A 57671-nucleotide genomic window follows, 5' to 3' on the forward strand; every position below is an offset into this window, starting at 1 on the left:
AAAACCTGATTCCACGCTTTAGTCAATTTATGAAGCGCTTTAAAGCCAGCTGACATTCAGAATACGTTACACAGGGATGTGTAATTAAGATCACCAATTCCCCCCTAACCACTACCTACTTTTAAACTCTATCTGACCCTATGCTCGCTCTATGACGATCTTTTAGCAGCAATGAAGACTTACAAAGAAGAGAACGGGCTAGACCATCTGTTCTTCTCCATCACCGACACTAAGAACAAAGAAGCAAACTTACGGTGGGTAGATGAAAGCGACTATCAAGTTATCAGACCAGCTTTCAACGCTGAACCAACAAGCGACATGCTGTCACTTCGCGCAAGCGTCAGATTGGCTCTGCGGTACAAAAAGCAATTGAGAGTTTGTAGAGAGTAAGAGCCGTTACTTTATAAATAAGTAGCGAAGGGATTGGTAGAGATACCAATCCCTTTTTGTTTTTTTACTAACCACGATAATGATTGATAAAGAGAATAAGTTGGCGGATCAAGACGGTTATCGATGATTGTTCGGTTATTTGATACTAAACTGGTGACATAGTTAACAAATTAGTATTGACTGATATACCTACAATAAATGCGGAGTTATTATCCATCGATTACTCTATGTATTTCAGCAGGCTATTTCATGAAATTAAATCAGGTTCTAACCCATACAAATCAAGTTGAACGCTCAAAATTCGTTAACTGTATAGACAAGTTATGTCAAGACATCAAAGATGACCCTGATTTAGCAAAACAACTTGATAAAATTGATGGGCAGCTTAAAGCTGCGTCAGGCAATGAAATAACGCAACTGTTTAGCCTAATCCAAACCTTTTTCAAAAAGCACCTCAAAGAACAAATTGCGGTTGGTGGGCCTCAAGTCGCTTTGCTCATTAATATACTCGTAAGAGATGGTAATTGTATTGCAACCATTCCTTGGATTGAGAGTCTTTACGCAAGAGAATACAAAGAAATTAATGATTTAAGCTTAAGTCTTATCAAAGAAATTGAAGATAATGATTCAATCGATTTTGAGCGCTTGAATCGTTTAGATATCTATCGTGAATGCATGAAGACAGCGTTTGATAATGATCTAAAATCTAACCGCACTGCAAAAATATCTGAAGATGAAAGAAGCATCTTAAATGTATTAGCTGAAAGGTTAGCGCTTTCAAGAGAAGAAATTCATGCTATTGAACATTCAGTGGATCCAATTCCAGAACTAGGGATTGAAAACTCGCTTGAGTACCTACGTGAAAATGGAATCATCCTTATCAATAGACGCCGCGCTGAGGTTATGGTTGCCGATGAGGTGATCGAATCTTTACATGATGTTCTAGGAAAGGAATTACACGATAAGTATGTACTTCGTATTTTAAGGTCTTTCTCTGACGCTGATCTATCCAACATACTTAAGAACCATGGGTATAAAATTCGAGGGGTTGAGCGACAGGATAAAATAACAACTATTGTACATTCAGGTTTATCCATCAGAAGTATTTTGATGACAGATTTGCATAGTGAAGATGCAACCCAGAACCAACGTAAAGAGCGCATCAAGCAACTTATTGAAGATATGGATTTGGATATTTCAAGAATTGGTACAAGGCTTCAAGACCGTATCGATGTGATGATTGAATACTTAAGAGCATCAGAAGACGAAGAGTTTAATTTACTTAGTGTAAGTGGTTATAAAGAGTTGTTAGAGGCTTTGTCTCGGACTGATCTTAGTGTTGAAGATAGAATCCGTGCTGACTTTGAGATTGAGAATAAGGAAACCTTGGACCCTGAACGCTTAAAAGCTCTCAGTATTACACCATTAGATATTCTTTATCTTTACAGTAACGATGAAATAAAAACTATTCGAAATGATATGAACTTGCCGAGACGCGGCAATCCAAGAAGTCAGATCATTGAGAGCTTTGCTAGCGCAAATGATCGCTTAATTGAAAATTATCATCTCTTAGCTTGTCGTGACCTTCAAGGACTACAATCTGCAGGGATTGATATCAAAGAAGCAGATATCGGTGTTAAATTTGAAGAAGCAACTCGTTCAATCTTAGAGCAGCTAGGAATGAACGTAGATGAAGATTTGAGAAAAGATATCAATACAGCAAAAGACAAAGCTGACATCATTATCTCGTTGGAAAATGATGATGTTATTATTGGTGAAGCAAAGTCATTTAAGAACGGGCAATTCTCGAAATATTCTTCGACTTCTCGTCAAGTTAAGGCATACGTTAAGCGTTGTGAAGCCAACGGGCACAGAGTTGCTCAAGTATTGATTGTTGCTCCAAAGTTCTCCGAAGATTTTATCGATGCAGCTGACATGGATACAGATATCAATATTTCTTTGTTAGAAGCCGAGGGCTTGCAGAAAATATTGGCAGCATTTAAACAACGTAGAAACCCTAATTTCTCTCCTAAGCTATTAACAAAGGGAGGGTTACTTAAAGCAGATTTGATTTCTAAATCTATTTAGGTAATTTCTTTGAGGTAGTAATCAAAATCGAGCTAGGGTCTTCTTAGCTCGATAAGTCCTTAAACGTATAAGCGTTATTCGATTCCAACCACTCTTTTACGGCTCGGTTAAAAGTGACCAACTTCTGCGGTGTTACTCTTCTTTGAGCATAGATAAGGCTTAGCTTTTGGGCTTTTATCGACCATTCTGGGAACACGTGAATAAGCTCACCTTGTTTGAGCAGCTCTTCAACTTGATAGAACGGCAAGCTGGCGACGCCTATCCCTTGCATCGCCAACTCTAAAATTGAACTGTAAGTATTCGAGCTAACACTTCCGGTTACTTCAACATGGTAGGTTTGCTCGCCATTGATCAACTCCAGCTGATTCCAACGTTCATTTTGACTGTTAAGAATGAAGCTGCATTTATGGATGTCTTTGGTGGTGGCGAGTGGGTAAGTTGATGCGTAATCCGCACTGCAAACGAGAACATTGCGGATATGCCCAAGATCGTTGGCAATCACATCATTAGGCAGTTCATCGTAAGCTCGGAAAGCAATGTCAAAGTCGCCAGACTCTATCTTCTTTTTCATCGGCCCAAAGTCGAGAATCAAATCCACTTTTGGATACTCTTGCTTGAAAGTAGGGATGATATGACGACAAAGCGCACGCCCAAACTCTATCGGGGCGGTAATTTTCAAATCGCCTGCCACTTCCTGAGTCATGTCTAAGACACGCATTTCCGCTTCGGTTGCTAATAGTTGAATTTGCTTCGCTTTCGCATACAACTCTTCACCCACTTCCGTGAGGCTGATAGAACGAGTCGTTCTGTGAAACAGCTTAGAATTCAATGTTTCTTCGAGTCGTTGTACATGCCGAGACACCAAACCTTTTGACACATCCAATACTTCAGCGGCCTTGGTGAAGCTTTGCTCTTCGGCGACAGTCAAGAAGGTCTGCATATAAATCAAATTCATCATTAACACCATTTAGTAAACAGTGAAGTCATTTTGTACTGTTTTTCTCACTCCTTCAAGAAACTAAGATTCAAAACGTAAACAGAAAGGAGAAGAACAATGAACAAATTACTACTTATTACCGCTGCAATGGCTGCTTCTATGAATGTTTCAGCTGCCTCTGTTGTAGAAAGCAACCCAACATTGGTTGGAGACTCATTTGGCTTTGTTGAAGGCCCAACATGGGATGTGAAACATCAACGTTTCTTGTTTAGCGATATTCCAAATAACACAACCTATTCTTACGATCTTAACGGCAAGTTGAGCGTTTTTGATGACAATTCTGGCTATGCTAATGGCCTCGATATTGATGCCAAAGGCAACCTTTGGGCGGCCCGCCATGATAGAAAGCTGTCGTACCGTGAGGGCAACGGAGAGAAAGTAATTGTCGCTGCAACGTATAACGGCAAGCTGCTTAATAGCCCTAACGATTTAACCGTTAACAGCGATGGCAGCGTGTGGTTTACCGATCCTCCGTTTGGTATCCAAGGTTACGGCCCAGCAAAGGCAGAACCAGAGCAACCGGTTAATGGCGTTTATCGTTATTTAGATGGTGATCTAAAGTTGATCACTGGAGAGTTCAAGTTACCAAACGGCATCGCTTTTTCTTCTGATGAATCTTCGTTATACGTTGCCGACACATCTGATGGCTGGGTATACCGATTTGATGTTGATGGACAGTCACTCAGCAATAAGACTCAGTTTGCCCAGGTGAAGGCGGAGTCTGGCTCTGAACCTATGGTTGATGGCGTCGCTGTTGATGTCGATGACAACCTATTTGTTGCAGCGCACGGTGGCGTGGGTGTGTTCGATAAAGACGGTAAGCAAATAGACTTCATTGCTATCGATGCGGGCCATATCAGCAACCTAGAAATTGGCGGGAAACAGCAAGACTTACTGATGGTAACGGCATACAACAAAGTGTTGGTGTTCAAGCTTAAGTAACGCATTACACAAACGAAAACAAAAAGGGACGGGTAGAAATACCGGTCCCTTTTCTAATTTGAATATGTCGAAAGTGGATTAGCTCGATGCGCAGTAATGATGCTGCCGACGATTAAGGCTTAGGCTGATTGGCTTCTACATCAAGCGCCGTTTGATTTGACCTACTGAAATACTTCTTCCATTTTATTGGCATCAAATCAGCTTTCAAAACTGAACTAACAAGTGACGACTTACCAATTGGCTTGATAAACACGCATTAGGTTTTCACCTAAGAAGCCTTTGATATCTTCTTCAGACCAATCGTATTTGTCTTCTAATACTCGAGCAACACCCCAAATATCACCGCCACCTGCATTTTGAGTTGGAGCGCCAAAACCTTTCTCCGGCGGGTATTTGTCTACAACACCAATGAAGGCTTTTAAGAAGTCACCGTACATGTGCGAATAGTCAGAACCATAACAAGTATGTTCGCGTCCTACTAACTCACCCACATACTGAACATGTTCCGCAATGTCACTCATGGTGGCTGTACCTTCTGCATTTAAGAACAGTCCAACGCCATTAGTACAAGCCACACCATCACTGGCAGCAATGGCTCTAATCGCGTCATCCGAAAGGTTACGACCGGTGTCATATAAGCCTTTGGCATTTGAATGTGAGGCAATAACAGGTTTTGTTGAAATTTTTGCAGCGTCGATACATGCTTGATCCGATGAATGAGAGCAATCGATAACGACGCCTTGTTCGTTTGCATACTTAACAAACTTAGATCCTAAATCAGAAACACCAAGATTTTTATCACTTTGACCGCCACCAGCGAGTGCGTTGTCATTATTGTAAGTAAAGTTCATGACCATAATTCCATTATCACGTGACCATTCGACTTTACTCATGTCATCGATAATATAATCGGCGCCTTGTGTGTTATAGATAATGGACATTTTGCCATCCTGTTTGGCTTTGCGGATTGCCTCTACACTGTCAGCCTTAACCAAACCTAATTTTTTTGACTCTGCGTCTGTTTTATCTAGTGTCGTTTGGAAGGATTCATCATTAACACCTTCAAATGCCCACACGGTTGTAGACATAACATCGATTTGATTGTCTCTGTTTTTCGCTACTGCTTGTGCATATTTTTCCTCTTTAATGCCTTGAATACCTACGCCAGATGGCATCAAAGAATTAATCACAATCGCATCTTTATATTTTGCTTTTATCGCGACATCTTGCTTGCGTTCTTCATCAGTTCTTCCTGCGTCAAAAAATGCGGCAATATATGCAGCACGTTTGTCTATCTCAGCTTGAGATTTACCGCGAGGGCTCCACAGTTTCGACTTCACATCAACGTCAGAGACAAAACCTGCATCCGTATTCCATCCACCTTCAACATGCTCGTGAGAATGACCAATATCATGAGCTAACGCTGATGATGAAAGAAGTGCAGTAATTAAAATGACTAAGTTTTTATGCTTCATTTTGCCCCCTAGGGTGTGATTTCACAATTCGATGATGATTCTGTCATTGTGAAAGTTTATATGCTTACTTCGTTGTGAATAAGAATATGCTGTCTTACACTAAAAAATATACCATTTTGGGACAGCAAGATTAGATTGAAAACTATGAGCAACAATAAACAATATCTATCTTTAGTGGAGTATTCACAATTTAGTACCTTTCTCGAAGCGTTAGAAATGACACATTGGGATATTTACGCCATGTTAGATAAAGCACTGTTTCCAAAAAGCTTTAATTTACATGAAGGCGATGGAGTGATACTTACAGAGAGGGTCTACTCTGTCTTTAACTTACTAGAAGATCAGTTGACTGAGGCAAAACTGGTTCAGTTTCTCAGCGTTGTAGCGCAAAAAAATGCGGAAAAAATCCTGCAAGCCTTGCCACTTGACGATATTTCCAACGTTGAGGGGGTTGTAACCTGTTTCATCAATGAGACTTTCCGCAGTGCACCCGATAGCCAATTTTCATTGTTAGATACATTGGGAAACAAATGGTTAGTGCGTCATACGCTCCCTCACAATGAAAACTTATCAATCATTGAATGTTACCTCTTGAAGTTGTTTCAGGAACTTATAAGCGCAACGACGCAAGTAGTTTGGCAACCCAAACGAATATTTCTGCAATCTCCCCATAATCAAGAGAAGACACATAAACGTTGTAAGACACTTTTTAATAACAATGGATTGCAACTAATAAGTGAACGTGGCGTGACTGGCATTGAATTACCAGAGGATACTCTAAAAACCAATATCAACTTCTATCACCCTCGATACGCATTCACACAAACAGAAGCTGATCTAGGTAAGAATATGCGAACTATTTCGGCGGCATTACGTTACGTTTTACCTCATTACTTATCAGGAGGAAGGCCAAGTTTGGATTTTTCGGCTGAGATTTGTGGGTTGCATAGTCGGACATTAAAGAGACGTCTACGTAAAGAAGGGGTTACTTATACGGCGTTATTGGATGAGCTTATAATAAGCTTAGCCAAAGATGCATTATTACATTCAGACCAGAACATTACCGACATAAGCATTAGTCTTGGATACGACCACCCAAACCATTTCAGTCGTATGTTTAAACGCTTAACAGGGTTAAGCCCTAGGCACTATCGCAATTCGCATTGATACATATACTCGTCTTGAAACTTACAAACTCTATTTTTTATTTTGATAGAAATGGTCTGAAAGAAAATTTATAAAGGAGCGAATACTCTGAGGTTGATGGTCGACATCTTTATAAATCATATACATAGGTAATTTGGCATGTTGATATTGTTCCAATACTAATTTTAGCGTATTTAATTTCAGTTCTTCTTCTATCATCCATCTAGGCATTGCCGTTACACCCAGGCCAAGCTTTGCCATCTTCACCAACATCTCAGGGTTATCACTCTTAATGCATTCATGTACTTTGATTTTTAGCTCTTCTTTTCCATCATCGAATCGCCACACATTTGATGGTTTCACCAAAGAATAGGTGAGGCATTTGTGCTGGTTCAAATCACTTGCTTTAACAATCGATGGGTGGTTGGTCAAATAGTCAGGGGACGCAAAGTAGACAAGCTCATTGTCCATTAACCACTTGGCTTTTAACCCTGAATCTTTGAGGTAACTAGCTCGTATTGCTATATCAATATCGTCTTCAACTAAATTAATCAACTTGTCTGATACGGATACATCAACGGTTAAATTCGGGTTCAAGTTCATAAATTCATTGAGCGGTGACGAAAGTAATTTCACACTAAATGCACTGGGAACAGAAAGCTTTAATGTACCAGAGACTAGTGTTTGCTCTTTCCTGAGTTGAGATTCAAATGTACTTAGCTCTTCCGTCAACCTTGTTGCTAATTTCAAATATTGTCTGCCACTGTTTGTAAGACTGATCGCGCGAGCATGACGATGAAACAAAGTAATACCAATATCACCCTCTAACCAAGCGATCTTCTTGCTAACAGCACTTTGAGTAATATTGAGTTCATTTGCAGCCGCCGTAAATGTGCCGTGAAAAGCAACACGGGTGAAAATAGTTAGGCATTGAATTTTGTCCACAGTCATTCCTAATGGGAATCATAACAAGTCAAATTCCAGTCTACTACTTATCTATTTGGAATGCTTAAATGAGTTCTACTAAATTGATGCGGAGATAAAAATATGATGATTGTTCAAGGGTTGCTGATTGTATTCTTTCTATTTGCAAGTTCCATTAAAATACTGGGATGGGTAAAAGCCATATTCGAACCGCAGCTAGCATTCTTTCATAAGTATGGCCTCAATCGAGCTGCAATGTTTGCTGTTGGGTTAGTTGAAATGACCGGCGCCTTAGGAATGCTAGTGGGTATGATCACAGAGGATTTGTTAGTAAGTGCTCTTGGTGCGAGTTTAATTACACTCACTTCAATCGGCGCAATGTTCTTTCATTTCAAATTTGACACATGGAAAGACGCTATTCCTTCGATGGTAACATTGCTGCTTTCCCTATTGTTGCTTTCACCGTTACTCATATAATTGTTCACTGTTAGCATGAGGAAAAGTAAGCTAAATGACTCGTTGGTGAAACGGCAAGGAAATGAATGCCTTTCGTGACATGTGCAGTTGCCCATTCAGCGCCAAAGAAGGTCCTCCCCCTCGGTCGTCAATCTAGAGGGGGGTGATGGACTCAACTTGAGGGAGAGGGTGTTTCAAAATCGACGAGTACACGTCAGCCTATTAGCTATTGAAAGCATTGTGATTGAGTCTGATATTAATGGCACGCTCTGAAGCGCTCCAATTGAAAGATTTAGCGTTCTAAAAAATCACAGCGTATAAGTGTTGTTCTATTCCAACCACTCTTTCACCGCTCGGTTAAAAGTGACCAACTTCTGCGGTGTTACTCTTCTTTGAGCATAGATGCAGTTGATCCAAATACGCAGTAATGATGCTGCCGACGATTAAGGCTTAGGCTGATTGGCTTCTACATCAAGCGCCGTTTGATTTGACCTGCTGAAGTACTTTTTCCATTTTATTGGCATCATAGGAATGACGATCAGGCTGATGCCGACAAGGGTCAACATGTCTGGAATCTCATCAAACCACATCACGCCAAATAGGGGCACAAACACCAACCCCGAATATTCTGTGAGAGCAATTTGGTTTGCTGGCGCTTTTTTATAAGCGACCACCACAAGGGCATGGTACCCCAGAACGAATAGGTTGATTGCCATAATCCACCCAACATGACGCCATTCAATCGCCGCCCATGCAGGCAGAGCAAGAGCCAACGCCAGCGGTAGAGTCATCACACTGGTCCAAAATAGTGTCGAGATAATGTGTTGTTCTGCGTGAAGACGTTTAATCAAAATATTGCCGACACCCATCGCGAGCGCACTGCCTAAGCCCGCAATAGCGGCCCAGTGAAATTGCTCTGGACGCAACACGATTAACACACCCACGAAGCCAATCAGTGTCGCGACCACTTTTGATGATGTCGGCTTCTCTTTCAGTAAAACAATAGAAAGCGGGAGCATAAGAATGGGCCCAACATAGAACATCGCATTTGCAGTCGCCAAGGTGAGGTGTGTGATGGCAATCATTGCGCAGCCGCTTCCCATTAGGATGAACTGAGCCCGCAAAAAATTGATGCGACAACCACCTTGCATGCGCGTCTCTTTGGGTAGCTTTAGCCAAAAAGGGAGCAGCAACATCACGCTCAATAGCTGGCGGATAAACACATATTGGAACGTGGGCACTTCACCGTTCAGCACTTTTAGTGAGACGTCTGAAAAGGAGGCGAGCAGGTTGGCGAATACTAAGAGCAAAATCGCGTGGTTGGTGGCTTTGGTCATACAGAAACGGCGCTACATATTTGTCATACAATTATGGGCGCACATAATACATGAGAATCGAAAATATGTAAGAACAAAAAACCAAGTAAGAACAATGTCGTTCGATGCTTAGTGATATGGGGTGCGAGATCTGCTATTACGACCTGAGTTCAGTAGGAGAGTGCCCAGTCCAATTTTTGAATGCTCGACTGAATGCGCTCGAGTCTGAAAAGCCAAGTTCGTGAGCCACATAGGTAATGTTGCCGTCGTTTTGATTCAGTAACGTCATGCTCAGCTCAAGTCGGTATTTATCGAACAAACGACGAAAGCTCACACCTTGTTGTTTAAGCTTACGATTCAGGGTTCGAGGGCTGATGTGAAGATTATTCGCTACGCTATCTAGGTTGGTGTCTTTCACCGCGAGCACCTTGAACGTTTCATTCACTTTGTAGATTAGGTTGGTTTTTAACGTTTTTTCCACCTGTTGATCGGCGATTCGTACTAACTCTGCATGAAAGTCAGCTTGGAATTGGCGAGGTTTCGCCTGGACAAGATCGTTAGGAAATAGAAGGTAGCGGGCGGGGAAGCCCTCTTTCATTTCAACATTAAAGACACGCTCATAGATGCTCAAGAACTCATCACCGATGGTGTTCTTGTGGATGTGAATGGCGAGCTTTTGATTCGGCGCATTAAGGTATCTGCGAACGAGCTTGATCATAATACTGAAATAGAGCCCCAAGCTGATGTGTGTCATCAGTGTGGTTTCGTCAATGTACTCGGGTGTGACGCCCCAAAGCTCGACTTCACCATTTTCTGTTTCACGGCTGAATATTTTCAGTAGCGGATGTATATGAATGGAATATCGACTCAGTAGTTGGCAAAAGCTGGCGAGATCTGGCGCGGTGAGCATGGCCATTACCGGCGCGCCCATTTCAAGCTCATCGAAGTAGCGAGCGGACTCATCAAATAGGTCGATCAGTTCATGATCAAAGCGTTGGTAGATGTTGGTGATGGCGGTTTGAAGCTGATAAGCCGAGATCGATTCGGCGGAGCAAAGTTGTTTATAGACCTCTGCTCCCGACCAGATATCGCTGCTGTCTCCAATTCTAGCCTGAATAGCAGAATCTAAAGTTTTAAACCAAAATATGGGCAATTGAGTACTAAAACTTTCCACCATAACTCCCTGTTATTGCTGGCGATTGAAGAGTGTTCTTCTCGGTAATATGTCCAAATTAAAGGATTTGTTTACGGGTTACAAGTAATGAAAACCTCAGTTCAATCTTAGAATTTGTAATCAACACCGACTGAAACCACATATTGCGATGATTGGTAATACTCAATGTTTGAATTCGTTGTCTTCGCGCCGAGTAGTGACACCAAAGACCAGTTTTTTGCATCAAAGATATTGGCGTATTCATAAGCAACGAAGGCGCCAAAGTCTTTGTCTTCACGTGTCTTATTAAAGATTGGGTTCTCTTTATCATAGCTGCGTTTTGCTGCATTGAGTGTTAAAGCAAGACCATGATTTCCGTATCTTTTCGCTAGGTTGATTTCCGCGCCAAGGCTCAAGAACGATAGTGCATCACCCTCAGAATCTGAAGAGAAAACATTCATTGAAGGTGTGAGAATGCCTGACCCATCTTTCAAGAAGTACTGATAACCAGACTTGAGATAAAAGTACTTTCGTTCTCGAATCATCAATGCGCGTTCTTCTTCGGTTAATCCAAGCCCCTTTAGGCCGGTGTTTTCTTTTTTAACGTCTGACTCACCAGAAGCGACATCGAGATTAAAGTTCGAGCCCATTATTCTTGAAAGCTGCATTCGAACCACAGTGCCAGTGAGGTCGGTTTCTTTCCTATTTGAGTCAACAGCATAAGGGTCATCCCATACTTCGCCTGATATCAGAGTCGGCAAGATAGAAAAATCGACCACCATTCCGCTTTCCACTTGCTGCCTATATCCAACTTCAAATGCCAACGTACCTGTGATGATGTCGTCTCTTGAGGTACCTAAGAAAAACTGTTTGTGATTCAAAGCGCCAAAGGTGTATTGCACCGAACCCAAAACAGCGACCATTCCCTCGGCTTCCGTGTTACCCGACGACATTAAATCGGCTTGAGATTGATGGTTGCTTTGACCAACATCGAGGTTACTTGAGTTTGCGGTGAAGCCAGTTAGGAAGGTCATGTTGCCACTGAAGCCTTCGCTTGGTGCTAGAGCTGCGAATGAGTGTGGCGCAAGCGTCAGGCTTGCCAAGAATAGGAAAATAATATGTTTCATCAAAAGACTCGTACTTAAATGGTTTTCTAAATTGAACTGTTTTGAAAGTGAATTGCTTTTTAAAGCGCAATCGGGGCTTTTTTGTTTGCCCAAGGCTTGGCGTGTTCTAGTTGATAGGCCAATTCAAATAGCAGGCGGTCGTTGCCTCTTGCTGCGGAAAAGTGGCTACCAACTGGAAGGTTCTGCTTGTTCCAATACAAGGGAACCGACATCGCCGGATTGCCTGCCACGTTTTCGATTGGCGTGTAGGACATTAATTTCTCTGAACGCGCCCATATTTCTTTGCCGGAGTGCGCTTTCTGGTCGAAATATGCGATATCCAAAGGAACATGGTTTGCACAAGGGGTGAGCCATATATCGATGTTTTTAAAGAACTCTCGATTGTGATTGATCGCGAAGTTTCGACATCGTTCTTGAGAGTCGATATACAAGCTAGGAGTGGCTTTTAAGCGTGCTTGCATCGTGCGAGCTAAATAGACGACGTTATCGCTCACTTTGTCTGGCATCGACTCTAGCGGCATACCTAAGCGGTCGAATTGCTCAGCAAAGCTTGCCATCTTGTTGCCAAATACGCCCATATAGTTACGCATGAACACATCGCCATCTTGGATTGGTTGTTCAACTTCGATAACGATATGCCCAAGGCTTTCGAGCAAAGAGACCGTAGAACGAATGGCTGCAAGCGTATCTTCATCAGGAAGCCTACCGTGGATATCTTTAAGGGTGACGCCAATCTTTATCTGACGGTTAAGAGATGCATTAACCATTCCTATTGGGGTTCGAGGAAAAGGCGTCTCAAAATCATTCTTTGTATGTTGCTCTGTGACTGAAACAGCCAAAGCTGCGTCACGAACGGTTCTCGACATAAACGATTGATGGGTAAAACCTTCGTTTGTTGAACCGTCAGTTAGCCCTGAGATCAAAGATTCTCGACTTGGCTTAAAACCAAAGATTCCAGTCGCCGAAGCGGGCATACGAGAAGAACCGCCACCATCAGTAGAGTGCACTAAGGGTACATAGCCAGCTGCAATCGCTGCTGCGCCACCGCCAGTCGATGAGTGAACACCTCGGCTTAGATCCCATGGGTTGCGTGTAGCGCCGTAAAGGGAGTTCTGTGTGCAGCCTAGTGTCATCATCTCGGGGATGTTCGTCATGCCAATGGTGTTCAGCCCTGCATTTTGAGTCGCTCGAATAAACCAAGAGGTCGCGTTGGGTTTTCTGCCTTGGTTTAGCTTCGAACCCAGGGTGCATTCAAGCCCAACAACATCAACGCAGTCTTTCACCAAGAAAGGCACGCCAGCAAAAGGTGAGTTCGGGTTAAACGAGTTTGCACGCTCTAGCGCTAAGTCAAAGCACTCAGAAACAACTGCATTAACTTGATCGTTGGTCTGGCGAATTTTGTAGATGGCTTCTTGTACGAATTCTTTTGGCGAGGCTTTTTTGTCTCTTATCAGGTTCGCCATCTCGGTCGCGTCCAGTGGCGAGTCAGCGGTTTGGTGATCTGAAGGCACCTTGGTTGGCGAAGTTGGCGTTGCATTCGCTAAGGTAGGCAGAGAGATAGCCGCAGCGGAAACTGCACCTTTCCCCATAACTTTGAAAAAATCTCTGCGTTTTAATTCATTGATAGTCATCGTTTCTATCCCAAGTTAGAAAGTCACTATCCTTGTCTCGAAACCTAGCTCGCTAGGCTTAGCGTCACTCCGTGTGCTGATTTATGGGACTAGAATAAAGATTGGCGTGTTGGCTTGCAGTGCAAATACCGCCAATGTTCATACCATTCACGCCAACTGGTTTGTCGGGTTATGTATAGGGAGGGGTTATTGCTCTGCTGCTAGCCAAAAGCTCGACAGGTCTTCAAACAGATCATCATTATCTAAAATACTGAGATGGTTTTCGTTGTAACCACGAATTTGGTCGGCGTTCAATTGAGCGGGGCGTGATAACTGGCTTGATAAATTGATGACGCCATCGTTACTGTTGGTATTAAATAGATCGCCCGAGTTATAGCCAAAGGCTAAAAAGTGGGGAATGTGAATCTTACTGTTATCAATAAATAAGTCAGCGATAAATTGGCCGTCTGGGTTTAAATCAACCCAAGCAGGCATTACCACGGGAGAGTATTCCACCCCTTGTTTAGCTGACTCGACACCACCAAACGGCGAAGAGATGGTGGTTACGCTGCTAATAAAATCACATAACTGCCCAATGCGACACTGACGAATACTGTTAGTCACGATCAAGCCGCCCATACTGTGGGCAACAACATGCAACTGTTGGATCTTATATTCAGTCACAACTGTATGGAATAGGTTATTTAAGCCTTTCGAATTCAAAGAAAGAGATAGACCTGAAGGGTAGTTAAACACCCATATTTGGTATTTAGATTGGTCCACTTTTTCAATGAGAGGGGCGAAATCTAAAGCCGTTGAATTGATTCCATGTACGAATAGGATTGGGATTTTATTTGGGTCATATTCAGATAGAAAATAGAGCCCAGCATTATCTTCAAGTAAGAATGTTAGTGGCTGCCACATACCGAGTTTTGCATTCCCTTTTTCAAAAGGAGGATCTGATAAATCCACCACTGTGCCTATATCGACGAGGTCTAACTCTATTTTTAATAGTGAGGACAATGAACGATCAACAAACGCTCTTGGGGCATCACTCTCATTAACGGCGAGTGATACTTCGATTGTCGATTTGTCTTTGTGACCGCGCAGGTTAACCACGCTGAATGCTTCATCAGCTTGTAGGGTTAGGTCTTGATTCTTATCTTCAAAGACGAGGAGGTAATGGATGTTATTTGAGAGTTGTAAGTGAATACTGTCGCTGTCTATGATGCCATCGTAGCCATCCACTTCGCTTTTATTGATGTCTTTGATTTGTTCAATCACCACGGCAGAGCCGGAGGCAGGTTGACTCAAGGTCACCATGTATTGATTGGTTATGGAGTCTATAGCTTCTATCTCATTAGACAGGTTTCTAAAGTTACTGCACCCTGATAGCACTGTACTGAGTAACAGCACTGTACTGAGTAAGCGTGCAGTCAGTAATCGTCTCATTCCAATCTCATCCCCATATCAACAAGCTTCGTCATTCAATCAACAAATTTTATACATAAACAAACAGCATGAATTTAATACTAGCAAGAAAACAGAGAGTTAGGTCATATGTTGTTCTTGATCATGTCCTGTTTTGATTCGAGTTTATTTATTCCATGCAGCTCGACAGCGCTATGGCTGATACCGATGTGCTATAGAGATTGTCTTTTCGATACTGATTGTTGGTATACGATTTTTACGATTCTCAATCGCTTTGATTCATGAAAATTATCGGCCATACGAAAAAAATTGAACTTTATTATTTTAGTTAAGTCGTATTGCTACGTTTACCATCACAAGACATCTGCAGTTTAGATATGATCTCAAGTCGAAACACACATCAGCTAACTCGTCGCGCACTATTATTAGTGGGTTGGGTTATCTGTTTCTGTCTCGCCAGTAATATGAGTTTTATCCAAGGCTGCAAAGTAAATTATGACAACAGTGATTCTGCTATTTCTACTGCCGTGCAGGCAAACAATATTAGCGATGGTGGCGTTTTTACTGATGGGGCATCTCAATCCCAAGACGGTCAATCCGTCCAAAAATGTGAGTTATCAGAACATCTGATAAATTTTGATCACCACCAAGTCAATGATCAAGCAATATTCACGTACTTCATACTCGTTGTCGTCGTATTGTGGCTGCTAAGTACCGTCCCGTATTTCCCTCCCTTCACTGAGCCAATCCTTCACAAAGGTAGGCGCATCCATCTTAAGGTCTGTGTCTTTAAAGAATGAGAATAAGAGCGTTTAACTAACACTCATATTATTCATTTTTTAAGGAAAAATTAGACATGCCTAAAAGCAAAATGTCATTGCGCTTTGTTGTGCTTTGGCTATTCGTTGCGTTGTGTTCAACATTCACTGTGAACGCAAGTGCGAGCGAATCGATGACTCCTGTTACAACGGGTTGGATGCAAGACAAGTTACATCCGTATGTAGAAACGCGCTTTGTCATGACAGGACAAATTAATAAAGAAGATAAAACCGCGGCGGGTTATCTGGAAGTGAACCTTTCTGATGAATGGAAAACTTACTGGAGAAGTCCTGGCGAAGGAGGCATTGCGCCCAAAATTAAATGGGCCGACTCTAAGAACGTTTCGCAACTGCAATGGTTTTGGAAGTTTCCTCAACGCTTCAACTTGCTCGGCATAGATACGCTAGGCTACAAGCACAACATCATCTTTCCGATGAATCTTCATATTGATGATATGAACAAACCTGTTGAGCTCCATGCAGTGCTGACGATGTCTTCATGCACCACCATATGTATTCTCACGGATTTTGACATCAACTTGGTGTTTAACCCAAGTGAGATGACCGTGAATAACGACGCGATGCTTGTCTACGCAAAAGCAATGAGCGAAGTGCCGAAAGACTCACCGCTTGTAGAGGGCACATCTACTATTTGGGATGCTCACAAGTCGCAACTTCAAGTTATTGCTACACATCAAATTGGTTGGACTGCACCCGATATAATCGTGGATGGTGATTCAGATGAAATGCAAGATGCTGAATTTGGTATTCCTCACATTGAAATTGAAGGTAACCAAGCCATTGCGACTTATGACGTAAGCAGCTGGATGGGCACACCCGATCTCAACAACCAACACATTCGTGTAAGCATCAAAGACAAAGACTTCATCACAGAATACCCAGCCACTGTTACCAACGGCATAGTGGGTAATAGCTCTATGGTAAGTATGGTGCTTTTGGCGCTATTAGGAGGGTTGATTCTCAATATCATGCCCTGTGTATTCCCTGTACTTGGAATGAAACTGAGTGGGGTTATTTCTGCTCAAGGCATGGCAAGAAAACAGGTTAGGTTCCAATTCCTTGCGTCTGCGAGTGGCATCCTCGCATCCTTCTGGTTAATCGCCACTTTCTTGGCTGTGTTAAAAATATCAGGCAGCGTTATCGGTTGGGGAATTCAGTTCCAAAATGGTTGGTTTATCGGTGGGATGTTTATCGTCACAGCCCTTTTCAGCGCCAACATGTTAGGGCTTTTCGAGATCCGTCTTTCATCGAATACAAATACGTGGATGGCAACCAAGGGAGACAGTAGTTACGTCGGACACTTTACTCAAGGCATGTTCGCAACGCTATTGGCTACGCCATGTTCTGCTCCATTTCTTGGTACAGCCGTTGCATTTGCTCTTGCCACGACTATCCCGACGATGTTTGGTATTTTCACCGCACTTGCCGTCGGTATGGCACTTCCATGGATCATCGTTGCTGCATTCCCATCGATAGCTTTGGCGCTGCCTAAACCTGGGGCATGGATGAACCGTGTTAAATACCTGTTCGGCGGAATGATGCTAATCACTAGCGTTTGGCTCTTTAGCTTGCTTCGACCTCATGTCCCTCAATTGTGGCTATACGCAATACTGGCGGTCAGTGTTTGCCTATTGCTTGTCAGGTTGGTTCAAGTGCATGGAATCAAGACTGCGGGTGCTGTTGGCTTGCTGCTGTTGAGTGTTATCTCTGCCTCGTTATTTGTCGAGAAAGCAACATCTAAAATGCTGCCACCAGAACCTGAGTGGGAAGCGTTGTCTACCGAGGTCATTGATGAGCATGTTGCGAATGGCCAAGTGGTTTTTGTTGATGTTACCGCTGATTGGTGTGTGACTTGTAAAGCAAACAAGATCGGGGTTCTCTTACAAGATCCTGTTTACAGCGTATTGACTGAAGGTGATGTAGTGCCGATGGAGGGGGATTGGACTGTACCGAGTGATAGCGTCACGTCATACCTACAAGATCACAACCGGTTCGGTGTTCCGTTCAATGTGGTTTATGGCCCTAACGCTCCTGAAGGTATTGAGCTTCCTGTCATCTTAACCAGTGATGCGGTTATGGAAGCCATTGAGAAAGCAAAAGGTGGTGACGAATGATGAGAAAAAAAGCTAAGGCAAAACCTCAGACCAAAAAGCAGAAGTTGAGATCGGCATTACTGTATACCTTGTTTGCATTGGTCGTGGTCTTTGGTGTTGATTATTGGCGAACAAAAGACGTTCCAATGCAGAACGTTCCGCCGATGGTTGGGATGTCGTTATCCGGTAAACCGATAGATGTAATAGAGATGAGCAAGAAGGAACCGGTATTAGTTTACTTTTGGACGACGTGGTGCGTCGCCTGCAAATTTGTGACGCCAGTGGTTGATTGGTTTTCATCAAGCTATCCCGTCGTTGGTGTATCACTGACTTCGGGTAAAGATGAAAGAGTTCAACGCTATATGAATGCTAAAGGGTATAGCTACGACAACATTAATGACACTCAAGGTAAAATTGCACGCGATTGGGGAATCTCCTTAACGCCAACACTCATTGTTATTAATGATGGAAAAGTAACAAGTGTTACTTCAGGAATTACTACGCCAATAGGTATCGCAGCCCGACTTTGGTTAGCTAAGTATTAATGGGAAAAATATGAAATTCATTACAAAAAGCATCATCACACTATTGGTTACTCTGGCTTTCTCACCCGTCACTTTCGCAATGACAAAACAAGAAAAAATTGCCGAGATAACGCAAATGCTAGAAACGAACGAAGGTATTATCGATTCGGTTCACGACAGTCTGGCTGCTTACATAGATCAACAAAGTAGCTTTGATAAAACGTTAGCTGAGAGTCATGACTTTATTTATAACAACCCACATCACCCTTGGTATGGTTCCGAACATCCAAAACTGACGATCGTAAATATGACTGATTTTAGTTGCCCGTGGTGCAAAAAATTAGACCCTGTTCTTCGAAAAATAGCGGATGAGTTCCCTAATGACATCAAGGTGATAAATATTTATATCCCTCTAAAGGAGAGAGATTCGCCACTGAACTCAGCAACTTTTGGACTCAATGTCTGGAACAATGACAAAGAAAAATACAAAGCAGTTGAAGAGATGTTGATCAGTAAGCCTGGCATTCACAACGTTCGTTCGATAATGAAAGTAGCGAAGAAGAACAAAGCCACTGATTACGTTTCTTCAGACAGTCAAATAACGACTGAAGTTGCTGAAAACTATGACTTGTTTACAAAGCTGGGTGTTCGAGGTACACCAGCGATGCTCATTGATGGAACATTGCTCCCCGGTTATCTGCCATACGAAAAACTATATCAAATAGTAAAGGCTAAGCTAGAAGAGAAAAGTAAATAGAATAATTTACAATATTTGCATTTTTTATTGATGGATAAAAAGAAGCCCTATTTATTAGGGCTTTTTCTTATTTGTTTATTAACTTATAAAAATAGTTTGCAAATTAGTAAACAATGTATAACGCAGCTAGGCCAAATATTCCTAGAAAACTCAGAACACCACATGTTGAGTACAACAACAGTCTCATTGCTAATTCCTGATTACAAAAAGTTATTAATGGTATTTTTACTTATCCAAATTATTTAATGTGCAACTTAAGGGGGAGGGGTACCAAAGTTGCATTAGAATAGCACCTCCAGATAAATGTTTATTTAACATTTAGTTAGAGCTATCTATGCTGAAATAATTCCCTTGATTCTGTATTTTTTACGAAATAATTATAGGTTGTTTATGTTTTATTTTTATAGGTTGATATTCCATTTGTGGTTTTTAGGTGGATGCCATTTGGGTGGGTAATACGTAAATGTAAATTAATTCATAGAGTGGAAGCTAATTCATCGAGTGAAAACCAACTCGAAAAACGGAAACTAACTCGTAGCATGGCAGTGAATTTATATGTTTTATTGAGTGAATTGGATATCTAAGATTTTCAATGGAAGGTGAGAACAGTTTTAGGCGATCTAAAAAAAAGCAAACAACCAAGTTAGTCGTCTCGGTTATTTGCTTTAGATTTGTTGTTTTGTTGTTTTGTTGTTTGGCGTAGGACGAGCGCTTTTCGAGGTTAAAGCGTGTTTTTGTACACCTTACCGTCTTTCATGATCAATTTTTGTGTCTCTGTGTTAGCGACACAAGCAACACTGTCCAGTGGGTTGCCATCGATGATCAATAGGTCGGCATACGCGCCTTCAACGATCTGACCTAACTTGCCTTCTTGGTACGGGTGTTGATAAGTCGACATCTCGAACAAGCGTCCACAGTTTGATGTCGCCATGCGAAGTGCGGTGATGGTATCGAATACTTGCTCAATCGCACCAAGTTCATTCAATTGTGTCGCGTGAACGTTGGTTTCACCTACACAGTCAGTGCCAAAAGCGATGTTCTGGATGTCGTATTTCTTAATCAGTTCTGCTGACTTGAACATGGCTTTGCCTACGCGTTCTGTCTTGCGGTATGTCTCCTCATTCGGCAGCGGGATCTTGCGCTCTGCAATCAATGAAGAAGTAAAGTAAGAAGGAATCACCCAAATGCCTTTCTCTTTAATGATCTCGGCAATGTCGTCGTCCATGATCGTCGCGTGTTCGAAAGACATCACGCCCGCTTCTGCCGCTCGGCGCATCGCATCAGAGGTGTGGATGTGCGCAGCGACATAAGTGCCGTAATCGGAAGCGGCCTCAACTGCGGCTTTCATCTCGTCTGATGTAAATTGCAATGTGTCTAGCGGGTCGAAGGTTGAAGATGCGCCACCACCAGCCATGATCTTGATTTGTGACGCGCCCATGAATAGCTGTTCACGCACCGCTTTCAATACTTCTGAACGCCCATCGGCCACTTTCATTGAGCCTTGCTTCATCATTGGTGAGTCTTCATGGCCGTTTGCTAAACGCTCTTGTGCTTGGTTTTGACGGTAATCGGAGTGACCACAGGTTTGTGAGATAGCTGCCATTGAAGGCAGAATACGTGGGCCAGTGGCATAGCCGTTGTCGATACTGTTTTTAAGGCCAAGTGTGTTACCCGCTACATCACGAATGGTAGTAAAGCCGCGCATCAGCATCTCTTCCGAAATCTTCGCTGAGCGAATCGCCACTTCTTCGCGTGTCATGGTATCAATCACATTGAAAGGTGCAGATAAAGTGATATGAACGTGTGCATCAATCAGGCCTGGCATGACTGTGCCACCTTGAGCATCAATCGTTTCATCGGCAATCGTTGGGTCAATCTCTCCAATCTGAGTGATCAAGTTATCTTCGATGAGGATTGATACGTTCTCGATTAAGTTGTTATCAACACCGTTAAATACGTTCGCGTTAGTGATTAGCTTTTTCATAGTCTGCACCTTTTGGAAATGAGTGTGTGTCGCTGATGGGGTCATCATATGGGGCGCAGCATTTGAAGAATGGCCATTTGGTGACAGTGGTGAATTGGGTGTGTTTTGCTATTGCTATAAGAGAGGCAAAGGGGGTTTTTGTCGAATCATTAATTTGAGGAATGAATGTTGGCGATGTCATGAAATGGTAAGTTTTGCTTCGATTCGAACGCTAAGATGTATTTTAAATCAAGGCTACTTATCAAATTAGAGAGAGACAGAATGACTAAATCAGGCAAAGTTTACGGGTTCAACACACCACAACGTCTATTCGTAGGTTACACGTTAGCCGTGCTGGTGGACTTAGTAGTGCTTAACTTTTTCGATGAGTACTGGGACTTCGTCAACATTGAATCTTTCACTATTTCTTTGATAGCGGCGTTGTTACTGCAGCTATTGTTGAAGCTCTCTATTGGCTTAGAGCACAAGGTAGCGGATTACTTTAAACAGAAATCTGGAACGGCACCTAAGGTGTATCGAGCGCTGTCGACATACATTATTCTTGTTGGCTCAAAATTCGTCATGCTAGAAGCGATAAACCTCATGTTCGGTGACAAGGTGAGCTTCACAGGCCCTTGGGGCGGCGTAGTTGCGTTCTTCGCTGTGGTATTTACGATTTTGATTTCAGAAGTGATCGTATCTAAGGTTTACTTTGCGCTTGATGACAAACAAGATTCAAACTTGAACGAAAAGACAGCTTAAGTATAAGTAGAATTGAACATAGAGGAGTTCGGAATGAACCCTCAATTGAAAAGGGTTGGCAGTGTTGCCAACCCTTTTTAGTTTTGTATTAACCGCCAATCAAAGTACAAAATATCCCGCACAGAGCTCTGCCGAACTTATCTTCAGATTAGCAAAAACCATAACAACGCCATGATTCTTTTTCGTTTGACTTAGGACGCTATGGTGTACAGGTACTTTGCCCAGAACAGGCGAAATAGAGCGCTATCTCATTGAAATCCATAAACTGTCGTTAGTGTCGATATTTCTTTACTCAAAAAGGAATCTGCATTTTGTGTTATATGTGTTTTTTACACATATGTTTGTGAAGGGAACACCACAAACCGATAAAGGAAATCCAATGAAAGTAATCTTATCTAACCTTGGGCTTGCGATAATATGGTTCTTTTCTTCGCTCGTTAACGCACAACTAAACCTTTCAGTTCAACCGTATCCTCCCGTTCAACCATATCTTCCGGTTATTGCCGATGAAGTGAACTATCAGTTGTCGAACCAAGAACTGGCTGAGACATCGAGTGGTATACACACACTGCAACTTGAACACGCTGGTGCGTCATTCATTAAGCTTCACTTCAAGTCTCTTACTGTTCCGAAAGGCAGCGTGCTACATCTTAAGTCAAGCACCAGTGGTGAGGTTGTGGAGTACCGTGACAGCCAAATAGATTGGTTCGCTCAATCGATTTCCAGTGATTCTGTTGTCATTGAATCAATCTCCAATTCAAACGGTCAGCATGTTCAGTTTGAAATTGATTACTACATGGCAGGTAAAAGTGCAGACGAAGAGGCCTTAGCGACGCTATCGACTTGTGGCGTGAATGAACGCAAAGACGTTGCTTGTTGGGAAGACGCTCACCCAGACAAAGTAGCTTGGACAACACCTGTTGCAAGGCTACTCATTAATGGTCGCAGCTTGTGTACCGCGTGGCGTGTGGGACCAGACAATCATATGTTCACTAATAACCATTGTGTCGCAACAGAGTCTGAGTTGAGAAATACCGAGGTATGGTTTAACTATCAGCGTCGTACGTGTGATGGTTCTATGGCGACAACGGTTAAAGTGATGGGGAATAAAATACTCAGCACCGATTATGACCTGGATTACACGCTGTTTACTGTAGATGATTTTTCAAAGATAGCGTCGTTTGGTTATCTAGGGTTAGACGCAGAAGAGCCGATGTTCGGTGATGGGATTTATATTCCTCAACACGGAGCGGGTAATCCGAAAGAGCTTGCCATTGAGATCGATCAAAATGGTTCAGGGTTGTGTCAGATCGATGTGGCTTCAGCGAATGGACGAGGAGTAAATACGGATACTGGTTATTTCTGTGACACGATTGGAGGTTCGTCTGGGTCACCTGTTCTGCGAACCGATAACAACAAAGCCATTGCCTTGCATCATTTCGGAGGCTGCGAAAACCAAGGTGTGAAAATCAGCAAGATTTGGCCATTAGTGGATTCGCATTTCAATGACGCGCTACCTAACGGCTCGGTTGGTGAGCCTAAGAATGAGATCCCAGAAGTGATTTTAGACAGTTTAGTGTCTGATATCGCACTGACTTCAGGCGACCAAAAACTGTTTGTACTTAAGGCGGCGAATCGTACTGCTGGTGTTACCGTTACGATTAAGTCTGGTGTTGGGGATGCCGACCTATACATTCGTTCTGGACAACAGCCAACCAAAGGTGACTACGACTGTCGCCCGTATCGTTCCGGTAACTTCGAGTCTTGCGATGCACTTAAGACTGATGAAGATCTCTACATTATGATTAACGCGTTCCGCAGTTTCTCAGGTGTGTCTCTTTCTGTGTCGCAATCTCAATAATCATATTTAACTCGATAACTCTATTTATATAACGGTCATTGTCGAGCCAACGCATTAGACTAAATTAATAATAAAAAGACGAGTCATATAGGATCGTCTTTTTTATTTTGATAATTAAACAGAATGATTAATAATTTTTAAGTTGGTTTAAATATTGACTAGTTAATGCTGGTTAAATGTAGATGTTCTTTAAAATAATCATCTTTCCCAATTAACCATTATATTTTTGAGGTGTTGTTAGTTCTAGAGGGAAGATATACCTGATGGCAAACTTTAACATTCATAAAACCAATCATTGCTTTAACCAAGATCACAAATATCAATGAGCGCTGTGTTGCATATTTTATTTTTGAGTTATTTTCCTGCCGCCAATCATAAAGGAAAAATAATAATGAAAAAAACAATAGCGTTAGTGTCTGTAACCGCCTGCCTAAGTCCGTTTGCTTATGCTGATAATAGTAACGTTATCACCGGTGAATCGCCTGAAGGTGTCTACGTTCAATACCAATCAACTAACCAAGTAAACGAGTCGATGAAGCAAGAGGGTTTTGCACTGCATCGCTGTGGTATTAATACGCTTCGTAATGATATCCAAGTTAATCAAGGTTTAGATGTTCCTCACAGTCAGATCCAATGTGTCTATTCTAAACCGGGTCAATCAACGAATGATGAGTCTGAGATCATCTATTGGCATTTGAACATTCTTTACAGCATGGAGAGTGAGAACTTCATTGCTGAGAGTGAATTTGCTGAGCATTATACCAGTGAGATCTATACCCATAGCCCTGAATACCTTCTAGACATTGGCCCACATTATTATCGTCAACGCTCGGAAGTTGAAGCTTTGGGAATGAAGGTAGGTGAATGTAACCTACAAAAAATCTATTACTTTAGTGCGCCTACGGAAGAGTCATACTTGTCAGATATAGCATCTTGCCCTGTATATAAGGCCGACGGTGAGCTTTCTGGTAATATTACAGTGGAAATTAATCATACCCCGGCTAATTTAGGTTACAGTGAGCGACTTGTTAATTTTTATGCAATTTAATAAATGACTGTATAGTTAATAATTTAAAAATTAGAATTGACTTAGAATGCATGTTGGAATTGACGTTTATTCGCATACGCTAATTAAGCTAAGTCACATCTAATTGTGAAAAAGGGTTGGTATTAATACCAACCCTTTTAATTATATTTTTGATGAGTACTCGGTTAGAACTTAACTTGGTAGTTTACGTTGTAAGTTCGGCCACGACCTTTGTAGTCATACGCTGCTGAATCGTAATGTGACGCGTAGACGATTTGAGCACGTTGACCCCAAATGGTGGTGTAGTCTTTATTCAGTAGGTTTTGAATACCGAAACCTAAGCTCCCCACTGGAAGCTGGTAGGTACCAACTAAGTCAAAGACGGTATAGCCGTTAAGTTTGTTTTGAACGTCATCTTCGTAATCAAACATGGTTTGGTTTTGTACTTTGACAGAAAGGTCTGTGTCATACCAACCTGCCCAAGCATTGGCTTTTGAAGTGCTGGCTTCGCCCGCGGTAAAGTCTTTCCAACCGTCATCGCCTTTCACTTCTGAAATCACGTAGTGACCTGATGCGCCTATCTGAATGTTCTCATGCACCCAGTAAGAGGCCATCGCTTCTAAACCATAGACACGCTTTTTATCGTCGATTTCTTCGATAAGCAGTGTGTTCTTGTCGTATTTAACTGATTTATCAGATTGTGAATAGTACGCCGCGGTTTGCAGGTTAAAATCACCATTATCAAGGCGGTAACCTAACTCAAAGCTGTTGGTTTTGATGCCAGACATTTTCGAGTCATTAACGTTGATGCTGTCGTTAAGTTTCCAGTGATCGCCAACTAGGGTGTAGTCGCCTTGTCCGTAGTATTTCGCTGGGTCAGCAAGATCAAAACCTTGTGAGAAGTTTGCCCATACTTGAGATTCGTTGGTGAGGTGGTAGATCGTACCGAGATTAAATAGACCAACGCTGTAATCGGTTTCACCGCCAGGTACTGCGTCGGCTGTAGTGCCGTTGCCAGCTGCAATTTTCTTCTGTTGGCTGTAGCCAACAAAATCATCAATCTTGTTAGACATGTATTGGTAGCGGAATCCACCTTCTACCGTCCAGTCATTCGTGATCGCATAATCAGATTGAACAAAGCCCGCGATAGAGCTGACTTTAACCCCAGCGTAACGGCCGACTTTCGCGTAAGTTTTGTTGATCAAGTTACCTGAATTGTTCGCAATCGTCGGATCGTAAAGCGCTTGGTTGCTGTCTAGTTGGTCTTGATACGCATCGATACCATAGACAACATTGAATTTATTGAAGCTCTTAGCCAGTGCTGTTTTTAATGCAATAACATCGGTAATTTGCTGACCAGAAGATTGGAAATAAGGTGTGTAAGTTTGGTCTTCTTTACGGTACGAAGCTTCAGCAATCAACTGATGGCCAAGGAACTGATCATCGACGTAAGAGGCGCTAAGCATAATACGTTCGGTGCCATGTTCACGGTCAGAATCAAAGCCTTTACGTACGTCAACAAAGTCGCGGCCGACAATGTACAGGCCGTAAGGTGAGTCTTGTTGGCTATCGTAATATTGTGCAAGGAAGTTGAGTTTCTTCGTGTCAGAGAGGTTCACGCCTACCGTCGTTAGGAAGTCGACCGTCTTATTGAACTGTAGTGAGCCTTGAGAAATATCAGGGGTAACGATGTCGCCATTAGCATCGAAAAAGCCTTGTGTTTCGGTGTAAACCACAGAGGTGCGCGCTTGAACTTTGTCGTTACCGCCAGAGATAGATTGACCGACTTTGTAATCGAAATCTTCTCCAGAATTAAAGCCAGTTGAGCCTCCAACAAAGGATTCAAACTCTAACTCTTCACCTTGCGCTTTTTTGGTAATGATGTTGATCACACCGCCTGAAGCTCCTGCACCATAAATTGAAGTTGCACCAGACAGTACTTCGATTCGTTCAATGTTAAATGGGTCGATGGAGTCTAAGTGACGGCTTATTGGACGAGATGATTGCAGTGATACGCCATCAATCATAACGAGCATCTTACGGCCACGCAGATTCTGACCATAGTTAGTACGAGCACCGCTGCTTACATCTAGAGAGGGAATGCTTGCCGATAGAATCTCGCCTAGTGATTTACCACCACGATATTCCTGTTCAATTTTATCGGAGTCGATGTACCAAACTGTACCCGGAATGTCACTGATCGCTTTAGGAGTACGACTAGAGACAACCACCATTTTGTCTTCGGTTGTGTATTCTTGTGCTTGGGCTGTAAACACTGTACTGGCAGCGACAATCGCTAGTGCAACAGTGGAAAGCTTGAAACTTCCTTTTTCGGTTTTCATTTTGTTCTCAATCTTGATCAATAAAAGGCTGCACAAAGACTCATATCTGTGCGGTGACTTTGTTGTTTTTATAAGTAATTAAGCGTTCATCTTTACTGGTCAGTAATAAATGAAGCCTCTTAAATTAGAAAAGAGGTGAACGGTGGTCATTACTTATGACCTTAAACATACTCATCTCGATATCTTCCAAGCTTGTATACGTTCACGTTCATGTCACTTAAACGACAATTAATTCAAAACAAAAGTACGAAGCATTATCGTTAAGCTTATCAATTCTAAATAAGAATCATTATTATTGTGTTTTTGTTGCGAAAATACAATATGAAAGTGCAATTTTCTTTTATAGATTTGGAGTCAGTGGTTGGGCGACGTTGTTAGCCGTAGAAGAAAAGTAGGGTTAGAGCCTTGTGCTGTATGTGTTGAAGTGGGCGCTAAGCCTATAATTTAACGGGTGCTAATCGTAAGTGTTATCGTGAGAGTCAGGAAGAAAACGATGTTTGTAACGATAGAGGGACACGATAAAGGGCAGCCATGATTTGACTGCCCAAGTGATTAACTGTTTTTTGCCATGATACTGTTGATTAAGCTTTCTCGCTGTTCCATAGAGACATTCATTACGTCGTTGTAGGTGCGTTTCATGACGCGAATATCATTTTCCAGTAGCTGAGCTAGCTTTGCTGATGCTACGTGGTTGTTACCTTCAAGTACTAATTCAATGATCTCTAGGCGTCGCTGACACGATTTAATGACTGATGATTGGATGTGCATCGAAACCAGGTCAGTCGCTTTACGAAGGCGATTATGTTGCTGCATGGTGCTCAATAAGAAGCGATTTCCTGAACATGCGGCAAGCTGCTCGTGAAACTCGGCACTGAGGCTAAAGAGTTGGCTGGCGTTAACAGATTCTGGGTTCGTAATGGCTTGCACATGGCGCTCTTGGCAGCCTTCCAGATCGGAACCATCAAGTATCCATGTTGGTTCGAGTAGGCCTGCTGGCTCGAAAATGAGTCGACATCGATAGCTTTCAGTGTGCCTTTCTAATGTATTTAAAACACCATCAAGCTGCCATTTGTATCCTGGGCTACGGCGAAAAATACCATCGTTTTCTAGCAGGCGCAGTACGCTTTGCATCTCACCACGGTTGGCATCATAACGTTGTTGCAGGTCTTTTTCGGAAAACGACTGACCTAACTCACTAAAGAATAAATCCATGAGTACACGAAGGTATAATTGTTCTTGGCGAGGTTGTTGGTCGTTGTCTTGGCCTGAAATTTCAATATCTGCTGCATCGGTTTGCAACACCGAACCCTTGTAAGGGACTACTTTAGTGATGCCTTGCGCTGACAAGTGCTTTAACACCGCTCGAATGGGGCTTCTCGATACTTCGAATTGTTGTGCCAATGACGATTCGTTCAGGCTGCTGCCCGCTTTCGCGTTGTCGGCTTTTAGCCTCGTGATGACCTTGAATAACAAATCTTGTTGGAGCTTTGTAATTGTTGTTATGTCCATGACGCTCAGAGTATGTGTTTTATCTTGGTTTCATGGTAAACACAAAAAGGTTTAAATACCATAAATTGTGTTTCTGTAACCAAAAGACAATGCTGATAAGTTTGTTGGTAATTGAACGGTTTGTCGGTAATTGAATAGTTTTTTGGTTATTGATAAGTCTGTTGGCAAGTGTGTTAATTAGGGGGCTAGAAGGGAGCCCCGCTTAAAGCCTTGACTTCAAACGGGGGAGCTGCGGGTAAAGTGACTTATAAATTGCGCCTATTTTCTCATTAGATAGAGGAAGTAACCGCCACCAAGCAGAGAGGCTAATAACCCCGCAGGGAATTGCCATGGGAACCATAATGTTCGGCCAATCCAGTCGGCAGCAACCATGATAATAGCGCCTAATAATGCTGCAGTGAGCATTTGAGGAATCGCGCGATATTGATGAAGCGAACGCGCCATGTGTGGCGCCAATAATCCAATGAAACTCAATGGCCCAATTACGATGGTGCACAGAGTTGTTAGTGCCGCGACTAGCAAAAGCAAAGCCAATCGAACAGCGGTTGTGTTCATACCTAGGCTGCTTGTGGTGACGTCACCTAAGTTAATCAGCTCAATCCAGCGATTCAAAGACAGCGCCACTGCACTTACGATGGCAACACCAACGGCGAGCAAAATAACATCTTGATTAGCGACTAAATAAGTCGAGCCTGAAAGCCAAGTGAGGAGCGCGGTTGCATTCTCATTGCCCGAGCTCATTGTGATGCGCAGTAGAGCGTCGAGCCCCGCACTTAGCGCGATGCCCGTTAACAAGGTTTGCGTTGGGGCGAAATTGTGTTTTCTACCCATCAACCAAACCAATGCCGTCACCGACGTCGCGCCGAGTGTACCAAGCAGCATTTGCTCTTCTCGGCTGACAGCTGTGCCAAATAGTGTGCCGAGCACTAACGCCAGAGCAGCCCCTGAGCTGATCCCCAATACTTCGGGGCTCGCCATCGGGTTGTTTGAGATACGTTGAATAATTGTGCCCGCAAACGCAAGCCCGATACCGGCTAATAACGCAACCAACACGCGAGGTATACGCAGATCGAATAGCGATGGGTTGAGTTCAACATTCCAACCGAACTGGTTTTTACCTACTGTAAGGGCAAGAACACACATTACCATCAACAGCACTGACATCACGGTCAGTACTTTGCGCGTATCGGCGAATTTGTAGTGCTCAATGGTTTCACTGCGATTTTTGAGGTCGGACTGCAGCTTAGTTCGCTGCAGTAACCACAATAAGAAGGGAGCACCAAGCAGCGCCGTCATTGCGCCAGTAGGGAGCAGTTCGCCACCAAAGCCGGAGAATGGCTGAATCACTAAGTCCACAATTAATAGAATGAAGCTACCCACCAACCCACTGACTAGAATCTGTTTCGCCAGTGCTCTTACACCGAGAAGCCTAGCGATAGCAGGAGCCACAATGCCAACGAATCCGATTAAGCCCACTTCACTGACCACGGCTGCGGTTATAAAAATGGCCAATGATAAGCAAAGCAATTTGATTTGTTTGATGTTGACACCAAGTGATGTCGCAACATTGTCACCGAATTGCAGCGCTGATAGTGGGCGTTGTAAAACCAGCAATAACAAAGTCGGTATAGAGACTAGCGGAAGTAAGATCTGCACGCTCGACCAGTCATTCTGATTCAGTACACCGGCGCCCCAAACAAAAATACTGGTAAGTCGTTGTTCATGCAACATGAGCAACATGGTGTTGAGTGAGCCTAAAAACAGGCTGACAACCATACCGGCTAACACCATGTGTAATGGCGAAAAGCCTCGTGCAGAACTTAAGGTAAAGACTAGGCCTGTTGCAAGGCAGCCCCCAATGAAAGCGGGAATAAACCCCGGGATCGCCAGGTTGGCAGGTATTAAAAGGATTCCCAACACCATGCCGAGTTCTGCGCCCGCAGCAACACCCAATGTGGTAGGTGAGGCGATGGGGTTACGCAGTACAAATTGCATCACACACCCAGCGACGGCCAGTGCGAAACCACAAATCAGTGCGACAGCGAGCCGAGGTAAATAGGTTAGGTGGGTAATCAGATGCTGATAGTTTGAAGAATCAAAGTGAAACAGCGTATCCCAAATCAAGCCAACCCCTTGAGAGTAAGGAGCGGTAATTTGCAGTAGCGAGCTGATCAATAAAATAGCAGCGATAGATAGCACAGCTGCCTTGATATTCAATCGTCCTGTGACGGTTTTTTCGAGCTTGATGGTAGCCATTATTTTTGGGTAAGCAGTTCTGTAATGTTGTCACTAAACCTTTGAGCTGCGATTAGCCCACCGAAGGTCCAGATAGTAGGAAGTTCGTAAACGGAGTCTGTGCGCGTAAACGCCATTGCTTGCCAAAGAGGAGATTGAGTCAGTTGCTTACGCTCTTCTTCCGTCAGTGGGCCAAAGATCATCACATTCGCCTGTTGGTGTTCCGCGAGCCTTTCAGTACCTGTGGTGCTAAAACCCCAGAGGTTGGTCTGCTCTTGCCAATCGTTTTTCAGACCCATGCTGCTGATGGTGGCTTGTGCTAATGAACCTTGGCTATGAATGCGTAACGTTTTGTCGTTGATAAAGCGCGCAAAGATCAGCGGTTTGTCTGAGTTGCCAGCGGCACGGACTTTTTCACCGTTATCGCTTAATCTGTTGCTTGTCTCATCAATCACTTGTTGGGCGCGTTGTTCTTTGTCGAACAGCTTGCCCAAAGATAAAGTGATGTTTGTTGCTGATTCAAGCGGCTGCTTTTTTTTACTGTAGATACTGAAAACCAATACCGGTGCGATTTTATTCAGTTGATGGTATGCCGCCGCCATATGTTCACTGATTAAAATGACATCGGGTTTTAGCTCCGTCAGCAGTTCTAGGTTTGGTTCGCGTCGAGACCCAACATCGGTCACGTTTGAATTCAGTTCGGGTTTCACTACCCACTGTTGATAACCTTGTGCGTCTGCGACACCTTGTAACTCAACGCCTAGGCTCAATACGGTTTCGGTGAGTGCCCAATCTAAAGCCACCACTTTTTTAGGTGTTGCATCGAAAGAGGCACTGCCCATTTCATGTTTGATTTCTAGTGCGTGAGCGTTCTCTATAGCAATGGCATTGAAAGCTAATACCGTGAACAGCATGGTGATGAACTTTTTCACAACAGGTACCTTTTTATTTAAGGGATGTAGCTGATAGGTTGCCCTGTCTCAGGGTGCTTAAAGAGCGCAAGTTCCATTCCGTAGATTTGCATCAGTGTTTCTGGTGTCATCAAATCTTTAGGCGAACCGGAGGCAATCACTTTTCCAGAATGAAGCGCAATCAAATGGTCACTGAATTTGGCGGCCATGTTGACATCATGAAGCACCATGATCACGGTTAAGCCGAGTGACTGATTAAGCTCTCTGATTAAAGCAAGTAATTCATGTTGGTGTGCCACATCGAGTGCTGAAGTCGGTTCATCAAGCAAAATACATTGGCTTTGCTGAGCAAGTAGCATTGCGACCCAAGCTCTTTGTCTTTCTCCGCCAGAAAGCGTTGCGACAAATCGGTCAGAAAAGGCGTTAAGCCCAACCTTTTCAATCGCTTCGTCTACAATGGCGTAGTCGTCTTTGCTGTAACGTCCAAACGCGCCTTTCCATGGGTAACGGCCAAAGCAAACCAGTTCACGAACGGTCACGCCATCAGTAATTGGTGGGTGCTGCGGCAGGTAGGCGACTTGGTGTGCAAATTCAAGGTTACTGTATGAGGCGAGGGGTTGCTCATTGAAGAGAACGTCACCTTCAGTTGGCGTGTTTTGTCGACTTAACAGTTTAATGAGTGTCGATTTGCCACATCCATTATGACCCAGCAAGGTGGTGACCTTCTTTGGTTCAAAGGTCAAAGTTGTTGGCGAAAGGATCTTCTTACCGTCGATTTCGAACGAGGCATTGGTAAGTGTGTACATAATGCAATATGAAGTTGAGTTATGGGCTGCTAGCCGCTAATGTAACACAGTGAAATAAAAATGATAATTATTCGCTAAATCAATCGACTTATCATTGTAGTATGCTCGTGCCCACTACGAGCTGACCAACCTTATCTAGCGCCTTCGATATTATGTCTGTTATACAAAACAAAAAATTTCAACTAATGGCTATTGGCCTTGCTTCGGCTCTTATGGGGATTGGACAAAATGGTTTACTCGTTTCACTGCCTTTTTTAGTGGAACAATCTGCTTTTAGTTTGCCAACATGGTCGATTCTTATCGCGGTAGGGAGCTTACTGTTTCTGCCATCCGCTCCATTTTGGGGAAGGTACAGTGATAAGCATGGCCCTAAAAAAGTGGTTATTCAGGCATTGGTTGGAATGGCGATTAGTTTTGCTCTACTGTTTTTTTTCGCCATGTTCAGTAGCAGTAGCAGCGGCCAGACATTATTGGTTTGTTTCATCGGTTTGCTGGTAGCTAGGATCATCTATGGTTGTACGGTTTCTGGAATGGTGCCCGCGAGTCAGCATTGGGCGTTGCTTCTGTGTGGTAAAAATAACCGTCTTCAGGCCATAACTTCGGTCAGTATCGGATTGAGTGCGGGAAGATTGATTGGGCCTCTTATCTCCATTCTGGTGTTAAAACTGTCGCCTTTTGCACCGCTGATGGTGATGATTCTGTTGCCTTGTGTGGCTTTAGTTGGCGCGATGTTATTACCGGCACCGAAGATGGAAAGTGGACAAATTGAAGGTAGAGGACAATCTTCTTGGTTACCGAATAAAGCATTACTGCCTTTTTTATCTAGCGGGTTGTTGTTATGCGCGGCAGTAGCGTTACTGCAATACAGTTTTACTCCACTTATTTATTCGGTCACCCATTGGCCTACGGATCAATTAAGTGACGCGATCGGCATTCTGCTGACCATCAGTGCAGCATGTACATTTGCCACTCAAATCTTAGTCATCAAGAAGAGAAAACTGACGCCTTTTACTATGTACACTTGGGGATCGTTTGGCTTAGTGACGGGATTCTTGATGTTCCTGATACCCAATGTTTGGGTGTTTGGCGTTGCGATGATGTTTGCAGCTGGTGGCGCAGCGTTGCTTGTTCCTGCTTACACTTTATTCGCAACCGAGAAGCAAAGCGACGCACCGGGCGCGGCTGCGGGCTATTTATCGATGTCTCATACCACGGGTTACGGCGTAGCATCTTTACTTGCGTTTACGTCGATACTTAGCCCTGTTTATCCTATTTACTTGTGTATAGTATTTGCCATGTTGATTCTGGCAATAACCTACTCTGTGAAAAGAAAGACAAGCGCTGATGCTGTAGAGCAACCCCAATGATGATCGTTTAAAAATGAGTGGGTTACGTACATTACTTGTCTGTTTTTAAATCCGACATGTTCTAATCGTGCATGGTTGAGTTATAAACCACATCTCCTCGCAACACCGTCATCAACACCTGAGTCTTGGCTATTTGTCTTGCCGATACTGTGGTGATGTCTCGGTCGAGAATGGCGAAGTCTGCTGATTTTCCAACCTCAATAGAACCTGTTACGTCTTCTATTCCAAGACTTTTGGCTGCATTGAGCGTGTAAGCGTCGATAGCCGTGTAGATATCAGTTAGGCCTGTTTTACCCATGATTAAACTGTTGGCGATGCCGACTAAAGGGTTGATGTCGTGTACGTTCCAATCACTGCTTAAGGTGATATTCGCGTCGGTCTTGAGAATCGCGTCGAGGTTCATCATGGCTTTAGCACGGCGAGCACCAAGGAAAGCTTCGGCCCATTGGTGTTGGTGCCTTGCAACGTAATCAGAGCCGACTTGGAAATCTGCGCTTACGTCTAATTGGCGAAAGCGTGGCACATCTTCATCATTGATTAATTCGACATGGGTTAGGGTGTAGGGCTTGGTTGAACCTTGTTTGCGAATGCTTTCTATCGCATCAAGCGATTCACGAACGGCACCATCACCAATGGCATGAATGTGGGCGCTAAAACCTATTTTTTCGAGCGCAGTTAGCCACTCTTTCATTTGTTCCGGCGGAATATAGTTCAAGCCATTAGGAGACAGGGGTAGATAAGTATCTAAGTAGGGTGCGAGCGTTTTGGCGGTGCCATTGATGAAGATGCCATCGCTGTACATTTTCACCTGATCGACAAGTAACAGACGGCTTTTATCGTCGGAATACATCTTTTCAAAGACTTCTAATTGAGAAGGCATTGCCATCGATGGGTACACCCAAGGGCGCAGCGACACGCGCACCGTTAAGTCTTGATTTTGCTCGGCCTCTAGCCAAACGTCATACCAACCTCGTTTCCAATACATGCGACCGTCACCAATGGTGGTGATGCCGTGGGCTGCCGCTTCCTCAAGTCCGAACATTAACCCTTGGTAGCTTTGCTCAAACAGCTCGCTTTGGCTGTTCCAAGCCATCTCCATCACTTGATCGCCAGCATTGTCTAATAAGATGCCGTTAAGTTTTCCGCTATCAGAATCTTTTAAATAGGCACCGCCTTGTGGGGCCGGAGATTGTTGGCTGATTCGAGCGATTTTTAGTGCTTTTGAGTTGACCCACATCGAGTGTGAAGTCTGCTCCATGATCACCACAGGGCGATCCGGGAAGATGCTGTCGATGATCTCAAGTGGTGTGTATTCAGAGTCGCTATCGAGCGTCGCTTCCAAAGAAAAACCATAGCCCATAAGCCAACCTCTGCCGTCAGTGTCGGCATTGATCTTACACGCTTCTAAGTAGGGAATTTGCTCTTCTAATGTTGCTTCAGAGTCGAGTTCACAATTGCCACCCAGCTCTGAGGCGGCTTCAAACACATGGTTATGGTTGTCAATGAACCCCGGAAGGACAAAGGCATTGTTTAGATCAATGACATCAGTACTTTGCCCTTGAAAAGTTTGCGCCTGTGATTGGTTACCAATGAAGATGATCTTGCCGTTGTGGGTAACGATCGAGTCCGACTCACGATGCCCGTATATATCTGCATTGGTAAATATCTGGTCTGCACTTTGGCTTTTAACAGCTGTTTGTGTTTGAACTGCTGTTTGCGCTTGGACTGCTGTTTGTGTTTGAACAATAGTGGTGGCTTGTGCAAGAACGGGCGCTACGGCGGTAAAGCTTGCGAGTAATGCTATCCATGCAGTGCGTGACAGAGTGAGCTTGTTGTTCATTATTATGTCTTCCATGTTCCACTGTTTAGTAAGTATAGAAAGCGAGTGGCAAGTGTGAAACTCTACATGAATGACAAATAAAAACCGCGATTAATCAATAAATTGTGGTTTGAATAAGCCATTCATTACGACTCTTGTCTTAGGCTCTTACGCAGATCTTTCTTATATTCGTCATAAGAGTTATAGCCATAGAATTTCCAGGTGTGGTCACCTTTAATATTGTGACTGTAGGTAATCTCGCCGATCCACTGTTGACGTGTGGCAAGAATCATATCGCGAATTTTTAATAATAAAGTGTCCATAGTTGCTCTCCTGATTAAGTTCACTTGCAGTATATTTATCGGAGACGAAGAGAAGAGTACCGTCAGCGCAATGTTCAATACTTTTCAGTCAATGTGCTGATTTGGGTGGTTTGTTACGTATACTTTCAATATTAAAAGGTCATTGAGTATCGTAATGAAAGGTTACTTGGAAAAAGTGCCACAACGAGTTGGCATGTCTTGGCGCTATAAGAAAATTGTCGAGAACAGTAAAAGCTATGGTTGGCACCGACATGAAGAGTACGAGATAGCGATACATCGTCACTTCTCGGGGCACAGTTTTATTGGCCACCATCAAAGCGATGTGTTTCACAACCACATGGTTTTGGTAGGGCCAGATTTGCCTCATGCTATTTATTCGGACGAGAGCGCTGATGACCAACGAGTATGTGAAACGCACGTGGTTTGGTTTCGTAAAGATTGGATAGAGCCGTTGATAGACAGTTGTCGAGAGCTCGAACCGTTGCGTGCATTGCTGGAAGATTCAAAGAAAGGCCTGCAGTTTTCGTCCGCTACCGCAGAGAAGGCAACGGAATTGTTAGATAGGGTGATGGAGAAACCACCACACCAGCAGTTACTCACCTTATTCTCATTGTTTTCGGTGTTACTTGATGACGAAGAGGTGGTGCAGTTGATTAACCCGATCTTTAAGGCCGGTGAAGGTGATGAGATCAGCGATAAGTTAGATAAGGTCGAAGCCTTCTTAATGAATCACTTCATTCAAGATATCTCGGTTAACGATTTAGCCAGTCACCTATATATCAGTGAAAGTAGCGTTAGGCGCTTGTTTCAAAAACATTATAAAGAGAGCTTCAGTCAACGGCTTAAAAAGATCAGGTTGAATGTCGCGTGCGACTTGCTGATTAATACGTCATTGCCTGTCAGTTTGATCTTGGAGAAAGTGGGATACGATAACCAAGCCAACTTCAATCGTCAGTTTAAATCCTATAAACAGGTGACACCGACTCAATATCGAATAGCAATGAAACACCATTGATTCATTCGCAGACTAAACAATTCACATAAGATTCTGAATAAATTACAGTTAGGTGAACTTTAAAAATGGATTTAACGTATTACCAAGGATGTAAGTTTATGTTTTCACAAGGCTTACTCGCATTACTAATAAAAACAAGCCGAGGTTAGGATGAAAAAAATATTATTGCTGCTTAGTGTGATTCTATTGGGTGGTTGCGTGGGCATGCCTGAAACAGTAAAGCCCGTTCAACAGTTCGAGTTGGATAGATACTTAGGGAAATGGTACGAAGTGGCTCGTTTAGATCATTCGTTTGAGCGTGGCTTAGACAACATCAGTGCTGAGTACAGCCTTCGTGATGATGGTGGCGTGAAGGTGATTAACCGCGGCTATTCGGCTGAAGATGGCGAATGGAACGAGGCGGAAGGTAAGGCGTACTTTGTCGAAGGCAGCGATCAGGGTTATCTAAAAGTGTCGTTCTTTGGCCCCTTCTATGGCGCTTATGTGGTGTTTGAGTTGGACAAAGAGAATTACCAATACGCGTTTGTTTCGGGCCCAGATACTGACTACTTGTGGTTACTTTCAAGAACACCTGAGGTTGCACCAGAGGTCATGGAGAAATTCAAAGCGATGTCAAAAGAGCGCGGTTTCAATACTGACGAGTTGATTTTTGTGGAGCATGACAATAAGCCTAGTTCTTGATAACAGTTCTAATGCTTAGCTCTTGAGAACAGCTACATTTGATTGAAGAAAGGCACCGATGAGCAATTCAACGGTGCCTTTTTTGGTTTGGCTTTGTTTTTTGTGTTTGCTAGCTCGTTAAGTAAGTAACTAACGTTGTCGACGAACCTGCAAAACACTGAGTACCGATAGTGAAATGAAGAATGCAGGGTCGCTCCAGCCAAAGCCAACAAAGATTCCTGTAAACGCTGCATACAGTGTGATGATCGCGCCAAGCATATTCGTAACCACCAAACCTTGGATGAGCTTTTTAGCTGAGACGCCAGGTTCAATGTCTCTAAGCAACCAGCTTATCGCTGCGATACCACCCAAAAAGATACTGGTGTGTTGAGAGAGAAAGTAAGCGTACTTATCATTAATTTCCACGCCGTACATGGGCCACATTACCGTTGGGATAAAAAACAGTGCGATGGCAAACCCTGCGTAAATAATGCCGTGTAGGCTAAGAAAAGTTTTGTTGTTCATTACGTATCTCTCTATTTATGACTTAGCGACTTAGCGACTTAGCTATTCAGTATCTTTGTTGTCATTCAGCGAATGAACAAGTTTGATTAACCGTTGATTGGGCCTTTATTAATGGTAGTTAAAGGCTGATTGACGTCAAAAATCACACCACGCACTTCCTCAACACCCATCTGTTTAAGGCGAGCGCTATGCATCGCTAGGTAAGTCTCTGCACTGAGCTGGTCTTCAAAAAGGTAGACACCACCGCCCAGTTTTTCAGCTTCGTTCTCTGTCCAGATTTTCCAGATCATACCCGGTTCGTTGTTAATAGACTTTGCTAGGTCAACGAGTGCGTTCGACATCTCTTCACCAAATGGGCCGCTAAATTCAAAATCGACTTGTAATAATTTCATGGTTATTTCTCCAAACAGTTACTTGGTATTGCGCTGAGACTCATGGTCATTTCGCAAAACGTAGGGGGCTTGATTGCCTGTTGGAATAGATATTACCTGTAAAAAACAGACAGAAAAGTTCATAATATAGTTAATAACTGTCAGGATTTTAGACCGATGAGATTGAAAACCACCCTCGACCAATGGCAAACGCTTTACGAAATTGACCGTGCAGGCAGCATTCAGGCGGCGGCAGTGCAATTGAACAAGAGCCACACCACGCTGATCTATGCGCTGAGAAAATTGGAGGACCAATTAGGCGTGACTTTAGTGCAGGTTGAAGGTCGTAGGGCGGTCTTGTCGGAGGATGGTAAATCACTGTTGCGCCGTGCAAGCAGTATGTTGGAACAAGCTCGCGAGCTAGAGTTGATCAGTGAACAGCTGGCGAAAGGCGTCGAATCTGAAATCGTGGTCGCCGTGGATCATTTGTGCTGCCTTGAACGCCTTTATCAACCGATGGCTGCATTTTTGGCGGAGAACAACACCACATCGATACAAGTGATTGAAACGTCACTGTCTAAAACAACGGAAATGGTGACTCAAGAACTGGCTGATGTGGCTATCATCAACTTGCCTATTACTAATTACTCAGCCGAAGCCTTTGGTTTTACGATGATGGAGCCAGTAGTTGCTAGCTCACATCCGTTAGCAAGTGCCGTTTCAGTGTCGTTGAATCAACTGTCGTCTTTGCCACAAATTGTGGTGAGGGATTTAGGTACACGATCTAATCAAGGCACTAAAAGCCAAGGGAACAAACAGGATGTGGGCTGGTTGAAGTCGAGTCAGCGTATTACGGTGGATAATTTCGACCATGCGTTTGGCGCGGTAGAGCAGGGAGTCGGTTATTGTCGACTACCAAAGCACATTGTTGAAAGTCGAGGTAGCGACAAGCTCACTGTGTTGAATGTCGAAAATGGCAGTGGGTATCACGTTCCGCTGCACCTGACTTTACCAAAAGGAGCCAAGACAGGCCCTGCTGCTCAACGTTTCTATGAGTTACTTCTTAAGTCAGCTGCTCCTGCTAACTAACCCTCATTCAGTCGGGCTCAAACTAGCGAGGCTGATTGCCGTTTAAGAACAGCGCGACACATTCGCGAGTGTAGTGAAGTCTTTCTTCTTCAGATTCTCCGCTATCGTGTCCGAAGAATCCCCAATACGCTGATTTGCCGTGAAACATCAACAACAGTTGGCGTGCTGCAATGACTGGTGAGCTTGATGTCGATAGTGTGAGATCACTAGAGTCTATTTTCGACTGCAAATAATCAGCAAGTAACTTGGTGGTTTTCTGAGGCCCAGTTTCTAAATAGATAGAGGCGATCTCTGGATGCGTATTCGCTTGGCTAATGGCATTTTGGAAGGTTTGTCTAGATTGCTCATCAAGTAATAAATCTTGAAACTTCACACCAAATTTCACCAACTCATCACCCACCGCAGCATCCATATCAAAGGCAGCAGGACTGAGTTCTCGCTCCGCACACTTGGTTTGCATGCAGGTTTCGAAAAGTTCGTCTTTGTTTTTAAAGTGAGAGTAGACCGTTTGCTTGGAAACGTTCGCTGCTTTGGCTATCTGATCCATATTGATCTTGAAGCCATGTTCAGAGAAAAGTTGGCTGGCTGCGGTTAAGATCTGCGATCTCTTCTGTTCACTCTTGATGATTTTAGTCACGTGCTTGCTTCTCGTTACTTAGTATTGTCTCGTTACCTAGTTTGTCTCGTTGCTTGGCGCCTGTTGGTGCTCAGTTCTATGTGTCTCGTTTTACCCTAAGCATTATGCTTTTTGTGATGGTTTTATCAATCATTAACGATGAAACTTATTTTTAACACAATCAAACTAGACAGTCTAGTTTGATTTGGTTAGTCTAAAAAAAGAACATAATTGAGTACCGCATAGGAACAGTACGTATGTATAAATTGATGAAGGGAAGCGCAGTGGCAGTGGCGTTGTCGGCTTTTCTTGTTGGATGTGGCGAAAAGGAACAAGCCCAAGAGTCGGTTGATTCAACTGCTGAAACGGCATCGAGCGTCCAAACCATTTTAACGGTGGAAACGATGGCCTTGGCGCTGTCTTCCTCTTATGCAGTACAGCGTGAATATGTTGGTGTGGTAAAAGCGGGTCAGCAAGCCAATTTAGGTTTCGAACTGGCGGGTAAAGTTAATGAGATTCTAGTGGATGTCGGTGACACAGTAACTGAAGGTCAGCCGTTGATCCGATTGGATACTCAGTTATTGGAAACAGAGTCTAGCCAACTGAAAGCGCAAGCCGAAGAAGTCAAAGCACAACTGAGCCTTGTGGCGGCAAACTTGAAGCGTCAACGTTCACTGAAAGCAAAGGGCTTCAGTGCTGAGGCTGAGATTGATTCTCTTACTAGTGAACAACGTGTATTGCAGGCGAACTTGCTGCGCATTGATGCCTCAGTAAAAGGCAATCAATTGAAGCTAGTGAAATCGACAGTGCTTGCGCCTTATTCTGGCACCATCGCAACACGTTTTGTCTCTTTAGGTGATGTTGTAAATGTAGGTAATCCAACCCTGACACTGCTTGCCTCTGAAGGTAAAGAAGCGTTCATTGGTATTCCTGCCCATCAAATGCAAAAAGTAACCTCGCTTTCTTCACCAAGTATTCGTGTCGGGCGAGACGATTTCGCTGTGAGCCTGCTTAATCCGGGGGCGATGGTGGATACTCAATCTCGCAGTGTTGGCCTACGTTACCTGTTTCCGGAGCAAGCTTCTGTTTTAGAAGGGCAACTTGCGTACCTAAAGTTTGATGAGCAAATCGATGACCAAGGTTACTGGGTTCCGCTCACGGGTTTGATCGATGGCCTACGTGGTGTGTGGAATATCTTCGTTATTGGTGAAGACAACAAAGTTGAACGTCGAAGCGTACAGGTGTTGTTTGCCAACAACCAACAAGCCTACGTGAGCGGTGCAATCAGCGAAGGCGAGCAGGTGATATCCAGTGGTTTACATCGTTTGGTTCCCGGCCAAACCGTGAAGCCAGCCAGCGTTACTGCTGAATAGGAAATAGTATGAAAATCATAGAGACTATTTCTAACACTCGATTGCTTATTTTAATGACTGCACTGCTGATGGTGAGTGGTATTTCTGCGTTCATGACTCTGCCGCGTGCAGAAGATCCGGTAATCATCAACCGCTACGCGAACATCACAACCAGCTTCCCCGGCGCCAGTGCCGAGCGTGTTGAAACCTTGGTCACCGAGGTTATTGAGAACAAACTACGCGAGTTAAGTGAGGTTAAACTCGTCAGCTCGACGTCAAGACCGGGTGTGTCGATTGTTACTTTGGAACTCAATGATGTGATTACCGAGCCAGAGCCAGTTTGGTCTCAAGCTCGTGACAAGCTGTCTGACATCGAATCCATTTTGCCTGCGGGCTCTCACTCTCCCGATCTCGACAGTGACCATACCTATGCTTTTACCACTATCGCATCATTGACGTGGTCTGGCGCGGGTGAACCTGACAGATTAACGCTGGGTCGTTATGCCAAAGAACTCGCTAAGCGATTACGAACCTTGTCGGGAACTGAATTCGTTGATGAATACGGGATGCCGCAAGAAGAGATTCAAATCAGTTTACGCACTGCCGATGCTGCCGCGCTTGGTCGTTCAAGTGCCAATATCGCAGAATCTTTGGAAGGAGCAGATGCGAAAAACTCTGCCGGTGAATTGGTCAGTGCTTATTCTCGCTTTGGCTTAGAGATTAAGTCTGAGCTTGATTCCATTGAACGTATTAAACAGGTGCCAATAGCCACCGACAGCAATGGTCACATCATCCGTATGGAAGACATTGCTTCTGTGAAACGTGGTGAGAAAACCCCACAAGACCAGATTGCCATTATTGATGGTGAGCCGGGTGTGATTGTCGCGGCAAGAATGCACCCAGATCTGCGAGTTGATAACTGGACGTCGCGAGCCAACGCGCTCATCAGTCGATTTGAGCAAGAGCTGCCGAGCAATATTCAGGTCAACGTGCTTTTCAATCAGCAAGGCTATACTGAAACTCGCTTGGACGATTTGGGTAAAAGTCTGATGATTGGCTTTGGTCTGATTTTGATTGTGTTGTTCGTCACCTTGGGTGTTCGTGCTGCGATCTTAGTGGCGATTTCTTTGCCATTAACGTCACTGCTTACATTGTCGATCATGAAAATGACCGGTGTGCCGATTAACCAGATGTCGGTGACAGGTTTAATTGTGGCGCTCGGGATCATGGTGGATAACGCGGTGGTGATGGTCGATACGATTCAAGCTTATCGCCTGAAAGGGCAGCAGCGCGCTGAAGCGACCATGAATGCATTGAAGCACTTGTGGGTTCCGTTACTGGGCTCGACACTTACCACTGTGCTAGCCTTTGCACCGATCATTTTGATGCCTGGCGCTTCGGGTGAGTTCGTGGGGGGAATTGCGATTACCGTGTCTTTCTCGTTGATCGGTTCTTACATTATCTCGCATACCCTAATTGCAGGTTTAGCGACTAAGTTACTGCCGAAACAGCTCAGTGATGTTGATAAGAAAGGGCAACACCATTGGTACATGACCGGTTTGAGAATTCCGGCTTTGACGCGTTGGTTCTCGTCTTCTGTTCGCTTTGGTGTGACGCATCCAATCATCACGATTGCTTTGGTGTTGTTGGTACCGTTTACTGGTTATTGGAGTATGTCTCAGCTGACTGAGCAATTCTTCCCGCCATCAGATAGAGACATGTTTGAGATTCAGGTGTACATGCCGCCTCAAGCAAGTATTTATGCGACCAAGAATACCTCTGAAAAAATCGACGATATCATTCATCGTTACCCCGAAGTAGAGCGCATTGATTGGCTGGTGGGTGCAAACTTCCCATCGTTTTATTACAACCTACAAGCGAGACAAAACAACGCGCCGTACTTCTCGCAAGCAATGGTGAAAACAGAAAACTTTGATCAAGCCAATGCGCTAATTCCTGAACTGCAAAAGGTGCTAGATAAAGAAGTACCACAGGCGCAGATCTTGGTGAGAAAGCTTAACCAAGGGCCTCCATTTACCGCGCCCGTTGAATTGCGTGTGTATGGTGAAAACCTCGATACGCTGAAAGCTATTGGTGAGGATGTTCGCTTGATTCTGGCAGGTGTGCCTCATGTGACTCACACAAGGGAAACACTGCAACCGGGTACGCCGAAGGTGTGGTTGAAGGTCGATGAAGATACCGCGAAACTCAACGGTATTTCATTGAACCAGTTCGCAGGCATGTTGCAAACCACGCTGACAGGTCGTGAAAGCGGCTCTGTGATAGAGGGCAGTGAATCGGTGCCAATTCGTGTTCGTGTTGCGGATGACGCGCGTGAAAACTTAGCGCATCTGAGTAATATTCGCTTGCCAATCAGTTCTGAGGTGTACTCAACTGGCATCAATGTGTCGACTCTGGCGGAGCTGGAATTGACGACTAGTCGTGGTGCGATTACTCGTCGAAACGGGCAGCGTGTGAATACCATCGAGGGCTACATTGAAGCGGGTGTTTTACCTCAAACTGTCCTTAATGAATTCCAAAAACGCTTAGCAAGCTATGAGATGCCATCGGGCTACACGATTGGCTTTGGTGGCGAATCCGCGGAGCGAGACAATTCAGTCAATAGCTTGATCTCGAATGTCGCCGTTGTGGTGGTATTGATGGTGTTGGTGGTGGTGATGTCGTTCAACTCGTTCCGAATGAGTAGCATCATCTTCATGGTAGCAGGATTGGCTGGTGGGCTAGGGCTGTTGTCGGTATGGATCTTCGGTTATCCGTTCGGCTTTACGGTGATCATCGCGATGCTCGGCATTGCAGGTTTGGCTATCAACGCGGCCATTGTCATTCTGACCGAATTGAAGCTAGACAAGGAGGCTTCCTCTGGGAATGTTGATGCAGTCGTTGATGCCGTTATGTCGTGTACTCGACATATCAGTTCAACCACGATTACAACCGTGGGAGGCTTTATGCCATTGATCATCGCTGGCGGTGGTTTCTGGCCTCCGTTTGCGGTCGCGATTGTCGGCGGTACAGTATTAACCACTCTTATCTCGTTCTACTTTGTGCCTGTGGTTTATCATTTGATGACTAAAAATCAGCGCAAAACCGTCGTCGAACCAACAACATAATCTCTTCTTTGGTGATCCTTACTCCTCTCTATTGAGGGGAGTAACACCCACTTAAAACCCATCAAAATACTCATGAAATCGGCTTTTTATCCCCATTTCTGCCCGTTTTCTGCTGCGTATAACTGACATTTTTATCATAAAAAGCAGGGTGTTATTTGAATTCCTGATGGGTTGCTGCCTGAAGTGATGCCTTTTCTAAATACCTTTAAAATTATATGTGAATTCATAAATTTGACAGTCATCACACTTTGCTTAATTCGCTCTTTCTAATGTAATCAATCATTGTCGTTTCTACTGCGTGTTTACTTTGATCTCTCCCGTTTCTCTTTAATCCTTTTCCGCACATGGCTCGACTCGTGTGGCACGTTCATGCTGTGCGTCTGAATTGCATCAATTTCCCACATCTCACTTTCATAACTGGAAGGTTAGTTTCCAAGTTTGTTTGGTGAGCTTTCAATTTCAACTCCTCATAATGCGCCAAATGTAACAATGTATTTCAAAGTGTAACAATTAAGTCATATATTTTGTGTGGTTTTAACCGTGCGGCAATGTTTCGGCTGCGCAGCACTGTCGTTTTAACTTGGCAGTTCAACTGTCGACTGTTCAACTGCCGACTGTTCAAGATAGTGGCTAATTCCGTTTCGCTTTGAGATGCGTCGTTTCACATGCTCAACACATAAATATTCTAATGACCATGACAACCAGTACTCGGGCGTTCGTTCTGAGGCTGGATAACCATCGAGAAAGTTAATGGAAGCTTCAAGATATAAACGCATTTTATCGAGAGCAAATCTGTCGAGGATTGGTTTGGTGGGAACCGTCCTGATGCTCGAAGGATGTAACTCCGCATTGCTCGACCCAAAAGGTAGCGTTGGCGTTCAGGAAAAGGAGCTGATTATTACTGCTCTGTTGCTGATGCTGATTGTCGTCATCCCCGTGATCCTGATGACCATCTACTTTGCTTATAGATACCGTGAAAGTAACACCACAGAAGAGTATGCACCTGACTGGGCGCACTCAACCAAGATTGAAATAGTGGTATGGACGATTCCAATCATCATTATTGCGATTCTGGCCACTATTACTTGGCGAACAACACACGAACTTGAGCCTTCCAAGCCTCTGGAGAGTGACGTTAAGCCTATGGTGATCGAAGTGGTCTCTCTGGACTGGAAGTGGCTGTTCATCTATCCGGAGCAAAACATTGCGACGGTTAACTATGTTGCGTTCCCGAAAGATGTACCGGTGACGTTTAAGCTAACTTCAGACAACATCATGAACGCGTTCTTTATCCCGCGTCTTGGTTCGCAGATCTACGCGATGCCGGGAATGGTGACCAAGCTGAATTTGATCGCGAACCACGAAGGTGACTTCAAAGGTTTTGCATCGAACTACAGTGGTAAAGGGTTCTCTCAAATGAAATTCACCGCATCAGCCATGCCTGATCAAGTGGCGTTTCTAAACTGGGTGGAAAAAGTGAAAGCTAGCCCAGACCGTATTGAAGACTGGGAACAATTCCGTTCATTGGCTGCGCCGAGTGTGGCTGAACCTGTGACTCTGTTCTCCAGTATCCCACCATTTTTATTCACTGATGTCGTGACCCAGCACCCTGGTTCAATGAACTGTTTGCCGGAAACCCAAGGATAATCGTCATGTTTGGAAGATTAACTCTAGACTCAATTCCCTACCACGAACCCATTATTTTGATCACCTTAACCATGATCGCTTTAGTGGGTAGTTTAGTGGTGTATGCGGTAACAAAAGCCGGTAAGTGGCAATACCTATGGAATGAATGGTTTACGTCTGTAGACCACAAAAAACTAGGCTTCATGTACATTGCGGTCGCGATGGTGATGTTAGTTCGTGGCTTCGCCGATGCGGTCATGATGCGCAGTCAGCAATTGCTTTCTGCAGCGGGTGAGACTGGCTATTTACCGCCACATCACTACGACCAAATCTTCACGGCTCACGGCGTGATCATGATTTTCTTCGTAGCGATGCCTCTGGTTATCGGCTTGATGAACATCATCGTGCCGCTGCAAATTGGCGCTCGTGATGTTGCATTCCCTTATCTGAATAACTTGAGCTTCTGGCTATTTGTGGTGGGTATTATCCTAACCAACATGTCGCTTGGCTTGGGTGAGTTTGGCCGTACGGGTTGGTTGGCGTATCCGCCGTTGTCTGGCATTGAGGCGAGCCCGGGAGTCGGGGTCGATTATTGGATATGGGCACTGCAAATATCCGGTGTGGGTACCACGTTAACGGGTGTGAACTTCTTTGCGACCATTTTGCGCATGCGTACTCCGTCTATGCCAATGATGAAGATGCCAGTGTTCACATGGGCATCTCTGTGTGCCAACATCCTGATCATCATCTCTTTCCCGATCCTAACTGTGACCATTGCGTTACTGACTTTGGATAGATACATCGGCACGCACTTCTTCACCAATGACCTTGGTGGCAACGTGATGATGTATGTGAACCTGATTTGGGCATGGGGACACCCTGAGGTGTACATCCTAATCTTGCCTATTTTCGGAGTGTTCTCTGAAGTTACTGCGACTTTCTCACGTAAAAAACTGTTTGGTTATACCTCACTGGTATGGGCGACGGTGGCTATCACTATTTTAGCGTTTGTGGTTTGGCTGCATCACTTCTTCACCATGGGTTCAGGCGCCAATGTGAATGCCTTCTTCGGCATTGCAACTATGATTATCTCTATCCCGACCGGGGTTAAGATCTTCAACTGGTTGTTCACCATGTACAAAGGTCGTATCCGCTTTACCACACCTATGTTATGGACGGTCGGTTTCCTTATCACCTTTACGGTGGGTGGTATGACAGGCGTATTGATGGCAGTTCCGGGCGCAGACTTTATTCTGCATAACTCGGTATTCCTGATTGCTCACTTCCACAACGTAATCATCGGTGGCGTAGTGTTCGGTTGTTTCGCTGCTATTGGTTACTGGTTCCCGAAAGCGACGGGTTTCACTCTGAACGAACTTTGGGGAAAACGCGCATTCTACTGCTGGATAATCGGTTTCTTGATGGCGTTCTTGCCGCTTTATGCTCTGGGCTTTATGGGCATGACGCGTCGTTTGAGCCAAGACATCAATCCTGAATTCTTCCCTCTACTGGCGGTTGCGGCTGCAGGTACGGGCGTGATTGCGATGGGTGTTGTTTGTCAGTTCGTTCAGATTTACGTGAGTGTTCGTGACCGCGACCAAAACCGAGATCTAACCGGTGACCCGTGGGGCGGACGCACATTCGAATGGGCAACGTCTTCACCACCGCCGTTCTACAACTTTGCAAAATTGCCTAAGGGCGATGAGATCGATTCGTTCTGGTATCAAAAGCAAAGTGGTGAGTTTGATCCAACTCAGGAAGAAGAATACGAACGTATTCACATGCCTAAGAATACACCGACAGGCATTTATGTGTCTGCATGGGCGTTGGCATTTGGCTTCGCAATGATCTGGTACATCTGGTGGCTAGCGGCTGCAAGCTTAGTGGGTATCGTGGTGACGTGTATTCAACACAGCTACAACGACGATGTGGATTACTACGTGGAAGTTGAAGAGATCAAAGCGATTGAAGCGGCTCGACGTGCGCAGCTTGCAGAAGCGAAAAAACAGTCAGTGAAAGGCGATCATTCTGGTCGTGGTAACAGCGCTGACAGTGATGCTGATAGTGGTAATAACGACAATAAAGATGATTTGGAGACGACGTATGCAAGCTAATACTCCGTCACACACTTATGATCTTGCACACTCGCATGATCATCACCACGAAGCTGCGGGCAACAAGTTGTTTGGCTTCTGGGTTTACTTGATGAGTGACTGTGTCCTGTTTGCCACGCTTTTCGCGACTTATGCCGTGCTTGAGAGTGGGTCTATCGCAGGGCCGACAGGTAAAGACATCTTTGAACTGCCGTTCGTGTTTGTCGAAACCATGATGCTGCTGTTCAGTAGTATCACCTTCGGTTTTGGCATGATTGCGATGAAGCGCAAAGACGTGACCGGACTGAAGCGCTGGATCAAAGTGACTTTCGTATTGGGCTTAGCCTTCATCTGTATGGAAGTGTATGAATTTCATCACTTGATTGCAGAAGGCTATGGCCCTCAAGAAAGCGCATTCCTTTCTGCGTTCTTTACCTTGGTTGGCACACACGGTTTGCACGTAACGTTTGGTCTGATTTGGATGGCGGTGGCTTATCACCAGCTTTCAACCAAAGGTTTGAACGACAACATGTCGATGCGCTTCCAGTGCTTGAGCTTGTTTTGGCACTTCCTTGATATCGTTTGGATTTGTGTATTTACCATCGTGTACTTAATGGGGGTGATGTAATGGAACAGCATCTAGACAGTGGTGCAACGGATTATGTGAAAGGCTTTATAGCGTCACTGATTCTCACCATTATTCCGTTCTACATCGTGTGGGCGCATGTGTTACCAAGCACAGAAACGTACGTGATCTTGTTCGGCTGCGCGCTGGTGCAAATCTTTGTGCACTTTAAGTACTTTCTACATATGGAAGCGAAATCTTCCGATGGGCGTTGGAACTTGGTGTCACTGATGTTTACCGCCATTGTTGTATTGATTCTTATCGCTGGCTCGGTATGGATCATCTACAACATGAACGTCAACATGAAGTTGTAGGCTAGGTATGCTGAAAAGATATCTGTCTATCACCAAACCGGGCATCATTTTCGGCAACCTGATTTCTGTTGCGGCGGGGTTCTTCCTCGCCGCAAAAACAGAACCAGCCAGTGCGATGTTGTTACTGACAACATTAGCGGGTGTGGGACTTGTGATTGCATCAGGTTGTGTTGTGAACAACATCTTTGATCGAGACATCGACCAGAAGATGAAGCGCACACAAAATCGAGAATTGGTTCAAGGAAACATCAATACAGATGTAGCGTTCGTCTATGCCTTGGTTTTACTGCTAGCAGGCACAGCGCTGCTGTTTCAGTTCGCTAATCCGATCTCTGCGGTCATGGTGTTGCTTGGCTATGTGTTTTACGTCTTTTTCTACACCATGTGGTACAAGCGTACATCGGTTTACGGCACTTTAGTCGGCAGTATTTCGGGAGCCGTTCCGCCGTTAGTGGGCTACTTGGCGGTGACTAATTACATTAGTTTGGAAGCGGTTTTGTTGTTCGCGATGTTCTGTTTATGGCAAATGCCACACTCGTACGCGATCGCGATGTTCCGCCTTCAAGATTATCGAGATGCAGGCATTCCAGTGTTACCGGTGAAAGAGGGCGTCGACAAAGCACATCAACACATGAAAGCGTATGTTGTGGCGTTTGGCGCAGTATCATTGGCGTTGTTCCTACTTGGGGAAGCAGGTTATGAATACCTAGCGGTGTCGGCAGCAGTCTGTTTTATGTGGACCAAAGTGACATTCCGCAAAGTGGATTGCCTTAACTACATCCAGTGGTCAAAGACGGTCTTCAAGGTCTCTCTCCTGGTGGTTATGAGCATCAGTGGTGTACTGGGGCTGGAGTTGATTCCGTTGCCTACGCTTTTTTGATTTAAGTTTGTCGTTGAACCCTCAATGTTCTGAAGTCCGAGGGTTTGACGACTTTTTATCTGTCCCGCTTTAAGCTATTACCCTTCAAAAATATCACTAAGCCAATCTTCAAGCTGCTCTCGTTTATCTTGTGGGCCATTGATGATCACTAAGCCGTTTAGTGTCGCGTGATCCCAAGATATGGTGCCAGTTGCTAACGCATCGAACACATCGAGTTCAGTAATTAACAGTAGATCTTCTTCAGTAGGCAAAGTATCTCTACCTGACACATCGACATCCTTTTCAAGTTTCACTTGGCTGTAATGACCTTTGATTGCTTCGAATAAGTTGAACTCAATTTTGCTTGGGTGGGGTTTCGCAAGCGCGGCCTTGATGGCAAAGAGTCGAAAGTGATCCGGCTTATTGAGGTTGTTGAATTCATCGTCTTGTCTGGCTGTAATGACGTTGCCAAATACCTCGAGTGAACCGGGCTCTGTCACTAAACTAAACCCTGTCTCTTGGTGAAGACCGCAGGCAAACGTAAGTGAAGAGGTGAGTGAAAGAATCAGAGCAAATCGTTTTAACATAATGGTTATCGAGACCTATAACAGGGTTAAGAATCTGACGGCAGAAGCCGAACCTGACGATAAAAAAAGGGACCACAAAGGGTCCCTGTATTTGTTTGTCGTCCATGTGAAGCGGTCAGCGTATTGGTTGATAGTGTGTTAGTGATTGTTTACTAACACGCTATCGTCGAAGAGCTATCATCGAAGAGCTATCGCCGAAGAGCGACCGTTCGAACTCGCTATTAGCGAACGATGAGCATGATCTCTTCTGGAGTCATTGGCTTATCGAAGTAGCTCATGAATTGACCGAAGCCTTTGATGTCGCCATTCGAGAACTTGAATGCACCAGACTGTAGGTTGGTACCAATCACTTGTTGAGCGTTTGGACCCGCAATCAAGATTTGGTTCAATACTGCACGAGTGGTGTTGATTTGAACGTCTGCGCCTTTCACTGCCTCTTCGTGTAACTGAGCAATGCCGTTACGAATTTCGATAGTGAATGCTTCGTTAGTATCAGAGAAGTTGTACGTTAGCATCATGTTTACGTCTAACGAGTTTTCTGCGATTAGCGTCGACGTCATCATATCGAAGATTTGCTTACTTGGTAGCGCAGTTAGTACGTCTACAGAAGCGAAGCTGATCATGTTAGAGAAATCACGAGTACCTTCTAGTTCAGCTGCAGCATTCAATGCCCAGTTGCGCCAGTTGATGTTCACTTGATCTGCAGACCATGCTTTGTAAGCTTGTGCTTTCAGTAAGCGTGCTTCCATGTCATCTTTGTTTACCGTGATTGGGTAAGAAAGAATCTCTGCTGCAAAGGTGTAGTTCTCTGCTTTCATCGCCGCTTTTGCTGTGTCGATGATGTTGTCACGACCGCCCATGATCTCTACGAATGCTTTAGCGCGTTGCTCGTAAGCCATTGGCTCTAGCTGCCATGGATCCGCTTCGAAGAAACCGTTGTAACCTACGTAAATTTGGCGAACGGCGTGTGCAACGGTACCGTAGTGCTCACCTAACCAAGGGTGCTCAGCAAGGTGCTTAGGAAGTTTAACCACTTCAACTAGCTCGTCTGGCGTCATACCTTTGTTCATGTAACGGATTGTTTGGTCATGCGTGTATTGAATCGCATCACGATAAGCCGTTAATACGTCAGATACCGCTTCTTTACCTTCAACAGGACGACCGTGAGAGTTAATCATGATCTCAGTGTCGAACTTACGCATTACGTCGATGCCCTTGAACCACATTGATGGGTCACGGAATTTAGTACCACGGATGGTGTGAAGGTTAGGGAAGTTCTCACCTTGAAGTACTTCAGCCGCGTGCAGGATTTTCTGCTCTGGGAAGTAAACCACTAACTCATCTTTAGTTTCAGATGGCACGTTCTCGATGTGCATCTTAACGCCAGCAATTTCAATTTCAATGTGGCTTTGGCTTGGTACCAGCAGGTTTGGTTCAATGAACGAGATAGCACCTTGCATGAAGCGCGGACCAAGGCCGTCGTTTACTGTGCCGTGCTCACCTTCTTCTACGTGCTTAGCACCTGTGTAAGAAGTACGGTGACCAAATAGAGTACCTAGGTTTGAAGACCAGTTAGCCACTGCTGCGGTTAGGCCTTCTTCTGCGATGATTTTTACTTCGCCTGATGCTACTTCTTCATCAGTCACCCATGCACGCACACCAGAGATGTGGTCGATGTGGTTGTGAGAATAGATGATGGCTTTAACCGGCTTGTCTGTGATTTGACGGAACTGTTCTTTAACCGATTGAGCCATTTCTACCGACTCGCCTGGATCAACAATGATGATGCCGTCCGTACCTTCGATCATTACTGGTGTATCTAGACCGAAACCGTAACCAAGGTAAACGTTGTCATCCACTTTAATGATTGCTTGGTCCATTTTACGACCATGCTTGGTTAAGATTGGATGAACGTGATCAGATTCTTCAGTGTAAGCCAGTGAGTCGCCCGTTTTCGAAACAACTTGGATGCGCTCGCCTTTGCCCCAGAACATGTTTGACTTGTGTTCGAATAGAACCTCGCTCTTGTAGCGAGCATCAAGGTCAATGTTTTGGTATTGCGCAGCATTTGCTGTCTGAAGTTCTTGGCCTACTTTCGATGTCGCTTCTACAGTTGGAGTTGCAGATGCAAAACCAGAAGCAAATAGAGCGCTCGCGATAGCAACAGGAAGCGCCATTTTTTTGAATGTATTAGTCATGGTCGTGACCTTATGTTTGGATACAGGAATTGGATTTCTTGAGTCAAATAATAGAGGTGGGAGAGGTCGCTATCTACGCGCTAATAGGATATCGATATATCGTTTTTTCGATGATTTATTTATCTAATGATTGTATTGGCGATTTATTTTGATCTAAATCAATTAGTAAGTGGGGCTTGTGATAGATACAAAAATGCCCTGAAATTCAGGGCATTTAATTTGGAACTAATGGCTGTTATATAAGTGTTTACCGAGAATCTGAGTACTTACCAAGCACCTAAGTAAGACTTGTAAGATTGTAGGCGAACCGTTGCTGCGCCGATTACATCGATGAAGCCCCAGAACGGATGCGGCTTCTCAGCCGAGATCCAAGCCGCGCCAGTTGAACCAATAGGGATGTTGTAACCTTCTGGTTCGATGATCTCAAGTACGATAGTACGACCTAAAGCATTCCCGTTTCTTACTACGTGTTGACCGACGCTTTGTGGCCCCTGAAGTGGAGAAATACTCGACTCACCGGTACCGGCATTAAAGCTGTGTACTTTTGCTCGGAACACGTGCCCCGGGTAGGCATCAACGAAGAACTCAGCGAAGTCTCCTACTTGAACATAGCCATAAGTTTGGTCTGAAATGCGCATCTCAAGGAACTTTTTGCTGGTGTTGTAGAGGTGCATGTTACCCATGACAGAACCTTCAGCAATATTCACTATCGATACCTGACCGTCAAATTCCGCTCTAATGGTTTTCTTCTCTTGCGCCCAGTTCACTTTTTGTAGATCGGCTTTTAACGAAACAAGTTCAGCGTGCAGCACTCGAAGATCTGAGTCGTACTTTTCTACGTCACGCATATTGAAGATTTCAGGTGACGTTTCAGCACGCTCTAAGTCCCGAGTCATTTGCTTGATTTCTTCTTCTTTCTGAACAATTGAAGATTCGATCTTTGCTTTGTCTGCGGCAGAATCGATGTCGACGAGCGTGTAGATTATGTCGCCTTCTTTAACCATTTGGTTGTGATCAACAAGCACTTTGTCGATCTGCTGGCCGAAGATAGGTGACATAACCGCGTGTGGTGCTTTTACTGTGGTCGAGTTCGTTAAATCAACGGGTGCCCACAAGCGAGAGATAACCGCTAATACCGCAAGGATTGTTACGCCGCCAATGGCAGCCCACGTGTAGTTTTTGAAGTTCTTCTTAAGTGCGCCTGTCGCAAACAGTGACCATACAATTAGGATGTATGGAATCATCATCTCTTTCATTATGCGACCTCTTTTTCTGTAGGGGATGGTTTTGTTGGAGCCTTTTCTTCTGAAGCCTGTTCTTTTGAAGGCTGAGCTTCTGAAGACGGTTCTACTGGAGAGTGTTGTGTTTGAGACGGCTCTGTTACCGATTGTTCAGATGATACGTGGACAGCGGCTGTCGCTGCATTAGTCGCATCTTGTTTAGGCTGTACACCACGGCGAATCACATCACTCAGTGATTGACCAATATGCTTCCAGTTCGCCAATGCGATAACCAAAGCGATAACCCAGAATGTTTTGCTGATGAAGAGCCCGCAAAGTGACAGTGCAAACACGATTTGTACGTGAGCGCTTTTGTGCTCTTTTGCTTTATGCACACCCAGTTCATGCAACTGCCACATGCCGTAAACACCGGCTAATACCACAGCAATGGTCACCGAGAACAAGTAACCAGAGAAGTACTCCATCTGGAAGAAGTTCATCATCATTTCATTGGGATGATTGTTGAATTGAGACATGTCGATGTCTTTAGAATGGATAGTGCCTAACGGTGCAAGAGCCCATGCACCAGCAAACATCACCGCCATAAACAGGCAGAATTTAATCAAGACCATAGCAACGGCCCAGATCTTCTGGAAAACGATTTTTATAAAGTTCATATCTCAACCTACATCAATAAGAAGAGAGAATTTGCAGCCTAGAAGTCACCTTTAATGACATCTTAAAAAGTAGATGTCTATTATGTGGAGAGATTGGTGCTCATAATAAACAAAAGTAATAGATGATATTTAAAGTGATATTGCTCAGTCCAGACAACCGATTCTCGGTATCAAGAAGCGAATATGCTCCTCTACAAATCAATTCTTATTGTTAGCCTGAAACGCAGGTTGAATGACGATGCACTGTTGAACGAAATATTAGGCTCGTTCTTTTAGCTATTGTCTTCTTTACGTGTAATACCTCGTCTGTCGAGGGGATCTTCCATGGCAATTGACATAGTGTTGTAAAACATTTGTCAGCATTCTGTTTGGGCTAAGAATTGATTTGTTAGCAGGATAATAGGAAGAGTTTTGACCAGAATCTACCCAGAATTACGATTTGATAATATCGTAATTACGATTAGTAGTTATAACTCTAAATCGGTAGGTCGATTTATTTGAAAAGGCTCATATACAGATAGAAAACATTGTTCATTAACTTGGTTTGGATCAATGAAATGACTAATAAAAGCATCAATAAGCAATTTGGCGGAATTAATCTTTTTACACGCTTCTTACAATAAAAGGAGTAATAGAAACGAATGATGGATGACATATAACTGATAATAGATTTTTGAACACTGGAAAAATAGGTTTCTGTTTACGGTAGAGCGCTGGATTCGAAATATTGTAGCTTTAATTCTTCAAATGTATATCTCAATGTCGCTGAACACAGTGTCATGATAAACGAGACAATATCGTATTGTTTATGTTCTATTGAATATGTAATCTAACCCAATCAAATGCGATGTTGATTGGGGATAAAACATTGCAGTTGAAGAACAGATAGAGAAAGACCTAGCGGATAGCTAGGCCTTGATGTTGTGCACGAGTGAGGCCATGAATCAGGCACTGTGCGTGACTCATAGATAATCGACGAAAGGTCGAGACTGCCGCTTTACAGGAAGCGGTAGTTCGCTTGCATACCGAAGAAGTGTGCGCTGTTATCATAAGCGCCTTGAACATTGATAACTTGCCCCTTTGAGTAATTAAGCTCAGGCTCGTCGAGATCGATGTAATCGTAGTAAGCGCGCAGTTCCCAGTTCTTATTGAGCGCATAGGTGGCACCGGCGCCAATGCGTTTGGTTTCGCCTACAGGAAGATCCATATATTGATGAGTTGCGTCATCTTGAGGAGAAGTCTCGTAGCTGATGCCTGTTTCTAGTCGCAAGGTTGGGGTGATTTGGTAATGAGTACCTATGGCTAGGTTCCACACATCGTCAAAGTTACGGTCGACAACTTTTACTGAATTATCATTGATGTCTAGCGTGAGGTCAGTCCAAGTTGATAGGTCATACCAAGTCACACTCCACAGCATGTCCCATTGGTCATTGACGGCGTGCACGCCGCTAATTTGGATGTGTTGAGGCATGATAAAGTCGAGCCCAACATCACGCTTGGTGTCGCTAGCCGAATGTTGAAGATCCCCTTCACCGTAATGAGCAAGTTCAGAGCGGTAGATAAAGCCAAAACGGTGTTGTTCGTTCGGTTGGTAAAAGGCACTAAGAGAGTAGCCAACCGTGAAATCATCCGCGTCTGCTTCGAATAAGTGTTCAGACCCAATGTCGCCAGTGCCGATAAAAGGATTCAACTCGCCGTTAGCAGTGAGGTATTCCGCATTGACTGAGGCACCCAACGAAAGCTGCTCATTCACTTTGTAAGATATCGAAGGCATTAGTTGAACAGTCATGAATTCAACATTCTTTAATAAACGCTGCCCAGAAAAATTATCACCATAATCGATCCCTGAACCACCTTGAGAAGCCAAAGCAAAGCCAGCGTGAAATTTGTCGTTGATAGGGGCGACAAAGTAGAAGCTTCCTACCGGAGCCCAACCACCAGCATCAATGTTACTGTCAAAACGCTCTGTTGGGTCTGTGTCTGAATAGTTGATGTCTGTGTAGAGGCCTGCCAGATTGACGGTGAGTTCAGGGTTTTCTAGCTGAGACATAGCGGCAGGGTTAGTCCATGCGGTTAACGCACTTTCAGCTAACGCTGCCGATCCTGCGCCTGCGGTACTTGCGTTGAGAGAACCAAGTTCAGGAAGAAGGTGAGCCGCAGCCAGTGCTGGGTTTGAAAGCATCGCGTTACTCGTCATCATCGCAATAGTGATGGCAAGGTAGTGTTTTTTCATGGGGAAACCTATTAAGAAACTAATTACGCGGGATGTTAGTGTCTCAATTTGGGACTTTAAATGAGGGATTCTTATTTCATTCTATCGCTTTTACGATAGCATAGTACTCATGGTCGCCTAACGAGTAATGATATATGAGTAATGACATCCCCAACTTCAACCTACTTGCCGTGTTTTCTGCGGTGATGGAGCAGGGCAGTTTAAGTAAGGCTGCGGATCAACTCAGTACCAATCAATCGACCATCAGTACCGCGTTAGCCCGCCTAAAGAAAGAGATTGGCCAAGAGCTT

Annotated in this window: 47 protein-coding genes and 1 pseudogene (2 of these 48 cut by a window edge); 24 read left to right on the forward strand and 24 right to left on the reverse strand. The window is 44.2% G+C overall.

Annotation, left to right across the window (positions count from 1 at the left end; all coding sequences use genetic code 11):
- From OCU90_RS05190 to OCU90_RS05200, 3 genes and pseudogenes are all read left to right on the forward strand, one after another.
- Positions 1-53, forward strand: partial view of a hypothetical protein gene (locus OCU90_RS05190; protein WP_004736343.1) — the final stretch only. Its footprint begins 151 nt before the window's first position; the window shows 53 of its 204 coding nt (coding positions 152-204); its start codon lies off the left edge, out of view; it ends in the stop codon at positions 51-53.
- Positions 54-153: 100 nt separating this feature from the next.
- A pseudogene (locus OCU90_RS05195) lies at positions 154-383 on the forward strand (DHHA2 domain-containing protein); the annotation flags it as partial.
- Positions 384-639: 256 nt separating this feature from the next.
- Positions 640-2478: a hypothetical protein gene (locus OCU90_RS05200; RefSeq protein WP_050652327.1), complete on the forward strand. Its 1839-nt coding sequence runs from the start codon at positions 640-642 to the stop codon at positions 2476-2478.
- 43 nt (positions 2479-2521) lie between these two features.
- Here OCU90_RS05200 and OCU90_RS05205 read toward each other — a convergent pair whose 3' ends face one another.
- Entirely contained in the window at positions 2522-3433 is a 912-nt protein-coding gene (locus OCU90_RS05205; RefSeq protein ID WP_061022754.1) for a LysR family transcriptional regulator, read from the reverse strand.
- A gap of 99 nt (positions 3434-3532) precedes the next feature.
- Between OCU90_RS05205 and OCU90_RS05210 the strand changes: the two genes are divergently transcribed.
- The gene (locus tag OCU90_RS05210; RefSeq protein ID WP_061022751.1) at positions 3533-4417 is read left to right on the forward strand and encodes an SMP-30/gluconolactonase/LRE family protein; all 885 of its coding nucleotides are present in this window, start codon (positions 3533-3535) and stop codon (positions 4415-4417) included.
- A gap of 230 nt (positions 4418-4647) precedes the next feature.
- Here the strand turns inward: OCU90_RS05210 and OCU90_RS05215 are convergent, their stop codons facing one another.
- Positions 4648-5892 (reverse strand): dipeptidase, encoded by a 1245-nt coding sequence (locus OCU90_RS05215; RefSeq protein ID WP_054543096.1) that lies wholly within the window; start codon positions 5890-5892, stop codon positions 4648-4650.
- A gap of 144 nt (positions 5893-6036) precedes the next feature.
- Between OCU90_RS05215 and OCU90_RS05220 the strand changes: the two genes are divergently transcribed.
- A complete protein-coding gene (locus OCU90_RS05220) occupies positions 6037-7059 on the forward strand; it encodes a helix-turn-helix domain-containing protein (RefSeq protein WP_061022749.1) in 1023 nt (340 codons plus the stop codon).
- Positions 7060-7089: 30 nt separating this feature from the next.
- On the opposite strand, the gene OCU90_RS05225 is transcribed toward OCU90_RS05220, so the two are convergent.
- On the reverse strand, positions 7090-7983 hold the full coding sequence (locus OCU90_RS05225) for a LysR family transcriptional regulator (protein ID WP_017084620.1): 894 nt from the start codon (positions 7981-7983) through the stop codon (positions 7090-7092).
- A gap of 102 nt (positions 7984-8085) precedes the next feature.
- Between OCU90_RS05225 and OCU90_RS05230 the strand changes: the two genes are divergently transcribed.
- Positions 8086-8439: a DoxX family protein gene (locus OCU90_RS05230; protein WP_017084621.1), complete on the forward strand. Its 354-nt coding sequence runs from the start codon at positions 8086-8088 to the stop codon at positions 8437-8439.
- Between the two features lie 422 nt (positions 8440-8861).
- Here OCU90_RS05230 and OCU90_RS05235 read toward each other — a convergent pair whose 3' ends face one another.
- The 5 genes from OCU90_RS05235 to OCU90_RS05255 all read right to left on the reverse strand — a co-directional run bounded on the left by OCU90_RS05235 (position 8862) and on the right by OCU90_RS05255 (position 15076).
- Positions 8862-9755, reverse strand: a complete 894-nt coding sequence (locus tag OCU90_RS05235) for a DMT family transporter (RefSeq protein WP_061022747.1) — start codon at positions 9753-9755, stop codon at positions 8862-8864.
- Between the two features lie 136 nt (positions 9756-9891).
- A complete protein-coding gene (locus OCU90_RS05240) occupies positions 9892-10911 on the reverse strand; it encodes a helix-turn-helix domain-containing protein (RefSeq protein WP_061022745.1) in 1020 nt (339 codons plus the stop codon).
- A gap of 104 nt (positions 10912-11015) precedes the next feature.
- Positions 11016-12014 (reverse strand): DUF2860 family protein, encoded by a 999-nt coding sequence (locus tag OCU90_RS05245; RefSeq protein WP_017084624.1) that lies wholly within the window; start codon positions 12012-12014, stop codon positions 11016-11018.
- A 59-nt stretch (positions 12015-12073) separates the two neighbouring features.
- A complete protein-coding gene (locus OCU90_RS05250; RefSeq protein WP_061022743.1) occupies positions 12074-13645 on the reverse strand; it encodes an amidase in 1572 nt (523 codons plus the stop codon).
- A gap of 186 nt (positions 13646-13831) precedes the next feature.
- Positions 13832-15076: a lipase family alpha/beta hydrolase gene (locus OCU90_RS05255; RefSeq protein ID WP_054543102.1), complete on the reverse strand. Its 1245-nt coding sequence runs from the start codon at positions 15074-15076 to the stop codon at positions 13832-13834.
- 835 nt (positions 15077-15911) lie between these two features.
- Between OCU90_RS05255 and OCU90_RS05260 the strand changes: the two genes are divergently transcribed.
- From OCU90_RS05260 to OCU90_RS05270, 3 genes are read left to right on the forward strand one after another with little or no spacing between them, the layout of a single operon-like run.
- On the forward strand, positions 15912-18008 hold the full coding sequence (locus OCU90_RS05260) for a protein-disulfide reductase DsbD family protein (RefSeq protein WP_061022741.1): 2097 nt from the start codon (positions 15912-15914) through the stop codon (positions 18006-18008).
- Positions 18005-18532, forward strand: a complete 528-nt coding sequence (locus OCU90_RS05265; RefSeq protein ID WP_017084628.1) for a protein disulfide oxidoreductase — start codon at positions 18005-18007, stop codon at positions 18530-18532. Before OCU90_RS05260 ends, OCU90_RS05265 begins: the two co-directional genes overlap by 4 nt.
- Before the next feature lie 10 nt (positions 18533-18542).
- Positions 18543-19268, forward strand: coding sequence for a DsbA family protein (locus OCU90_RS05270; RefSeq protein WP_061022739.1), 726 nt, complete (start codon positions 18543-18545; stop codon positions 19266-19268).
- 721 nt (positions 19269-19989) lie between these two features.
- Here the strand turns inward: OCU90_RS05270 and OCU90_RS05275 are convergent.
- Positions 19990-21252, reverse strand: coding sequence for a metal-dependent hydrolase family protein (locus OCU90_RS05275; RefSeq protein ID WP_061022738.1), 1263 nt, complete (start codon positions 21250-21252; stop codon positions 19990-19992).
- A 261-nt stretch (positions 21253-21513) separates the two neighbouring features.
- Here OCU90_RS05275 and OCU90_RS05280 point away from each other — a divergent pair, with 261 nt between their 5' ends.
- The 3 genes from OCU90_RS05280 to OCU90_RS05290 all read left to right on the forward strand — a co-directional run bounded on the left by OCU90_RS05280 (position 21514) and on the right by OCU90_RS05290 (position 24902).
- Positions 21514-21993, forward strand: coding sequence for a hypothetical protein (locus tag OCU90_RS05280; RefSeq protein WP_061022736.1), 480 nt, complete (start codon positions 21514-21516; stop codon positions 21991-21993).
- A gap of 379 nt (positions 21994-22372) precedes the next feature.
- On the forward strand, positions 22373-23854 hold the full coding sequence (locus tag OCU90_RS05285; RefSeq protein WP_061022734.1) for a serine protease: 1482 nt from the start codon (positions 22373-22375) through the stop codon (positions 23852-23854).
- Between the two features lie 391 nt (positions 23855-24245).
- Complete coding sequence (locus OCU90_RS05290; protein ID WP_017084633.1) at positions 24246-24902, forward strand: hypothetical protein; 657 nt, start codon at positions 24246-24248, stop codon at positions 24900-24902.
- A 164-nt stretch (positions 24903-25066) separates the two neighbouring features.
- On the opposite strand, the gene OCU90_RS05295 is transcribed toward OCU90_RS05290, so the two are convergent.
- The 5 genes from OCU90_RS05295 to OCU90_RS05315 form a co-directional block, all read right to left on the reverse strand.
- Entirely contained in the window at positions 25067-27223 is a 2157-nt protein-coding gene (locus OCU90_RS05295) for a TonB-dependent receptor (protein WP_061022732.1), read from the reverse strand.
- A 552-nt stretch (positions 27224-27775) separates the two neighbouring features.
- Positions 27776-28732, reverse strand: a complete 957-nt coding sequence (locus OCU90_RS05300) for a GntR family transcriptional regulator (protein ID WP_061022730.1) — start codon at positions 28730-28732, stop codon at positions 27776-27778.
- Between the two features lie 258 nt (positions 28733-28990).
- The gene (gene fhuB / locus OCU90_RS05305; protein WP_061022728.1) at positions 28991-30988 is read right to left on the reverse strand and encodes a Fe(3+)-hydroxamate ABC transporter permease FhuB; all 1998 of its coding nucleotides are present in this window, start codon (positions 30986-30988) and stop codon (positions 28991-28993) included.
- Positions 30988-31899, reverse strand: a complete 912-nt coding sequence (locus OCU90_RS05310) for an ABC transporter substrate-binding protein (protein WP_061022726.1) — start codon at positions 31897-31899, stop codon at positions 30988-30990. The genes fhuB and OCU90_RS05310 overlap by 1 nt, the downstream gene beginning before the upstream one ends.
- Before the next feature lie 17 nt (positions 31900-31916).
- Positions 31917-32684 carry an ABC transporter ATP-binding protein gene (locus OCU90_RS05315; protein ID WP_004736319.1) on the reverse strand — a complete coding sequence of 256 codons (768 nt, stop codon included), beginning with the start codon at positions 32682-32684 and terminating at the stop codon, positions 31917-31919.
- A 152-nt stretch (positions 32685-32836) separates the two neighbouring features.
- Here OCU90_RS05315 and OCU90_RS05320 point away from each other — a divergent pair, with 152 nt between their 5' ends.
- Positions 32837-34051 (forward strand): MFS transporter, encoded by a 1215-nt coding sequence (locus tag OCU90_RS05320; RefSeq protein WP_061022724.1) that lies wholly within the window; start codon positions 32837-32839, stop codon positions 34049-34051.
- Positions 34052-34112: 61 nt separating this feature from the next.
- On the opposite strand, the gene OCU90_RS05325 is transcribed toward OCU90_RS05320, so the two are convergent.
- Positions 34113-35891 carry an amidohydrolase gene (locus tag OCU90_RS05325; protein WP_061022722.1) on the reverse strand — a complete coding sequence of 593 codons (1779 nt, stop codon included), beginning with the start codon at positions 35889-35891 and terminating at the stop codon, positions 34113-34115.
- 125 nt (positions 35892-36016) lie between these two features.
- Positions 36017-36193 carry a hypothetical protein gene (locus OCU90_RS05330; RefSeq protein ID WP_017086128.1) on the reverse strand — a complete coding sequence of 59 codons (177 nt, stop codon included), beginning with the start codon at positions 36191-36193 and terminating at the stop codon, positions 36017-36019.
- Positions 36194-36347: 154 nt separating this feature from the next.
- On the opposite strand from OCU90_RS05330, the gene OCU90_RS05335 reads away from it, so the two are divergent.
- Positions 36348-37208: a helix-turn-helix transcriptional regulator gene (locus OCU90_RS05335; protein ID WP_061022720.1), complete on the forward strand. Its 861-nt coding sequence runs from the start codon at positions 36348-36350 to the stop codon at positions 37206-37208.
- 150 nt (positions 37209-37358) lie between these two features.
- Entirely contained in the window at positions 37359-37889 is a 531-nt protein-coding gene (locus OCU90_RS05340) for a lipocalin family protein (RefSeq protein ID WP_061022718.1), read from the forward strand.
- 129 nt (positions 37890-38018) lie between these two features.
- Here the strand turns inward: OCU90_RS05340 and OCU90_RS05345 are convergent, their stop codons facing one another.
- Together OCU90_RS05345 and OCU90_RS05350 are read right to left on the reverse strand one after the other, a co-directional pair.
- Positions 38019-38393, reverse strand: a complete 375-nt coding sequence (locus OCU90_RS05345; protein ID WP_017086126.1) for a hypothetical protein — start codon at positions 38391-38393, stop codon at positions 38019-38021.
- An 86-nt stretch (positions 38394-38479) separates the two neighbouring features.
- The gene (locus tag OCU90_RS05350) at positions 38480-38785 is read right to left on the reverse strand and encodes a monooxygenase (protein ID WP_017078913.1); all 306 of its coding nucleotides are present in this window, start codon (positions 38783-38785) and stop codon (positions 38480-38482) included.
- Between the two features lie 156 nt (positions 38786-38941).
- On the opposite strand from OCU90_RS05350, the gene OCU90_RS05355 reads away from it, so the two are divergent.
- Positions 38942-39853, forward strand: a complete 912-nt coding sequence (locus OCU90_RS05355; protein WP_061022716.1) for a LysR family transcriptional regulator — start codon at positions 38942-38944, stop codon at positions 39851-39853.
- 22 nt (positions 39854-39875) lie between these two features.
- Here the strand turns inward: OCU90_RS05355 and OCU90_RS05360 are convergent, their stop codons facing one another.
- The gene (locus OCU90_RS05360; RefSeq protein WP_061022714.1) at positions 39876-40490 is read right to left on the reverse strand and encodes a TetR/AcrR family transcriptional regulator; all 615 of its coding nucleotides are present in this window, start codon (positions 40488-40490) and stop codon (positions 39876-39878) included.
- Between the two features lie 236 nt (positions 40491-40726).
- On the opposite strand from OCU90_RS05360, the gene OCU90_RS05365 reads away from it, so the two are divergent.
- The 7 genes from OCU90_RS05365 to cyoE all read left to right on the forward strand — a co-directional run bounded on the left by OCU90_RS05365 (position 40727) and on the right by cyoE (position 50487).
- Positions 40727-41842 carry an efflux RND transporter periplasmic adaptor subunit gene (locus tag OCU90_RS05365; protein WP_061022712.1) on the forward strand — a complete coding sequence of 372 codons (1116 nt, stop codon included), beginning with the start codon at positions 40727-40729 and terminating at the stop codon, positions 41840-41842.
- Positions 41843-41850: 8 nt separating this feature from the next.
- Positions 41851-44949: an efflux RND transporter permease subunit gene (locus OCU90_RS05370; protein ID WP_061022710.1), complete on the forward strand. Its 3099-nt coding sequence runs from the start codon at positions 41851-41853 to the stop codon at positions 44947-44949.
- Between the two features lie 750 nt (positions 44950-45699).
- On the forward strand, positions 45700-46596 hold the full coding sequence (gene cyoA / locus OCU90_RS05375) for a ubiquinol oxidase subunit II (RefSeq protein ID WP_077680639.1): 897 nt from the start codon (positions 45700-45702) through the stop codon (positions 46594-46596).
- A gap of 5 nt (positions 46597-46601) precedes the next feature.
- The gene (gene cyoB, locus OCU90_RS05380) at positions 46602-48689 is read left to right on the forward strand and encodes a cytochrome o ubiquinol oxidase subunit I (RefSeq protein WP_061022708.1); all 2088 of its coding nucleotides are present in this window, start codon (positions 46602-46604) and stop codon (positions 48687-48689) included.
- Positions 48679-49296 (forward strand): cytochrome o ubiquinol oxidase subunit III, encoded by a 618-nt coding sequence (cyoC, locus tag OCU90_RS05385; RefSeq protein WP_010439790.1) that lies wholly within the window; start codon positions 48679-48681, stop codon positions 49294-49296. Before cyoB ends, cyoC begins: the two co-directional genes overlap by 11 nt.
- The gene (cyoD, locus tag OCU90_RS05390; protein WP_004736302.1) at positions 49296-49607 is read left to right on the forward strand and encodes a cytochrome o ubiquinol oxidase subunit IV; all 312 of its coding nucleotides are present in this window, start codon (positions 49296-49298) and stop codon (positions 49605-49607) included. Before cyoC ends, cyoD begins: the two co-directional genes overlap by 1 nt.
- Before the next feature lie 7 nt (positions 49608-49614).
- Positions 49615-50487, forward strand: coding sequence for a heme o synthase (cyoE, locus tag OCU90_RS05395; protein ID WP_004736301.1), 873 nt, complete (start codon positions 49615-49617; stop codon positions 50485-50487).
- A gap of 77 nt (positions 50488-50564) precedes the next feature.
- On the opposite strand, the gene OCU90_RS05400 is transcribed toward cyoE, so the two are convergent.
- The 5 genes from OCU90_RS05400 to OCU90_RS05420 form a co-directional block, all read right to left on the reverse strand.
- On the reverse strand, positions 50565-51053 hold the full coding sequence (locus tag OCU90_RS05400; RefSeq protein WP_061022706.1) for a hypothetical protein: 489 nt from the start codon (positions 51051-51053) through the stop codon (positions 50565-50567).
- 221 nt (positions 51054-51274) lie between these two features.
- Positions 51275-53251 (reverse strand): alkyl sulfatase dimerization domain-containing protein, encoded by a 1977-nt coding sequence (locus OCU90_RS05405; RefSeq protein ID WP_061022704.1) that lies wholly within the window; start codon positions 53249-53251, stop codon positions 51275-51277.
- A 266-nt stretch (positions 53252-53517) separates the two neighbouring features.
- Entirely contained in the window at positions 53518-54507 is a 990-nt protein-coding gene (locus OCU90_RS05410; RefSeq protein WP_004736298.1) for an efflux RND transporter periplasmic adaptor subunit, read from the reverse strand.
- Complete coding sequence (locus tag OCU90_RS05415) at positions 54507-55148, reverse strand: hypothetical protein (protein WP_061022702.1); 642 nt, start codon at positions 55146-55148, stop codon at positions 54507-54509. The genes OCU90_RS05410 and OCU90_RS05415 overlap by 1 nt, the downstream gene beginning before the upstream one ends.
- Before the next feature lie 997 nt (positions 55149-56145).
- Positions 56146-57381: an OmpP1/FadL family transporter gene (locus OCU90_RS05420; RefSeq protein ID WP_061022699.1), complete on the reverse strand. Its 1236-nt coding sequence runs from the start codon at positions 57379-57381 to the stop codon at positions 56146-56148.
- A gap of 134 nt (positions 57382-57515) precedes the next feature.
- Here OCU90_RS05420 and OCU90_RS05425 point away from each other — a divergent pair, with 134 nt between their 5' ends.
- Positions 57516-57671 carry the 5' end (the start) of a LysR family transcriptional regulator gene (locus tag OCU90_RS05425; RefSeq protein ID WP_061018926.1) on the forward strand. It continues 780 nt past the right edge of the window, so only the first 156 of its 936 coding nucleotides appear in the window; it begins with the start codon at positions 57516-57518; the stop codon falls past the right edge of the window.

Origin of the sequence: Vibrio splendidus, from assembly GCF_024347615.1 — a bacterium.
Classification (GTDB): Bacteria; Pseudomonadota; Gammaproteobacteria; order Enterobacterales; family Vibrionaceae; genus Vibrio; species Vibrio splendidus.

Excerpts from the sequence above, each read along its gene's own strand:
- OCU90_RS05200 (WP_050652327.1), top strand. The coding sequence starts at position 640 with ATGAAATTAAATCAGGTTCTAACCCATACAAATCAAGTTGAACGCTCA.
- OCU90_RS05205 (WP_061022754.1), bottom strand. The coding sequence starts at position 3,433 with ATGAATTTGATTTATATGCAGACCTTCTTGACTGTCGCCGAAGAGCAA.
- OCU90_RS05210 (WP_061022751.1), top strand. The coding sequence starts at position 3,533 with ATGAACAAATTACTACTTATTACCGCTGCAATGGCTGCTTCTATGAAT.
- OCU90_RS05215 (WP_054543096.1), bottom strand. The coding sequence starts at position 5,892 with ATGAAGCATAAAAACTTAGTCATTTTAATTACTGCACTTCTTTCATCA.
- OCU90_RS05220 (WP_061022749.1), top strand. The coding sequence starts at position 6,037 with ATGAGCAACAATAAACAATATCTATCTTTAGTGGAGTATTCACAATTT.
- OCU90_RS05230 (WP_017084621.1), top strand. The coding sequence starts at position 8,086 with ATGATGATTGTTCAAGGGTTGCTGATTGTATTCTTTCTATTTGCAAGT.
- OCU90_RS05235 (WP_061022747.1), bottom strand. The coding sequence starts at position 9,755 with ATGACCAAAGCCACCAACCACGCGATTTTGCTCTTAGTATTCGCCAAC.
- OCU90_RS05240 (WP_061022745.1), bottom strand. The coding sequence starts at position 10,911 with ATGGTGGAAAGTTTTAGTACTCAATTGCCCATATTTTGGTTTAAAACT.
- OCU90_RS05245 (WP_017084624.1), bottom strand. The coding sequence starts at position 12,014 with ATGAAACATATTATTTTCCTATTCTTGGCAAGCCTGACGCTTGCGCCA.
- OCU90_RS05250 (WP_061022743.1), bottom strand. The coding sequence starts at position 13,645 with ATGACTATCAATGAATTAAAACGCAGAGATTTTTTCAAAGTTATGGGG.
- OCU90_RS05255 (WP_054543102.1), bottom strand. The coding sequence starts at position 15,076 with ATGAGACGATTACTGACTGCACGCTTACTCAGTACAGTGCTGTTACTC.
- OCU90_RS05260 (WP_061022741.1), top strand. The coding sequence starts at position 15,912 with ATGCCTAAAAGCAAAATGTCATTGCGCTTTGTTGTGCTTTGGCTATTC.
- OCU90_RS05265 (WP_017084628.1), top strand. The coding sequence starts at position 18,005 with ATGATGAGAAAAAAAGCTAAGGCAAAACCTCAGACCAAAAAGCAGAAG.
- OCU90_RS05270 (WP_061022739.1), top strand. The coding sequence starts at position 18,543 with ATGAAATTCATTACAAAAAGCATCATCACACTATTGGTTACTCTGGCT.
- OCU90_RS05275 (WP_061022738.1), bottom strand. The coding sequence starts at position 21,252 with ATGAAAAAGCTAATCACTAACGCGAACGTATTTAACGGTGTTGATAAC.
- OCU90_RS05280 (WP_061022736.1), top strand. The coding sequence starts at position 21,514 with ATGACTAAATCAGGCAAAGTTTACGGGTTCAACACACCACAACGTCTA.
- OCU90_RS05285 (WP_061022734.1), top strand. The coding sequence starts at position 22,373 with ATGAAAGTAATCTTATCTAACCTTGGGCTTGCGATAATATGGTTCTTT.
- OCU90_RS05290 (WP_017084633.1), top strand. The coding sequence starts at position 24,246 with ATGAAAAAAACAATAGCGTTAGTGTCTGTAACCGCCTGCCTAAGTCCG.
- OCU90_RS05295 (WP_061022732.1), bottom strand. The coding sequence starts at position 27,223 with ATGAAAACCGAAAAAGGAAGTTTCAAGCTTTCCACTGTTGCACTAGCG.
- OCU90_RS05300 (WP_061022730.1), bottom strand. The coding sequence starts at position 28,732 with ATGGACATAACAACAATTACAAAGCTCCAACAAGATTTGTTATTCAAG.
- fhuB (WP_061022728.1), bottom strand. The coding sequence starts at position 30,988 with ATGGCTACCATCAAGCTCGAAAAAACCGTCACAGGACGATTGAATATC.
- OCU90_RS05315 (WP_004736319.1), bottom strand. The coding sequence starts at position 32,684 with ATGTACACACTTACCAATGCCTCGTTCGAAATCGACGGTAAGAAGATC.
- OCU90_RS05320 (WP_061022724.1), top strand. The coding sequence starts at position 32,837 with ATGTCTGTTATACAAAACAAAAAATTTCAACTAATGGCTATTGGCCTT.
- OCU90_RS05325 (WP_061022722.1), bottom strand. The coding sequence starts at position 35,891 with ATGAACAACAAGCTCACTCTGTCACGCACTGCATGGATAGCATTACTC.
- OCU90_RS05330 (WP_017086128.1), bottom strand. The coding sequence starts at position 36,193 with ATGGACACTTTATTATTAAAAATTCGCGATATGATTCTTGCCACACGT.
- OCU90_RS05335 (WP_061022720.1), top strand. The coding sequence starts at position 36,348 with ATGAAAGGTTACTTGGAAAAAGTGCCACAACGAGTTGGCATGTCTTGG.
- OCU90_RS05340 (WP_061022718.1), top strand. The coding sequence starts at position 37,359 with ATGAAAAAAATATTATTGCTGCTTAGTGTGATTCTATTGGGTGGTTGC.
- OCU90_RS05345 (WP_017086126.1), bottom strand. The coding sequence starts at position 38,393 with ATGAACAACAAAACTTTTCTTAGCCTACACGGCATTATTTACGCAGGG.
- OCU90_RS05350 (WP_017078913.1), bottom strand. The coding sequence starts at position 38,785 with ATGAAATTATTACAAGTCGATTTTGAATTTAGCGGCCCATTTGGTGAA.
- OCU90_RS05355 (WP_061022716.1), top strand. The coding sequence starts at position 38,942 with ATGAGATTGAAAACCACCCTCGACCAATGGCAAACGCTTTACGAAATT.
- OCU90_RS05365 (WP_061022712.1), top strand. The coding sequence starts at position 40,727 with ATGTATAAATTGATGAAGGGAAGCGCAGTGGCAGTGGCGTTGTCGGCT.
- OCU90_RS05370 (WP_061022710.1), top strand. The coding sequence starts at position 41,851 with ATGAAAATCATAGAGACTATTTCTAACACTCGATTGCTTATTTTAATG.
- cyoA (WP_077680639.1), top strand. The coding sequence starts at position 45,700 with ATGGAAGCTTCAAGATATAAACGCATTTTATCGAGAGCAAATCTGTCG.
- cyoB (WP_061022708.1), top strand. The coding sequence starts at position 46,602 with ATGTTTGGAAGATTAACTCTAGACTCAATTCCCTACCACGAACCCATT.
- cyoC (WP_010439790.1), top strand. The coding sequence starts at position 48,679 with ATGCAAGCTAATACTCCGTCACACACTTATGATCTTGCACACTCGCAT.
- cyoD (WP_004736302.1), top strand. The coding sequence starts at position 49,296 with ATGGAACAGCATCTAGACAGTGGTGCAACGGATTATGTGAAAGGCTTT.
- cyoE (WP_004736301.1), top strand. The coding sequence starts at position 49,615 with ATGCTGAAAAGATATCTGTCTATCACCAAACCGGGCATCATTTTCGGC.
- OCU90_RS05400 (WP_061022706.1), bottom strand. The coding sequence starts at position 51,053 with ATGTTAAAACGATTTGCTCTGATTCTTTCACTCACCTCTTCACTTACG.
- OCU90_RS05405 (WP_061022704.1), bottom strand. The coding sequence starts at position 53,251 with ATGACTAATACATTCAAAAAAATGGCGCTTCCTGTTGCTATCGCGAGC.
- OCU90_RS05410 (WP_004736298.1), bottom strand. The coding sequence starts at position 54,507 with ATGAAAGAGATGATGATTCCATACATCCTAATTGTATGGTCACTGTTT.
- OCU90_RS05415 (WP_061022702.1), bottom strand. The coding sequence starts at position 55,148 with ATGAACTTTATAAAAATCGTTTTCCAGAAGATCTGGGCCGTTGCTATG.
- OCU90_RS05420 (WP_061022699.1), bottom strand. The coding sequence starts at position 57,381 with ATGAAAAAACACTACCTTGCCATCACTATTGCGATGATGACGAGTAAC.